Raw genomic sequence first — 57671 nt, forward strand, 5'->3', positions numbered from 1 at the left:
ACCCGGCTGAACGTGTCGTGGCTCGGGATGCCGTGCTCCAGGCGCAGCAGGAGCCGCAACAGCTCTTCCTTCGACCGGCCAAACTCTTCCATCTCCGCGCAACTGCTCGCTCCGCACAGCACCGCCGCCAACGCGATGAACAACACCTCCAACAGCTCGTGCTTCGCATTGGTTGCGCGCGGGTCCGGCAATCGCCCAAACGCCTTCCTGAACTTCTGCATCCGACCCCCTCCATGATCCGGGAGTCGTCTTCAGAATCCTTCTTGCATTCCAATGCAATAGCCGCCGCAAATCCATATGCGATTCCCCTGCCCGCAAGCGGGAGAGGGAGCGCAGCTTCGTCGCGGCAGCATTTCAAATCTGATCGGATCACCGGCGAGAGCATGATCTAGAGATGTAGAGACCGGCTGTCGAAAGATCAGGCCCAAACGAGGAGATGAAATCGTGATCTGATTCGGATCACGATTTCGGTTTACGTCACCCGCCGTGCTTCTGCGGCTTATGGCCGCTCTGACCGGGATCGTTGTGCTTGTTGTGGTGGCTTTCCTGGTTCAGCCCGCCGCGGCTCACTGGAAATTCCGACTGGCGCGCATCGTGTTTCGGACGTTTCACGCCTGCGTCTTCTGCAACGCGCGCGCCCTGTTCAAGATTGCGCGCGTCGGGGACGTCCGGCTTTCGTTCGAGCATGCGCAACTGCTGCTCGTGGGTCTTCTTGCCCTGCAACACGGTCTTGCGTGATTTCGGCGTCTGATCGTGCGGCGGGCGGCCTTGCCGGCGATCTGGCGCCTCGATGCCGCCCTGCGGGTTGGTATCGTTCTCGACGTCGCCTTCAAACGTGTTCTCGCCCTCGACATCCTCGAGATCGTCCGGCGTTGCCTGCGCCATCGTGACGCCTTTCGAGCCGCCGATCAGCGGATTGCGATGAAGATCGATATCGCTTGGCCGTTTCGTCTTGGCGTGTTTCGTCATGATCGGTTCCCCGTGCAATCGAGCATGCACGGGACAACGCACACTCAACGCGGGAGTTCGATCGGAACCAAAGTCGAGTTGGAGGCCGCAGGAACCTCACTCGGCCCGCGGCGACCTTGTCATCGGGTCAGGCGGCCCGTACGGTCCGCAGGAACCGGCCGACTTCCGTCTGGAGCCGGCTGCTGTCGCGGGACAGCGATTGCGCGGACGAGAGCACCTGTGTGGACGCGGTGCCTGTCGCGGTAGCGCCGCGCTGCACGTCGGTGATCCGCGAAGAGACCTCCTCGGTCCCTTGCGCGGCCTGTTGCACATTGCGCGCGATCTCCTGCGTCGCCGCGCCCTGCTCTTCGACGGCGGCGGCGACCGTCGAAGCGATCTCCGCCAGCGATTCGATCGTGTTGCTGATCTGGCCGATGGCGCCGACCGATTGATTGGTCGCGGTCTGGATCGCCGCGATCTGCTGGCCGATTTCGCCGGTCGCCTTCGCCGTCTGCTCGGCCAGCGCCTTCACCTCGGAGGCGACGACCGCAAAGCCGCGGCCTGCGTCGCCGGCGCGCGCAGCCTCGATGGTGGCATTGAGCGCCAACAGGTTGGTCTGGCCGGCAATGGTGTTGATGAGTTCGACCACATCGCCGATGCGGCTTGCGGCTTTGGACAGTTCGCTCACGCGCTCGGTGGTGGCACGCGCCTGGCCGACCGCATCAGCCGCGATTCTCGCCGAATCCTGGACCTGGCGGCTGATCTCGTTCACCGACGACGACAATTCTTCCGTTGCGGTCGCCACCGATTGCACGTTGGCCGACGCTTCTTCGGAAGCCGACGCCACCGCAACCGTTATTTCCTGGGTGCGTTCGGCCGTCGAGGTGAGCGCCTTAGCGGATTGCTCCAGCTCCGTCGACGCCGTCGAGACGGTGCTGACGATCTCGCCGACAGCTCCCTCGAACGCGTCCGCAAGCTTGATCATCTCGGCCCGGCGCTGCCCGGCGAGGATGTCATCCTCACGACGCTTGGATTCGGCCTCGACCACCGCCTTCTCTTCCGCCTTGACCTTGAACGTCTCGACGGCGCGCGCGACCGCGCCGATTTCGTCCTTGCGCCCGAGGCCGGGCAACTGGACGTCAAAATTACCGTTCGCGAGTTCCTGCATGGCCCGGCTCAGGCTGCGCATCGGTCCCGCGATCGAAAGCGCCGACAGCACGGAAGTCACGATCAGAAGCAGCGCCGCAATGCCGCCGATCGCCAGCGACATCCTGTCTGCCGAGGCCGCCTGCTGCGTCGCCTTTTCGACCTCACCGGCCATGGCCTGCTTGGCACGGTCAACGATCGCATTGGCATTCGACTCGAGTTCAGCGGAAAGCGACAGCATGACGTCATTGGCGATCTGTCGTGAAACCGTCGTCAACTGCGCGGCGCGCGCCTGGGCCTCGTTCGAGATCGTGAGCCCGGAGGCTTCAACGGAAGCAATCTCGAGAAGCTCGGTTTTCATCTTCGCGAGTTTCGCGGCGGCGGTTTCATAGGCGGTCGCCGTGCTCTTCAGCTTCTCGAGCTGCGAGCGCGTATCGGCGGTCGACAGCCGGGAGATCTCATCGATGAAGCCGAGAAACCCCTTGAAACGAGCCGCGAGATACTCCGCGGCCTTTTGCAATTCTTCATCGGTTGTCGCAATGCGGATGCTGCTCGCACCGATCTGGAGGCCTCGCGCCGCCGCCTTGGCGTCGATTGCCGCGCGCGCGATGTTGGACTGCAGGAGTACGCTCTCGTTGGTCCGGGCGACCGTGGCATTCGCCGTCAGTTGATTGACGATCATCAGCGCGACGAAGATCACGCCGAGTGCGGATGCGATGCCGAGCTTGGCTCCGATCCGCAAGTTTTGAATACCCTTGATCATGCCCACCCCGTTGCAGTCTGGCCTCTGGCCCAACCTCTTCAGCCGAGGGGAACTTATTGCTGGGGCTGTTTAAGTAACGTTAAGCCGCCGCAACGAAAGCGCTGAAGCAACCCGAGAGCGAATGAATGATCGCTTGCAGAAACGAACGCTGCATATGCCGACGCGCGAGCGCTCAGCGCGCACAACTCATTGATGTACTCTTTCGTCACAAAGCCTTTCTATCAGGATGATTCGCCCGCATTGGATACCGTCAGCGAAGCATCTCCTTCAACTTCAATACCGCGCTATCCGGAGTCGTGAGCACCGGTCGCCCAGATGCTTGCTCAACCGCGGACGCTGCCGGCGCCATGCTGTATTGCGCGAGCGCGATGATGTCGCAGTCGCGCAAGTCTTTCGACGCTTCGACCACTCGTCGATCATGCTCGGCGCGATCGCCGCGATCGAGCGCCGCCAGTGCGCCCTCCGCCAGTTTCGGCACGAGCGCGACGGAAGCGGGAAACTCGCGAGGCATGGACACCAAAGTCGGCGGAAACGTCGAGAGCAGGCCGACCTTGCGGCCGCTTCGCGCGGCCTGCTCGATCATCGCCTCATTGGGCTTCAGGACCGGCATCGGCGCATTCGCCCGCGCGACGGCTTCGATGCACGGACCGAAGGCCGAGCAGGTGAACAGGATCGCATCGGCGCCGGTGCTCGCGACGTAACGGCCGAGCGCGAGGAAACGCTCGGTCATGGCGTCGGTGAGTTGGCCGTCGCGCGCGAGATCGGCCGACAGGCTGTCGTCGAGCAGGTTCATCAGCCGCACGTCCGGCCACAACCTTGCGAACGATGATTCGATCGGCTCGATCGAATGCTTCAGGGCGTGAATGAGGGCTATGCGCATCATCGAGGCTCACTTGAATGGGATCGCGTACATCATGCCACCCTTGGTCCAGAGCGCGTTCTGGCCACGATCGAGCTTGAGCGGACTCGCCTTGCCGACATTGCGTTCAAAAATCTCGCCGTAATTGCCGGCCGCCTTGATCGCCTGGACCATCCATTTGTTGTCGAGCCCGAGCCGCGAGCCGAGATCGCCCGATGAACCGAGGAGGCGCTGGATCGCCGGCACGCTGGAGGATTTCGCCATCTCCTCCGCATTCGCCGCGGTGACGCCGAGTTCTTCCGCTTCAATCAGGCCGTAATGCAGCCAGGTGATGATGTCGCTCCAGGCTTCGTCGCCGTTGCGGGTAAAGGGCCCGAGCGGCTCCTTGCTGATGGTCTGCGGCAGCACGACGTAATCGGCGGCATTGGGGGCTGCAGTCGCAACGGCGCCGGCGAGCGCCGAAGCGTCCTGGGTCATGGCATCGCAACGACCACCGAAAAAGGTCTGATACATGGTGTCGACGCGATCGAATACGAGCGGCTTCCACTCGATGCCGTTGGCGCGGCCATAGTCGCCGAGCGTTACCTCATGTGTCGTGCCCTGTGCCACGCAGACGGTGGCGCCATTGAGCCCCTTCAGGTCTTTGACCCCGGCATCGACGCGGACGACAAAGCCCTGGCCGTCGTAGAAATTGACCGGGCCTTGCCGCAAACCGAGCGTGACGCCGCGCAGATAAGTCTGCGTCGAGTTGCGATAGAGCACATCGATCTCGCCGGACTGCAGCGCAGTGAAGCGGTTCTGTGCGGTGAGCGCCACATAGCGCACTTTTGCGGGATCGCCCAGCACGCCGGCCGCGAGCGCCCGGCAATAGTCGACGTCGAGTCCCTTGTAGTTGCCTTGCGAGTCCGGCGCGGAGAAGCCCGCAAAACCTGTGCTGACGCCACAAACGAGTTGGCCGCGCTGCTTTACGGTGTCGAGCGTTCCTCCTATTGCCGCCGAGATGGACGTGGCGAGCAAAGCGGTGGCGACAAAGATTTTCTTCATTCTCCCCTCCTCCTGATTATTGCTTGAGCCCTAGTGACCGATGCTCCTCAATGCGCTGTCGACGGCCTTGCCGAGCCGATCGACGATCTCGTCGATTTCCTCCGATGTCGCGATATAGGGCGGCGCCAGCAGAACGTGGTCGCCATCGCGGCCGTCAACCGTGCCCCCGGCTGGGTAGCAGCCGAGGCCGCCCTCGAAGGCTGCTGCCTTGATTTTCTGGTTGAGTTTCAGCGCGGGATCGAAAGGTTGGCGCGCGCTGCGATCGGCAACCAGCTCGATCGCCCAGAACAGGCCGCGTCCCCTGATGTCGCCGACATGGCGGTGATTGCCGAAGCGCTCGATCAGGCGGCGCTCAAGCTGGTGGCCGCGCTCTCTCAAGCGATCGAGCAGTTGCTCGTCATCGATGATCCGCTGCACCTCGAGCGCGGCCGCGCAGGCGAGCGGATGTCCGAGATAGGTGTGGCCATGCTGAAATGCGCCCGAACCGTCACGGATCGCATCCGTGATGCGGCCGCTGGCAAGCATCGCGCCGATCGGCTGGTAGCCGCCGCCAAGACCCTTTGCGATGGCCTGGATGTCGGGCGCAATGCCCTCCTGCTCCCACGCATGCAGCGTGCCGGTGCGGCCCATGCCGCACATCACCTCATCGAGGATCAGGAGCGCGCCATGCCGGCTGCAGATCTCGCGCACGGCCTTGAAATAACCCTCCGGCGCCGGCACGCAGCCGGCGGTGGCGCCAACCACCGGCTCGGCGATGAAGGCCGCGACGGTATCGGGACCAAGGCGCTGGAATTCGGCTTCGAGCTCGGCGGCAAGCCGCGCGACGAACGAAGCTTCCGTCTCGTGATCGCGCCGCTCGTGATAGGCGAACGCCGCCGTTACATGGCTGAAGGCGTTCGACAACAGCGGCGCGTAGGGTTCGCGCCGCCAGGCATTGCCGCCGGCCGAGAGCGCGCCCAGCGTATTGCCGTGATAGCTCTGGCGACGGGCGATGAAATGCTGCCGCCGCGGCTGGCCGATCTCGACGAAATACTGCCGCGCCAGTTTGATGCTGGCCTCGACCGCTTCCGAACCGCCGCTGACGAAATAGACCTGGGCGAGCCCACCCGGCTCATGGCCGACGAGCTTTTCGGCCAGCGCCTCCGCGGGCTCCGAGGTGAAGAACGCCGTGTGGGCATAAGCGAGCTTGGATGCCTGCTTCGCGATCGCCTCGAGCACGCGCGGATGCTGATGGCCAAGACAGGAGACCGCAGCGCCGCCGGACGCGTCGAGGATTTTCCGGCCATCTTCGGCGATCAGCCACACGCCCTGTCCACCGACGGCTTTTGGCGGGGTTTGACGCAAGCTCCGGTGCATGACGCGACTGCGGTCGGTGCCCATGACGGTCAACCTTTCTCGACAACGTATTGCGACAGTTCGGCGAGGCGCGCCTCGGTCTCTTCCAGCCGCTGCCTTGCGGCTGCGCCGCCCAAGGTAAAGGTGACAGCGGCGAGCGACTGCGCGATCGCGATGGCGCCGGTGAGGCTCGGGAAGAAGCCGGGAGAGCTCGCGGCCTCGAACAGCAGCAGATGATCTGCACCTTCCGCCATCGGCGCGCTGACGGTGTCGGCGATCGCGATCATGGTCGCGCGGGCACGATGGGCCGCGCGGGCCGACAACACACTCGCCGTGGAATAGGGCGCGAAGCCGATGACAACGACCGCGTCACCGGAGCGGAAGGCGCCGAGATCGAGATCTTCGGGTCCGGAGCCACCAACAAGCTGCACGGCCTAGGGACGGAACAAGCGAAGCTGGTAGTTCAGCAATTCCGCCACGCTGCGGCAGCTTCGGAAACCGGCGATCCAGATGCGCTCGGCATCACGCAACGCCCTGGCGGCATTTGCCACTGCGCCATGCGAGATCCGCCCCAGCCCCGCCGCCTCGGCTTCGAGCTTGTCGGCGACCAGCGCGACATCGGCGTGAGGCCCGGTACGCCTTCCCTTCGTGCGCGCGGAAAAGGGTGAGGATTGCTCCGGCCGCCGCGCCTCTGTCAGCGCAGCGCGTAATTCGTCCCAGCCGGAATAGCCGAGCGCCTTCGCAAGCCGCGTAAAGGCCGCCGGATCGGCGCCCGCCACGGCCGCAAGTTCCCGCATCGAGCGCGTCGTGGCGTCATAATCGTTTGCAGCCACGAAGCGGCCGACTTGCTGCAGCCGCGTCGGCAACGACGGCAGGGCGCTGCAGAGCTCGTTCAGAGGCGAGGATTTCGGCTGCGGCTGGGCCATGAAACATCTGTTGCACAGTTCAGGTTTTGGTGCAACATTTGACGCGCGCGCCGTCAGCGCATGGCCGAAGATCGCTTCATCTCCGAGGTTGAGGATTTTTGCGCTGTGACGATGTCCACGACCGATCGCCCTCATCGCCGGCCCTTGCACCGTTTCTGGGGCCGCCAGCAGTTCATCGGTTTGATCTGGCAGATCGTGGTGATTGCCATCGCGGTTGCAATCGTTGGTTTCCTCTGGTCGAACGCCGTACACAATCTGTCGGTCCGCCGCATTTCGACTGGATTTGCCTTCCTCGGTCGCGAGGCGGGCATGCCGATCGCGGATTCCTGGATCGCCTATAGTCCGAAGGATCCTTACGCACGCGCGTTCCTTGTCGGCATCGTCAACACGCTGCGCGTCGCCGTGATCGGGATCGTGCTGGCGACGGTGCTTGGCACCATGGTCGGCATCGCGCGACTGTCTTCGAACTGGCTGTTGTCACGGCTTGCCGCTGTCTACGTTGAGGTGCTGCGCGACCTGCCGCTGCTGCTGCAGCTTCTGTTCTGGTACGTGCTGATGCAGGGCCTTCCCGCCGCACGCGCGGCGTGGAAACCGATCGACGGCGTGTTTCTCTCCAATCGCGGCTTGATACTGCCTTCCATTCCCCTCCATGCGGCCAATCTCTGGGCGATCGGAGCGGCGGTGCTTGGGCTTGGCGCATTCTATCTGCTGCGCCGACGGCTGATCGCGCAGCAGATGCGTGACGGACAGCCAAGACGGCTCTGGCCCTATGGATTGATCCTCATCGTCCTGCTGCCGGCATTGGTGTCATGGGCAGTCGGCGCCGCCTGGACCGTGACAAAGCCCGAGCTGCGTGGTTTCAATTTCGTCGGCGGCCTGACGCTGGCGCCGGAATATTTTGCGCTGCTGATCGCGCTCGTCACCTACACATCTGCTTTCATCGCCGAGATCGTGCGCAGCGGCATACAGGCAGTGCCCAGGGGGCAATGGGACGCCGCGGCAGCGCTTGGGCTGCGGCGCAGCTTCGTGCTGCAGCATATCGTGCTGCCGCAGGCGCTTCGCGTCATCATCCCGCCGATGACGAGCCAATATCTGAACCTGACGAAGAACTCGTCACTGGCGGTCGCTGTCGGCTACCAGGACATCGTCTCGATCGCGAACACCACGCTGAACCAAACGGGTCAGGCGATCGAGGCGATTGCACTGATCATGTGCGTGTTCCTGACCATCAGCCTCGCCATCAGCCTGTTCATGAACTGGTACAACGCGCGCATCGCGCTGGTGGAGCGTTGAGCCATGACAATGGTGACGGACCTGTCCGACGCGCCGCTGCCGATCCCGCCGCGCGTTCGAAAGACAACCGGCGGCCGGCCAATGCAATGGCTGCGCGCCAATTTGTTCTCGTCGATCTCCAATGCGCTGATCACTCTGGTTCTGGCCGTCCTTCTGGTGAAAGCCGGCGTCAGCTTCGTGCAATGGGGATTCTCGAATGCGATCTGGTGGCTTCCGGGCAACGACACCGCGGCCTGCCGCGCGCTCCGCGGGCTCGGCGCCTGCTGGGCCGTGATTCCGGAGAAGTATCGCTTCATCCTGTTCGGCACCTACCCGTTCGATCAACAGTGGCGGCCGGCGGCGGTCACGCTGATCTTCATCGCGCTATTCGTCATATCAAGCGGCCGGACGTTTTGGCGCCCCGCGCTGGTCCTCGTCTGGATCGCCGCATTGGTCGTGATCGGCCTCTTGATGTGGGGCGGCGTGTTCGGGATGCCTTATGTCCCGCAGGACCGCTGGGGCGGACTTCCGGTCACGCTGATCCTCGCGACCTTCGGGCTGGCTTTCGGCTTCCCGCTCGGCATTGTCGTCGCACTCGGTCGCCGCTCGAAGCTGCCCGCGATCCGCTCGCTTTGCGTGCTCTATGTCGAACTGATCCGCGGCGTGCCTTTGATCAGCCTCCTGTTCATGGCCAGCGTGATGTTTCCGCTGTTCATGCCCGATGGCGTCAACATCGACAAATTGCTGCGCGCCCAGATCGCCTTCATCCTTTACGCCGGCGCCTACCTCGCCGAGGTCGTGCGCGGCGGGCTGCAGGCCGTGCCGCGCGGCCAATATGAAGCCGCCGATGCACTCGGCCTGTCCTATTGGAAGAAGCACGGCCTGGTGATCCTGCCGCAGGCGATCCGTCACGTGATCCCGCCGCTGGTCAACACCTTCATCGCCTTTTTCAAGGATACCAGCCTGGTGCTGATCATCGGCATCTTCGATCTGCTGACGACCGCGAAGACGGCGATTATCGATCCCGCCTGGCAATCATTCAGCGTCGAGGTCTATGTCTTCGTCGGCCTGATCTATTTTGCCTTCTGCTTTGCCATGTCGCGCTACAGCAGGCGGCTCGAGGCGCAGGGCACGCCACGATGACGGCGTAAGGCGGTCCGGCGGCACATTTCTTGCTTGTCCCCAGCAGACTTCCCAGGGGATATTCCATGAAATTGACGTCCAAAGCCGCCGCGTTGCTTTTCCTGCTGGCCTGCTTTGCCGGCCTGCCCGCCCCCGCGCTGGCGCAGGACAAGGTCGCCGTCGGCGTGTTCCCGCTCTCGTCGTCGCTGCCTTATTTCGTCGCGCTGGAACGGGGGTTCTTCAAGGAACAGAACATCGAGCCCGAGATGACGAAACTCCTGGGCGGCCCAGCCAATGTCGCCGCACTGATGACCAACCAGATCGAGGTCTCCGCCGTGCTGGTGACGCTCGAGGGCCTCAACGCCGATGTCAAGAAACCGGGGGTCGCCACCTATATCAGCCTCAACAGCCAGACCAGGGTCTGGAAGATGGAGCAGTTCGTCGTCCGCAACGGCTTTGCGGCGAAAACGATCGCCGATCTCAAGGGCGCCAAATTGATGTCGGCGCCGGGCCCGGCCAACATCAACACCGCCAAAGCGATCCTGGCCAAGAACGGCCTGAAGGAAGGCGACTATACGATCGACCAGCTCGACATGGGCCAGCACGTCAACGCGATGACGGCCGGCACTTTCGACGGCGGCTATACGCTCGAGCCGAATGCATCGATGATGATCAAGGCCGGCGTCGCGCATCCGATCGAGGCCGGGGTGATCTCGAAATATATCCTCGGCAACGAGAGCGCCAACGCCTACGCCGCCGGCTGCACGATGACCGCCGACTTCATCCGGAAGCGACCGGATGTGGCAAAACGCTTCGCCGCCGCCTGGGCCAAGGCGATCGCCTTCATCAACGCCAATCCGGATGACGCGCGCAAGCACCTCGCCAAGAACACCTACACGCCGGACAATGTGGTCGATATGGTGCCGATGCTCGGCTATGTGATGGTCGGCGACATGACCAAGGAGCAGCTTGCCGATCTGCAGGCCTTCGCGGATTTCGGCAACTCGATCGGCGTCGTTCCCGAAAAGATCGACGTCACCAAGTTCCTGCACAAGTTCTGAGGCGCGCATGACGAGCGCGACCGCAAGCACGGCGAGCGGGGTGGTCAACGGCTTCGACGAGTCGCGCCGGACGGCGCCGCATGTCACGATCCGCGGGCTTTCCAAGCGTTATCCCGACGCAGTGATCTACGACGCCTTCGATTTCGATATCCCGCGCGGCAAGCTGATCTCGGTCTTCGGACCGAACGGCTGCGGCAAGAGCACACTGATCAACATGATCGCAGGGCTCGTGCCCGCTGATGCCGGCGAGGTGCTGTTCGACGGACGGCCGCTGAGCCGCGTCAAGTTCGGCTATGTATTCCAGAACTATCGCGAAGCCCTGTTTCCCTGGCTGCCGGCGTTCGACAACATCGTCTACCCGCTGAAGCTGATGGGCGTGCCGAAGGCGGAGCGCAGGCTGCGCGTGGAGCGGCTGGTGGCACATCTCGGCGTCAAGATCGACCTTGCGCTTTATCCCTATTATCTCTCCGGCGGACAGCAGCAGCTGGTCTCGATCATGCGCGCGCTGATCGTCGAGCCCGAGATCCTGTTCCTCGACGAGCCGTTCTCCGCGCTCGACTACGAAATGACGCTGTTCATGCGCGAGCAGTTGCAGCGCGTGTTCATGGAGACCAAGACGACGACGGTCCTGGTGTCGCATGATCTCGAAGAGGCGGTGTATCTCTCCGACTACGTATTGCTGTTGTCGCGCCATCCGGCCCGCGTGGTCGAGTTCGTGCCCTATGACGCGCCGCGGCCGCGCACCGACAAGACCATGACGGAGCCTTCCTTCATCGCCACCAAGGCGCATTGCCTGAAACTGTTTCAGCGCGAGGTGCGCCGCGGATGACGGGACCCAAGCAAATCGCGCGGGCGTTGCTGCCACTGGTCGGCGTCGCGATGTTGCTCGCCGTCTGGACGCTGGTGAATGGGCTGAATCTGGTCGATCCCGTGCTGCTGCCCTCGCCTGCCGCGACGTTCAGGACGCTGTGGGAAGGCATGACCAGCGGCAAGCTCGGCGTCGACTTCGTCAAGACCGTGGTGCGGACGATCTCCTCCACCGCGATTGCGGCCGTCATCGCCATTCCGCTCGGCATCCTGCTCGGCTCCTCGGAAAAGCTCTATCGCTCGGTCGAGTTCCTGATCGACTTCTTCCGTTCGACGCCGGCTTCCGCGATGTTTCCACTGTTCCTGGTGCTGTTCGGCGTCGGCGACCGCACCAAGATTTCGGTGGCCGCGTTCGGCGCCGGCCTCGTGATCCTCTTCAACGTCGCCTATGGCGTCATGAATGCGCGCAAGACGCGGCTACTTGCCGCCAAAGTGATGGGCGCATCGCGGACGCGCGTGCTGTTCGACGTCATGCTGCTGGAATCGCTGCCGCAGACCTTCGTGGGCCTGCGCAACGGCGTATCTCTCGCACTCGTCATCATCGTGGTCGCGGAAATGTTCATCGGCTCGACTGACGGGCTCGGCCAGCGCGTCTTCGAGGCGCAGCAACTGTTCGACATGCCCGGCATGTATGCGGCGATCTTTGCCGCCGGCGCGCTCGGCTATGCGCTCAATCTCCTGTTCCTGCTGATCGAGCGCCGCTTCGTGCACTGGGCCGGCCGCTAGCGCCAGGCCTCTCCCGGCCTCACGACAAGGTCGTGCGAACCCGAAATATCCGTATCGGCCGATTGGCATATCTTCCGCATCGCCGGACACATGCTCTGATCGAAACCTCCGTTCCCCAGGGAGAACCTCATGGCTCGTACCGTTGCCGACCAGATGGTCGAAACCTTCGCCGCAGCCGGCGTGAAGCGCATCTACGGCATCGTCGGCGACAGCTTGAACGGTTTCACCGACGCGCTGCGCCGCCACGGCGGCGTCGAGTGGCTGCATGTGCGGCACGAGGAAGTTGCGGCGTTCGCCGCCGGCGCCGAGGCGCACATCACGGGCGAGCTCGCGGTCTGCGCCGGAAGCTGCGGCCCCGGCAATCTGCATCTGATCAACGGCCTGTTCGACTGCCATCGTTCGCGCGTGCCGGTGGTGGCCATCGCAGCGCATATCCCCTCACCCGAGATCGGCTCAGGCTTTTTCCAGGAGACGCATCCGGAGCATCTGTTCCTCGAATGCTCGAGCTATTGCGAATTGGTGTCGGGCGCCGAGCAGATGCCGCGCGCGCTCGAGATCGCCGTGCGGCGCGCGATCGCCGAGCGCTGCGTCAGCGTCATCGTTATCCCCGGCGACATCGCGCTCAAGCCGGCCACCACCACGTCCGCCTCGCCATCGACGGGGCTGGTGCTGTCGCAGCCGGCGGTGGTTCCGTCCGATGCCGCGCTCGCACAACTCGCCGACCTCCTGAACCAGTCGGAACGCGTCACACTGCTGTGCGGCAGCGGCTGCGCCGGCGCACATGACGAATTGATGCAGCTTGCGGAAGCCCTGAAGTCGCCGATCGTCCACGCCATGCGCGGCAAGGAATATGTCGAGTGGGACAATCCCTACGATGTCGGCATGACCGGCCTGATCGGCTTTTCCTCCGGCTATCACGCCATGGAGAACTGCGACACGTTGCTGATGCTCGGCACGGACTTCCCCTATCGGCAGTTCTATCCAAAGGACGCGCGAATCGCGCAGGTCGATGTCAGGCCCGAGGCGATCGGCCGGCGCGTGGCCGTCGAGCTAGGCGTCATCGGACAGGTCGGCCCGACATTGCGCGCGCTGCTGCCGCGACTGACGGCCAAGGACGATCGGCGGTTTCTCGACGGCGCGCGCAAGCACTATGCCGAAGCGCGCCGCGGGCTCGACGAGCTCGCCTCCGGCCGCAAGGGCGGCACGCTGCATCCGCAGCAGATCGCGCGTGTCGCAAGCCAGCTCGCGAGCGAGGACGCGATCTTCACCTGCGACGTGGGCCTGCCGACGGTCTGGGCGGCGCGCTATCTGGCCATGAACGGGAAGCGTCGCCTGATCGGCTCGTTCTGGCACGGATCGATGGCCAATGCGATGGCGCAGGCGATCGGCGCCCAGGCCGCCGCGCCGGGACGCCAGGTCATCTCGCTCTCCGGCGATGGCGGTTTCACGATGCTGATGGGCGATCTGTTGAGCCTCTCGCAGCTCAAGCTGCCGGTGAAAGTGATCGTGTTCAACAATGGCGCGCTCGGCTTCATCGAGCTCGAGCAGAAGTCTTCCGGCTTCCTCGACACCGGCACGGAGTTGAAGAACCCGAACTTCGCCGCGATGGCGGAAGCCACCGGCATCAAGGGCGTCCGCATCGAGGATCCCGCTGAAGTCGAGGGCAAGCTTGCAGAAGCCTTCGCACATCCCGGGCCGGTCGTAATCGACGCCGTCGTCAACCGCCTGGAACTCGCGATGCCGCCCAAGGTGACCACCGAAATGGCCAAGGGCTTTACGCTGTATATGGTGCAGGCCGTGCTGAACGGCCGCGCCGACGAAGTCGTCACACTGGCGCGGACCAATTTGTTGCGGTGACAGAGATTACGTCGACCTGCGTCCGCGATGCACGACTCCCTCTCCCGCTTGCGGGAAGGGCTGGGGTGAGGGTGTCTCCACATCGGGACTCCCCGAGTGGAGAGAACCCTCACCCCGCGCTTCGCCATAGCCGAAGCTCCGCTTCGGCGTTCTTTAAGCACGGCCGCCAACGGCGGCCTACGCCTCTCCCGCTTGCGGGAGAGGTGACCGGACCCCATCGATCACTGTTACGTGCAGCGCGCGGAGAAGCCTGAGGCCGCGAGCTTCGCCAGCACATCGTCGAGATGTGCGCGGTCGCGGGTTTCGATCACGAGCTCGAGCAGTGTCGCCTTGGCCGGCAGCGCCGAGAAGGTCCGCTGGTGCGAGACTTCGATGATGTTGGCGCCGACTTCGGCGAGCAGCGCCGAGACCGCGGCGAGCTGGCCGGGTCGGTCGACGATGTCGAGCGCGAGCTGCGTCAGCCGTCCCTCGCGGGCGAGCTCGCGCGTCAGGACCGAGGCGATGAGCCGCGTGTCGATATTGCCGCCGGTCAGGACCAGGCCGACCTTCTTGCCCGCGAAACGCTCTGGCGCGGCCAGAACCGCGGCGAGCCCCACTGCACCGGCTCCCTCGACGACCGTCTTCTCGATCGAGATCAGCATCGCCACCGCACGCTCGATCTGGTCTTCCGTGACCAGCAGGATGTCGTCGACCAGTTCGCGCACGATCCTGGTCGTGATCTGGCCGGGCGACTTGACAGCAATGCCCTCGGCAAGGGTATCGCCACGCATCGGCAGGTGCTCGTTCCTGACCGCGTTGTACATAGACGGGTAGAGCTGGGCCTGGACGCCGATGATCTTCAGGCCGGGCGTGAGCGATTTGGCGGCGATCGCGATGCCAGAGATCAGCCCGCCGCCGCCGACCGGCACGACGAGCACGTCGAGGTCCGGTACGGACGCAAGCATCTCCAGCCCGATGGTCCCCTGGCCCGCCATGATCAGCGGATCATCGTAAGGATGGACGAAGGTCATGCCGCGCGCCTCGCATTGCTTGCGGGCGAACTGCGCGGCATCTTCGAGCGTCGCTCCGGAGATGATGACTTCGGCACCGTGACGCCGCGTGTTTTCGATCTTCACCATCGGCGTCCCGATCGGCATCACGATCGTGGTGGGAACGCCGAGCCGCAAGGCGTGGTAGGCGACGCCCTGCGCATGATTGCCGGCCGACATCGCAATCACGCCGCGCTGTCGCTCCTCGGGCGACAACGCCTGCAGGCGGTTCAACGCCCCGCGCTCCTTGAAGGAGGAGGTGAACTGCAAATTCTCGAATTTCAGCCAGACGTCGCAGCCGCAGATCTCGCTCAGCGTCCGGCTCTGGTTGCAGGCGGTGACGATGACCGAATCGCGGATGGTCGCCGCGGCGGCCCTGATATCGGCCAAGGTGATCGGAAGTTTTTTCAAGTTGACCTCGGCTTGTCCTGTAGCTCCTCTTGGCGCGCCCGTGCCATGTTCATGGCTTCTCTCCTTCTGGATACGATCTGGAATGCCAACCTATATCGCCCTGCTGCGCGCCGTGAATGTCGGCGGAACCGGCAAGCTGCCAATGACCGAACTGAAGGCGATGTGCGTCGCCGAAGGATTTGCGAGCGTACAAACCTATATCGCCAGCGGCAATGTGGTGTTCGACAGCAAATGGCCGGCCGCGAAGGTGAAGGTGGCGCTGGAGAAGCGGTTGCAGGCCTATGCGGGCCGGCCGGTCGGCGTCGTGATCAGGACTGCGGAGGAGCTGGCCGCGGTGCTGAAGGCCAACCCGTTTCCCAAGGCGCCGCTGAACTGGACCGTCGCGATCTTCCTCGACGACGCGCCGCCGGCCGATGCGCTTGCGGCGGTCAAGGGGCAGCAGGACGAAGAGGTGCGCCTCGGCAAGCGCGAGATCTATGTCGCTTATGGCGCAGGCATGGGGCGCTCGAAGCTGAGGATACCGGCGGCGGCCAATGGCACCGCGCGGAACATCAACACGATCGCGAAGCTCGTGGAACTCGCGTCGCGCGGTTAGATCGTTTCCCGTCCGGCTCAGGCGTCCTGCAGCGCGGCCGGCGCATCCTCGCGCTGCCTGACCGGCTCGGCCCGCTCGACCACATCGCAATTCTCGCAAAGCAGAACGGTACGAAAATGCTTGTCCAGCGCGACGGTCCGTTGCCGGCCGCATTGGCAGCGCATCTGCTTGTCCATGGGGATGACCCTGGTTGTATTTGATTCGCGGAAAGGTCGGTGCGCCTAGCTAGCCGGTAAGGGTTAACCTAGTGTGACGATGATGGCGCGAATCCGGCGCTGCTTCGGCACGCCGTTTCTCCCGCGGCGCCGATTTCGAGCGTTTCGAGGCTGACCAGCCAGCGCAACAATTCCGCGCCACCGGGACCGGAAACGTCAGCTGAGACCGTTAGCTGCAAGCCGAGACAGCAATTGCCGCTTGGCCTTGTGCCGCGCCCGAAGATCGGTCAGGCGGCGATGAAATTCGTCATCAGTCCCTTGCTGGAGCGAAAGCTCGCGCAAGTCCGCAAGCATGACGGTCACCTGATCGTAGGCGTGGTTGTTGCGAACGGCTATAAGATCCTCGACGTCCGGCCAGGCCGCCTCTCTTCGTCGCCTCAGCGCTTCTATTCTGCCTTTCCTGGCCTTCGCCTCGCTCCGCTGCGCAAGTTGTTGCTCGGCCTGCGTTCGCTCTTCCTCCGCCTTGCGGCGCGCTTCCGCCAGTTCGGTTGCGATCCGGCGCAATTCGCCGGCCTGCCTGCGCGGTTGTGCGGAGTTCTCGGACGGGATGGCCGGGCGGCAACGGCGACGAAAATCCGCGCGAACAAGCGGATCGCCATCGTAGAGGCGCCGTAGATAAGCATCTTTCTCCTTCGCGCCGAGTGCTTTGATCGCCGCGGTGATTTCCTGTTCCTGCGGTTCGGGATGCAGGACGGCAGGCCTTGCGGCCGCTGCTTCGACGAGGTCGCGATCGATGCAGAAGAACTCCGCGAAGGCCGTAAGTTGAGGCGTCAGCGGCCCGAGCCCGTCGAGCGGCTCGACTGTCTTGTCCGGAATGTTCTCGCTCTCCACCGACATAAGCCAGATGAGATAGAACGGCCGAAGATCACCCTCGAGCAGATCATTGCGCACCGGAGCGATGGCATTAAGCCACCCCTCGCCGCCCTCGCCCTCCGTCTCCAGGTCATCCCGCGCCACATCAAGAATCACGTTCTCGTCTTGAATTCGAACACGTGCGTCGTCTCCACCGCCAATGAATCGTTTCAGGTGGGGAACGTCCAACGCAAGCTTGGGAATGCGGATCGATATCCGTCGCGAGCCCCAATTGGCCAGATACAGGAACAGATCGAAGTATCGCGCCATCAACCGATCGGGGTTGCCCTTGAAGTCACCCCAATTATAGGTGTTCACAAAGCTGGCGGCAGTGATGTCGGCACGGCTCGACAGCGCGCGCAGCTCCTGCTGCTCGGTCGGACTGAGCAGCCGATCGATCGCCCTGAATTCGTAGTACTGGTATTCACTCATGCGATCACTGCTGGTCGTTCGATCCTGACGCTCGCATCAAGACTGGATGCGGCATATGTTACACTCGAACGAGCCGGGTGATTAAGAACGGGCCTCGAACCTTCAACAGGAAACGTCTGCCCCATCGCGCACGGGTCGGCGGTATTCAGAGACTCGGCACATCCTCCAGCGCGACCGGTTGCAGGCCGCCGAAGCGGCGTTCGCGGCGGTGGAAGGAGGCAAGCGCCTCGGCGAGATCGTCCACGTCGAATTCCGGCCACATCCGCTCGGTGAAGTGCAGCTCGGCGTAGGCGCCTTCCCATAGCAGGAAATCGGACAGGCGCTTTTCGCCGCTGGTGCGGATAATGAGATCGACGTCGCGCAGATTCGGCTCGCCTGTGATGAGTTCGGAGAAGGCTTCGCGCGTGAGCTTGCCGAAGCCGGCGACCCGCGTCGCGGCGTTGAGGATGGCATCGCGCGCGGAATAATCGATCGCCATGCGCAGATGCAGGGCGTCGCCATCCGCCGTCGCTTCTTCCGCGCGGCTGATCGCAGTGGCGATACCTCCAGGCAGGCGGTCGCGGCGGCCGATCACGGTGAGGCGGACGCCATTGCGCACCAGCGCCTGGATCTCGTTGGCGAGATAGAAGCGCAGCAGGCCCATCAGCGCGGTGACCTCGGCCTTCGGCCGGCGCCAGTTATCGCTGGAGAAAGCGTACAGTGTCAGCGTGCCGATTCCCTGCGAGGGCGCCGCCTCGACGATGCGGCGGATCGCTTCGACGCCGGCCTCGTGGCCGCGCAGCCGCGACAGCCCCCTCCGCGTCGCCCACCGTCCATTGCCGTCCATGATGATGCCGACGTGCAGTTTGGAGGAGAGATCACTTTGCATTACAAAGTCTCCGGTCAAAAATGGGAATCGTGATCAGGCTGGCAGGATGCCGAGTTGGGAAGGCGCGGCGCCCTCCTTGCCCGCGGCCTTGGCGGCATCACGCACCAGCCGTTCCAGCACGACCAGATAGTCGAGGAAACGGCGGCGGCCCGCCTTGGTGAGGCGACAGGTGGTGTGCGGACGGTTGCCCTCATAGCCCTTGGTGACTTCGACGAGTCCGGCTTCCTGCAGCACCTGCAGATGACGGCTGAGATTGCCGTCGGTCAGTCCGCATAGCTGCTTGAGATCGGCGAACGCCAGTCCCTTGGGATGCGTCATCAGCGAGGTCATCAGCCCAAGCCGCGCCTTCTCGTGGATCACGCGGTCAAGGCCGTCATAGGAAAACGGCGCGTTGCTGGCTTCAATCTTCGACATCGTTTTCTCCAGAGGCGAAATACAACAGGGCAGCCATCAAAACCTGGCCGACGACGAAGGGCAGGCCCATGGTCCAGGGCGACAATGCGTGGCTCTGGCTCGCGACCACCAGCACTGCAAAGCCGGAGAGAAAATACCAGGCCCCTGCGAAAGCGATGCTGCGGGGCAAGGAACGAACCGAAGCGAACACGCCGAGGCTCACCAGCACCTGCCACAGGCCGGGCAGCATCCACAGCGTTTCGGGCGCGAACTTCCACAACAGGATTGCGAGCAGCACGCCGGCGACGCCCGCCGGCAGGAACTGCTCGACCGCCTGCTGGATCATGGCGTCGGCGAGCCCGGAATGATGCCGGCGCGAGCGCGCCCGCATCTCGGTCCAGATCAGCGCGGCGGAAAGCAGCGCGGCGATGGTCCAGCCGCCGAAGAAGGTCAGAGGGTTCGCCGTCGGATTGTCGAGCCCCAGGAACTGCAGGATCGCAGTCAGTAACGCGACACCACCGGTGGCAGCCACGGTCGCCGGGCCGTAACCGCGGAACGCGGTGCCCGCCGCAATCTGGCTGCGGATGGCAAGTATATCGGCCAGGGCCTTGTCGAGATCGCGCATCGGTTGTCCGAACTTTGCATTGCAAAGTATAGCGAGTCGCGAGGCGGGCGCAAGTCGGCCTGCGGCCGACCGCCAATCACTTCACCGTCTTCACGGAAACAGTTTGTGTAGCCCCGGTGCCGCTAGACCTTCACCAGGCTCGCAAATCCGCCATAGATCATGCGCTTGGCGTCGAAGGGGGCCGACTTCCCGTTCATCATGGATTTGAGACGCTCGTCCCCCATCACCTTGGCGTTGATCTTGTCGCGCTGGGCGCGCGATTTGTAGGTGATCCAGGCGAACACGACGGTTTCGCCGGGTTTCAGCTTGACGCTCTGCGGGAACGAGGTGAGCTTGCCGGGCTTGACGTCCTCGGCGACCCATTCGCGATAGTCCAGCGCTCCATGTTCGCGCCAAACCTTGCCGGCTTTCCGCGACATCTGGGCATAGGCGGCAAGATTCTTCTTCGGGACGGCGACGATGAAGCCATCGACATAGGGCATGGGCGGTTCCTGTTGTTGTTCCCGTCATTGCGAGGCGCGAAGCGACAAAGCAATACATGTACCCGCTTGCGCTGGCGTGGATTGCTTCTCGGAGCCTGTCGTCGGGCAACGCTAGCGCCGCCCCGGTGACTCGCAATGACGGTCTGTGGTGCGTCAGTTATGGCAACAGGATGCCTGAACCGGCGTCGGCTGGTATTGGTCACGGTGCCGCACCCAGTCCATCGGATAGGGCAGGCCCTCTTCGTGACGGCCGAGCGGCGTGAGATCGAGGTAATGGTATGCCGCGTTCATCATGTCGAGACCGCGGGCAAAGCACGAATAGGTGTGGAAGGTGTCGCCGGCCTCGTCGCGATAGAACACGCTGATGCCCGGCGCCTCCTCGACGCCGAAACCGGACGTGCCGAAATTGTAGATCCGGGCGCCCGACTTCAGCTCCTCCGGCGTGAACGACACTGCGAAGTCGTGGTTGAAGTCGCAATTCGCAGAGGACAGCCAGTCGAACGTCCAGCCCATCCGTTTCCTGAACGCTTCCAGCTTCTCGAATGGCGCACGCGAGATCGCCACCAGCGTGGTGTCGCGCGCCGCCAGATGCGGGATCAAGCGCTCATATCCGTCGGCCCAGAACGAGCAGCTCTTGCAGCCCTCATCCCAATCGGGCCCGAACATGAAGTGCTGCACCACGAGTTGCGGCTTGCCCTTGAACAGGTCGGCGAACGGCACCTTGCCGTTCGGGCCGTCGAACAGGTAGGCCTTGTCGATCTTGACCCAGGGCAATGCCCGCCGCTCCGCGCTGAGCGCCTCGCGGGCACGGGTGAGCTCCTTTTCGTGCGCCATATGGACCTTGCGGGCTTCGATCCACTCCTCGCGTGACACGATCTTGTGCGGCTGCATGGCACTCTCCTTTGACGTTCAGGCGACGAAATTTTCCAGCTTGGTGAACAGCTCCGTCCATCCGCGCTCATGATTGTCGCGCGCGGTCTCGTCGAAGAACTGTTCGTGGTTGAAGGTCAACAGCGTGCCGGCGCCATCGGGCCGGAGCGATACCGTCACCAGCGACTCGCGCTCGGGCGTCGAATGCCAGGCCCAGGTGAACACCAATCGCTCGTTCGGCACGACCTCGCGATAGACGCCGCCGACCTGGTGGTATTCGCCGTCGTTGCCGGTGAAACTGATCCGGTAGCGCCCGCCGGCGCTGACATCGAGCTCAGCCCGCGCCGAGCCCGGCTTCACATTCGCCGGCCCGAACCATTGCACTAGGTTTTCCGGTTCGGTCCACGCGGCGTAGATCTTTTCCGGCCGCGCGCGGAAGCGGCGCGTGAGGGTGAGGCCGGGGCGGGCGGCGGGGCCGGGCTTGGCGCTGCTGATGGCCATGGGTCTTCCTCCACGAAGGCGGCAAGGCGATCGAAATTGTCGGACCAGAAGCGTGCGTAGCGATTGAGCCAATCCATCGCCTGCTCCATCGGTCGCGCGGTCAGCCGGCACGCCACCGTGCGGCCGGTCTTCTCCCGCGTGATCAAGCTGGCATCCGACAATACGTCGAGATGCTTCATGATCGCGGGCAACGACATCTGAAATGGCTGCGCCAGTTCGCTCACCGACAGGCTTTCCTTCTCGCCAAGCCGCGCGAGCAGCGCGCGGCGGGTGGGATCGGAAAGCGCCGCGAAGGTGCGGTCCAGCGTCTCGTCGGGATACTTAACCATATGGTTTAGTATAGACCCGATCCATCACGAGTCAATGGCTCATATCGCGGGAACATTCATGAAAATTAGAAGGCAGAGGCGACCTGCGCCCTTCCCTTCTCACTTTGTGGGAGAAGGTGGCGCGCATGAAATGCGCGACGGATGAGGGGTTCTCTCCGCGGGTGATGGTGATTGTGGAGACAACCCCTCACCCTAGCGGGGTCCGTTGCTGGCGGCGTCGCAGCCCTCTCCCACAAGGGGAGAGGGCACACCAACTCGCACCGCGAAGGCGCACGGCGCGAAGCGCGCCGTCCGCAAGCTCAGTTGTAATAATAGTAGTCCCTGTGCGCGCGACCGCGGCGCGGCGCCTGACCGAAAGCTACGCGTGGATTGATGTTGCAATAGAGATTGCGGCCGGACGCGCTCGCCATGCATTGCGCATAGGTTTGATACGAGCAGTCGCCTGGAATTCCGAAACCCCGGCCCTGGGCGCACCAGGGATAATCATAGGCCGCGGCGGGAGCGGAGCCGGCGGTGACACCCGCTCCGACGGCCGTCACGGCCAGCATTGCCAACATGAGTTTGCGCATCGTCGTTCTCCTTCCTGGGCCAAGCTGGCCGAAATCATGATCCGATTAGGTCGGATCATGATCTCCTCTCTTTGCTTGAGCATGATCTCTTCGGAAAACCGGTTTCCCTTTTCCGGATCATGCCCACATCTGCGTAGTCGCGTGGCCGGCCTCACGGGTTCAGAACGCGATTGCCGCAGGAAGGTTCTGGATGATGCGCGCTTGCGTCCTATTCCACCTTCAGCCCGGCGCCCTCGACCACTTTCTTCCACTTTTCGGTCTCGGCGACGATCTCCGCACCGAATGCTTCCGGCGTCTGGATGCGCGGCTCGCCGCCGAGTTCAACCAAACGTGTCTTCATCGCCGGCTCGGCCATCACCAAGTTGATCTCGCTGTTGAGCTTGGTGATGATCTCCTTCGGTGTGTTCTTTGGCGCGCCCATGCCGAACAAGGCGCTCGCCTCGTAGCCCTTCACGGTCTCGCTGATGGCCTGCACATCGGGCAGCTGCGGCGAACGGTCCGCCGTGGTGACGCCGAGCGCCCGCAGCGAGCCGGAGCGGATATGCTGGATGATCGAGGGCATGTTGTCGAAGATCACATGCACTTGACCGGCAAGCAGATCGGTGATGGCCGGTGCCGCACCGCGATAGGGCACGTGCTGCATCTTGGCCCCGCTCATCGCCATGAACATCTCGCCGGAGAGATGCACCGAGGTGCCATTGCCGGATGAGGCCATGTTCACCTTGCCGGGATTCGCCTTCACATATTCGATGAACTCGGCGACGTTCTTGGCCGGAACGTCCTTGTTGACGGTCATCACGTTCGGCACCCGCTGGAACGAGGCGACCGGCGCGATGTCGCGAACGAAATTGAACTTCAGATTCGCATACAGCGTGGCGTTGATGTAGTTCGCGGGATTGACCAGCAGCACGGCGTAGCCGTCAGGCTCGGCGTTGATCGCGGCCTCCGTGGCGATATTGTTGCCGGCGCCGGGCTTGTTCTCGATCACGAATTGCTGTCCGAGCCTTTCCGACAGCCGCTGCCCGATCAGGCGCGCGAGGATATCGGTGGCGCCGCCCGGCGGATAGCCGACGATCCAGCGGACCGGCCGTGTCGGATAGTCCACCCCCGCTGCCGAAGCGCGGCCGATCGCAAATGTCGAAATCCCGGAACCGATCAGACCAAGCGCGGTACGGCGTGAAATCATGAAGTTTCCTCCGATATGGCCGGATTCACACTCCGGTCCGTTTCTATTGAACTGATGACGGCGTGCGTTGTAACAAACTACGCATCGGACAGCCAGCGCGCATCCTGCGCGCCGGACCGCGACGAAAGGATGAGGCCATGGCCGTCAAGGTGAACGCGCTCGACCATCTCGTGATCAACGTGTCCGACGTGGCGCGCTCCACCGAATGGTACGGCAGGATCCTCGGCATGGAGGTCAAGGTGTTCGATCCGGGCGAGGGCAAGGCGCCGCGGACCTCGCTGGTGTTTGGAAACCAGAAGATCAATGTGCGGCCGCGCGATGCCTCCAAGATCGAGTGGTTCACGGCCGACCACGAGACGCCCGGCAGCGAGGATCTCTGCTTCCTCACCTCCAGCACGCCCGATGAAGTGGTCGCGCATCTCAACGCCAACGGCGTCAAGGTCGAGGAAGGGCCGTCGGCCAAGCACGGCGCGCGCGGCATGCTGCGCTCGGTCTATTGCCGCGATCCCGACGGCAGCCTGATCGAGATTTCGTCGTATGAGGATGGCGCCTCCTAATCCGTCATTGCGAGCGGAGTTAAGCAATCCATGCCTCAGCAAGCGGCGAAATGGATTGCTTCGCTCGGCTCGCAATGACGTAGAAGGCCTCTGCCCCTAATATTTGCCCACCGCGAGATCCGGTGGCACAAATGCTTCCCAGAGCAAAAAAAGCAATGAGCAGCCAGCAAAGCTGCACGGGAGGAAGCATGACAGATTCACAGGCAGCACCGGGTATCGTGGGACCATTCGCAGGCCTCGACGTGCCATGGCTGCTTCGGATGCGCGCCGAGGTCCGGCGCAATCACCCGTTCCTGATCTGGGGGCCGTTCGAGGCGCCGGCGCGAAAATGGACCTATGGCGAATTCCACGAACGCGTCGGCGCGCTGGCCGCGGGGTTTGCAAAGCGCGGCATCAGGCCCGGCGAATATGTGCTGATCCATCTCGACAATTGCATCGAGGCGATGCTGGCCTGGTTCGCCTGCGTCGAGCTTGGCGCGATCGCGGTCACCACCAACACGCGCTCGGCCGCCGCCGAGATGGAATATTTCGCCGGCCATTGCGGCGCGGTCGCCGCGATCACGCAGCCGGCCTATGCCGAACTGGTCGCGGCCAATTGCCGCGACCTGCGCTGGATCGCCGTGATCTCGCATAACGCCGGGGCCGCGCCGGCACAGGCCGTGCCGCGCGGCGACAGTTTCGAAGCGCTGTTCGCCGACAGCGCCGACCGGCCGCGCCGCGCCACCGATCCGCTCGCTCCCTGCAGCGTGCAGTACACGTCCGGCACCACGTCGCGCCCGAAGGCGGTGTTGTGGACCCATGCCAATGCGCTGTGGGGCGCCAAGGTCAATGCCGCGCACGAGGACCTGCATGCCGACGACGTGCATCAGATCTACCTGCCGCTGTTCCACACCAATGCGCTGGCCTATTCGATGCTGGCGACGCTCTGGGTCGGCGCCTCCTGCGTGATCCAGCCGCGCTTTTCCGCAAGCCGGTTCTGGAGCGTCGCGCTGGAGCACGGCTGCACCTGGACCTCGACCATTCCGTTCTGCATGAAGGCGCTGCTGGAGCACGAGATCCCAGACAACCACAAGTTCCGGCTTTGGGGCACGGCGGTGTGTGAGCCGCCGCCGTTTGCTGTATTCGGCGTCAAGACCATCGGCTGGTGGGGCATGACGGAGACCATCACTCACGGCATCATCGGCGAGGTCGACCAGCCGAACACGCCGATGTCGATCGGGCGCGCGGCGAGCGAATACTCGATCCGCGTCACCAATGATGACGGCTCGGCGACGGAAGTCGGCGGCACCGGCAATCTCTCGATCAAGGGCATTCCCGGATTGTCGCTGTTCAAGGAATATCTGCACAACGAAAAGGCCACCCGCGAAAGCTTCGACGAGCACGGCTATTTCCTGACCGGCGACCGCGTCACGCTGCTCGAACACGGCTTCGTCAAGTTCGGCGACCGGGCCAAGGACATGCTCAAGGTCGGCGGCGAGAACGTCGCGGCCTCCGAGATCGAACAGGTGATCGCGGTGGTCCCCGGCGTGCGCGAGGCGGCGGTGGTTGCAAAGAAGCACCCCATGCTCGAGGAGGTACCGGTTGTCTTCGTGATCCCGCAGGGCGGCGTCGACCGCGCGCCCGCCGACTTGCACGACAATGTCATGGCCGCCTGCCGCAGCGCGCTGGCAGACTTCAAGGTGCCGCGCGAAATCCGCTTCGTCGACGACATGCCGCGCTCGACGCTGGAGAAGGTCGCGAAGGCCGAATTGCGCAAGATACTGGAGTGACCCGTGGCTAGCGTGTCATTCCGAGGGCAACGCCTCTCCACGTCATTGCGAGCGAAGCAAAGCAATCCATAGTGCCGCTTGCGGAGCTATGGATTGCTTCGTCGCTACGCTCCTCGCAATGACGGCGGAGCGAACCGAAATCAATAATGCCCGAAGGCGACCGGACGGAACGCCTGCAGCAATTGCTGATCGAGCTTGACGCCCATCTCTTCCATCATCGCGAACGCCTTGGCGTGGGTGAACTGCAGCCGGTAGGCGCGCTTCTCCACCAGTGCGGCGTAGATGTCGACGATGGTGGTGAGCCGCACGATGTCGCTGATCTGGTTGCCGTGAAGGCCATTCGGATAGCCGGAGCCGTCCAGCATCTCATGATGGTGCAGCACCACATCGAGCATTTCAGGCGGAAAGCCGCCCTGGGCCACGAGCGCCTCGTAGCCGCGCCGCGGATGCTCGCGCATCTCGGCCATCTCTTCCGCCGTCAGCTCGGTCGGCTTGTCCAGGAGGGAAGTCGGGATGAACGCCTTGCCGACATCGTGCAGCAGCGCGGCGCGGGCAAGGCGGCGCTGGTCGTCCTCGCGCATGCCGAGGTGCTGCGCGAATGCCACCGAAAAGCCGGTGACGAACAGGCAATGGCGATAGGTGTCGGTATGATGGCAGCCGACCATGGTGAGCCATTCGCGCAAGGATGAGTGCTTGATCGCCTTCAGGATCTTGTGCTCGGCGGTGACGATATCGCTGAATCGCAGGGGCACGCCGGCCGGCAGCTTTTCGAAGATCTTGACCATCACCGCGTGCGCCGCCTCGACGCCGCGGTTCAGCACCTTGCCGCGATCCGTTTCATCGTAGCCGTCGCCGTCCGGAAACGCGGCGCGGATGCGCTGCAGCAGCCCGGCCGCGTCGAACGGACGCGAGATCGTATCGGTGGCCCCGAGCGCCCAGGCCTGCATGGTCGCGTGGTGCAATGCATCCTGCAGCACAAACAGCCGTGGCATTTCGCGGTAGGCTTCCGTCCGGAGCTTGTTGCGGACGAGCTGCACGCTCTCGGGCGAGCGCAGGTTGATGTCGACCACAATGCCCGAAAGATCATCCGCGGGCTTCTCTGGAAGCTCGGCAGTCGAGATGGTGTCGACCTCGCCGACCGATCTCAATATCCTGGCCAGTTCGCTGCTTTGGTCGCCTCGGTCCGACGCCAGCAAAAGGCGGCGTCTGGACGAAGTCTTGTTGGCTAACGCTGTCATGAAATTCCTGGGCGTTCGCAATGACGATCGACAAGCCAAGCTAGCCGAGAAGGGGTTCCCTGCGGCTTAATAGGCATGATCAACAGCGCTCTAGCGGAAAACGTAAGAGTTTAACGATTGCGCTGGACTCGTCATTGCGAGCGGAGCGAAGCAATCCGGTGGCTCCTCGCAATGACGGCTTATGGCAACAAAAAATCCGCCGGAGAAAGTCTCCGGCGGATCGCTGCTATCGCGTGAACGCCTTACGCCTTCATCCCGGCCTTCACCGCTTCCGCGGTGATCGGCAGCGCGCGAAGCCGGGCGCCGCAGGCGTTGAAGATGGCGTTGCCGAGCGCGGGCGCGATCACCGTGACCGCGGGCTCGCCGACGCCGGTCGGCTTGTCGCCATTGGCGATGACGTTGACCGCCACCTCCGGCATCTGGCTCATCCGCAAGGGCGTGTAGGTATCGAAATTGGTCTGCTCGATACCGCCGTCCTTCAGCGTCGCCTTCTCGTACATGGCGAGCGAAAGGCCCCACAGTGCCGCGCCCTCGACCTGGGCACGGATGTTGTCGGGATGCACCTGCATGCCGACATCGGTGGCCACTGTCAGTTTCTTCACCTTGACCTCGCCCGATGGCGCCACCGCGACATGCGCGACGCAGGCGGTCCAGCTTGCGCTGGCGCGCTCCTGCGACGAGACACAGGCCACGCCCATGCCCTCGCCTTTCGGCAATTTGCCGGTGCCATAGCCGGCGAGGCCCATCGCTGCGAGCAGGGTGTTGCGCAGGCGTTGCGCGCCACCGTCGTTCTTGCCTTTGCCGTCGAGCAGCTCGATGCGGAACAGCGCCGGATCCTTGCCGGACGCATGAGCGATCTCGTCGATCATGCTTTCGACCGCCCAGAAGGTCCAGCCCGGCGCCACCGACCGCAACTGGCCGGATGGCGTGGCGTTGTGTGCCATCTCGTTCTTGATCGCCCGCACCTGGTGGTTGGGCACGGTGTAGAAGAAGTCCGCGCCGTTCACCGTGAAGGAATCGAGCGGGCCCTTCTTGTCGACCGACGGCGTCAGGAAATCGGGGATTCCCCAACGGGCGGTCGGCCAGGCCGAGACCACGTCGTGGTTGAGCGCGATCAGCTTGCCGTCGGCATCGAGGCCCGCCTTGACCTTCTGGTAGGTCAGCGGCCGCGAGTAGTCCATCGTCATGTCGTTTTCGCGCGAATAGATGATCTTGACCGGCTTGCCGACGGCCTTGGCCGCCTGCACTGCGGGGATCATCATGTCGGCGTCGAGCCGCCGGCCGAAGCCGCCGCCCAGCCACATCTGGTGCATCACGACATATTTGGGATCGATCCCGGCCGCCCCCGCCGCGATCTGGCCGGTGCGCGTCGCGAACTGGTTGCCGGAATAGATGTGCAGGATGTCGCCCTTGAATTCGGCCGCGGCGTTCATCGGCTCGAGCGGCGCATGGATGTTGATGTTGGTGGTGTATTCCGCCTCCATCACCTTCGTCGCCGTGCCGAACGCCGCCGCCGTATCGCCGTCCTTGACGAAGAACTGGCCGGAGTCGTCGAGCGCCTGCAGCCTCTTTGCTTCGCTCAGCAGCGACTCGCTCGAAAGCTTCGCGTTCGGGCCGTTGTCGTAGGCGATGTTGAGCGCGTCCGCGGCCTTCTTGGCGGAGGCATAGTTGTTGGCGACCGCCACCACCCAGCCGGACGTGCTGCCGGTCTTGTCGTCCAGCACCACCGTCTTGATGAAGCCCGGCACCTTCTTCGCCGCACTATCGTCGACCGATTTCACGGTGGCGCCGAAGCGCACCGGCGGCGTCACCACGCGGCCATAGACCATGCCCGGCAGCATGACGTCGATGCCGTATTTCGCCGTGCCGTTGGTCTTCGAGGGGATGTCGAGCTGCGGCACCGAGACGCCGATCAGGGTGTACTGATCCGGGGTCTTCAGCTTGATCGCCTTCAGTTCGTCCGGCGTGAAGGTCTTGGTCGCCTTGCCGCTCTTGACGATGTCGGCAAAGCTCATCGACTTCTTCGACTTCGGATGCGAGATCACGGAATCGCGCACCACGAGTTCAGCCGCAGGCACGCCCATCGCGGCCGCCGCGGCGTCGGTCAACGCGATCCGCCCCGCTGCGCCGGCACGGCTCATCGCGTCAAAGTTCATCATCGTCGACCAGCTGCCGCCGGTGATCTGCGCCCCGAGCACAGGGTCATTGAACTTCGGATCGTTCGAGGCAAGCTGGACCCGCATGTCCTTCCAGTTCGCGCCGAGCTCTTCGGCGACCATCTGCGCCATCGTGGAGGCGATGTGCTGGCCCATGTCCGCCTTGCCGCAGGTGACGGTCACGATGCCGTCGGGCGCGATCGAATACCAGGTGCTGGGCTCGAAGTTGGACGGCGCGGCAAATGCCTGGTCGAGGCCGGGAACGGCAGCATAGCCGAGCACGAGGCCGGTTGCCGCGGAGCCGACCAGGAACGAACGGCGGCTGAGATCCGCGGGTCCGCGCGAGGTGATCTTCACATGGCTGTTCATGTGGGCCTCCGCTCGGTTCCGGCGTTGGATGCAGTGCGCATTTCGGATGCGGCACGCATGATCGCCTTCTGGATGCGCGAATAGGTCATGCAGCGGCAGAGATTGCCGTCCATATGCGCGACCACTTCGTCGCGGGTCGGGTTGGAGTTCCTCGAGAGGAGTGCTGCCGCCTGCATGATCTGGCCGGACTGGCAGTAGCCGCATTGCGGCACCTGCTCGACGATCCACGCCTTCTGCAGCGGATGATCTCCCTTGGCGGAGAGGCCTTCGATGGTGGTGATCTTCTTGCCGACGGCCTCGGTGACCGAGGTCTGGCAGGAGCGCACGGCTTCGCCGTTGAGGTGGATGGTGCATGCGCCGCAGAGACCTGCGCCGCAGCCGAACTTCGTCCCGGTCATCTGCAATTGCTCGCGGATGACCCATAAAAGCGGCGTATCGCCGGCCGCCTCGACGGACATATTCCGTCCATTGATCGTGAGGTTAGGCATCGCGTTTCCCCTTCCGGTGTTGGATGCCGCTTACGGCGGCAACTCACTTGTTGGGTATCGGGCCGGCACCCACCGGGTCGATGCCGGCAGCGCGCAAGCATGATCCGGAACCGGATTGGAGGCAATCCAGTTTGGAAACGCTCGAAGCGAACGGAATTTCGCTTGTGCGTTGCGGAATGATTGTGTCGCGGCGTTGTCAGAGCGATCGCAATGGCGCCGGCATCACCTTCCATTTCCGCATTTCCCACCCGCGAACGGATCGGGCTAGGATGATTGCGCAGCATCGCTGCCTAGAGCCTATCGGTTCTGATTGGATCAGAACCGAAGCTCTAGATTCTTGCTTTAACGCGTTTTCTTCACGCGAACCGGTGTCCACTTCGCTTGAAAACGCTCTGAAATCCGATCGGGGAAACGCATGCCGAAAATCAAGCGAGATGGGGTCGATATTTATTACGAGGTCCACGGCGACGGGCCGCCCCTGCTCCTGACCCACGGCTATTCATCGACCTCGGCGATGTGGCAGGGCCAGGTTGCGGCGCTGTCGAAGCGGCACAGGCTGGTGCTGTGGGACATGCGCGGCCACGGCCAGTCCGACTATCCCAGCGATCCCGCGGCCTACAGCGAAGCCCTGACGGTGGCCGACATGGCCGCGCTGCTCGATGCGGTGGGCGCGGAGAAGGCGATCGTCGGCGGGCTCTCGCTCGGCGGCTATATGTCGCTTGCGTTCTATCGCGCCCACCCGGAGCGGGTGCGCGCGCTCTTGATCATCGACACCGGACCCGGCTTCAAGAAGGACGACGCCCGCGACGCCTGGAACAAGCGCGCGTACGACACCGCAGAGAAGTTCGAGCGCGAAGGCCTCGATCTCTTGAAGTCGCTCAGCCGCGAGCGCTCGACGGTGACGCACCGCGATGCCTCGGGTCTCGCGCTAGCCGCGCGCGGCATGCTGACGCAGCGCGACGCGCGCGTGATCGAGTTGCTGCCCGATATCAAGGTGCCGTCGCTGATCGTGGTCGGCGCCGACGACGCGCCGTTCCTCGCCGCCTCCGACTATATGGCGGCCAAGATTCCCGGCGCGCGGAAGGTCGTGATCCCGGCCGCGGGCCACGCCGTTAATATCGACCAGCCGCAGGCCTTCATCGAGGCGGTGCTGCCGTTCCTCGATGACTTCGAGGCGAAGGCAGCAAAGGCTGCATCATGAAGACGCTCGCCGCGACACTGCTTGTGCTCGCTGCTGCCGCGGAACCGGCCTGCGCGCAGCACCTGCCGCCATTTGGCGGTCCTGCTCCTGCGCCATCCTACTTCGTGACGACACTGTCGAACATTGCGCCTCTGGTGTTCGGGATGGATGTGGAAGAAACGTCGCGCGCGCTCGGCACGCCCCTCACCTATGTCAGCGGACGTCCCGGCAACGAGATCTATCTCACCTTCCGCGATCTCGGCGGCAGCGGCCTGTTCCCGCACAACGACCGGCTGTTTCTGCAGTTCCGCAAAGGACGGCTCGCCGGCTGGAAAGCCGATTGGGGCCAGAACTGGATGTGGCGGTAATCAGCCACCACTCTTTTCGCTAACCCGAATTGCAACCCTCAAACGAGAAGGATGACCCATGGGAAAAGATATCACGCTGACGGCTTCGGACGGTTTCAAACTCGGCGGCTACCGTGCGGACCCCGCCAGCGCGCCGAAGGGCGCGATCGTGGTGATCCAGGAGATTTTTGGCGTCAATCACCACATCCGCTCGGTCTGCGACCGCCTCGCGCAGGAAGGCTATGTCGCGATCGCGCCCTCGATCTTCGACCGCAGCGAGCCGAATTTCCAGAGCGGCTACTCGCCTGAGGAAATCGCGGTCGCGCGCAAATTCGTCGCCAATCCGGATTGGGCCGCGATACTGCGCGACACCCAGGCTGCCATTGACGCCGTGAAGGATGTCGGCCCGGTCGGCATCGTCGGCTTCTGCCTCGGCGGCAGCGTCGCCTATGCCGCGGCGACCAAGCTGACCGGCCTGAAGGCGGCCGTCGGCTATTACGGCGGCGCCATCGTCCGCTTTGCCGACGACAGGCCGACAGTGCCGACGCAGCTGCACTTCGGCGAGAAGGACACTGGTATCCCCTTGACCGATGTCGAGACCATCAAGGCCAAGCGGCCTGAGGTCGAGGTTCACATCTATCCCGGCGCGCAGCACGGCTTTCATTGCGACGAACGGGCAAGCTACGACAAGGCCAGCGCCGACACCGCCTGGCCGCGCAGCCTGGCGTTTTTCGCGAAGCATTTGAAGTGACGCGAGGGTGTCATTCCGGGGCGCGCGATCGCGCGAACCCGGAAATGACGAAGTTCCGTTGTACTTCGTCAGAACCACCGCTCGCCGACGAACACCGTGTCGCCAGGACTCATCGGCGTGCCGAGCGGCACAGTGTAGCGCCCCGCGCCGCCAGCATCGGTATGCGTCAGAGTCACCATGTCGCGCTTGGCGCGCGGCGAGAAGCCGCCCGCAATCGCCACGGCGCTTTCGACGGTCATGTTGGGCACGTACGGATATTGTCCGGGCGCAGCGACTTCACCAAGGATGAAGAACGGCCGATAGGCCTCGATCTCGACGGCGACCGAAGGCTCGCGGATGTAGCCGGTGCGCAGCTTTGCCGCGATCTCGCCTGCGAGCCCTGATGTCGTCCTGCCGCGCGCGGGCACCTGCCCGATCAGCGGCATGGTGATCGAGCCCGCAGCATCGATCGCATAGGTGTTGGTGAGACCTTCCTGGCCGTAGACCACGACACGCAGCCGGTCGCCGGCATCGAGATGATAGGCCGAGTCGTAGCGGACTGGTTGGACCGGTGCTCCATAGACCCCGGCCCCGGGCGCCGCTGCGTACGCCGCACGGGGTGAGGACGCAAAAGCGGAGCGAAGCGCGCCGACCGCACCGCCAGTACTGTCAGCGACCGCAGCGGGCGTGGCGGGCGCGCCATAGGCCATGGAGTCGAGATCCGCCGGCGCAACCGCAACCGGTCCGCTCGTGCGCATGCAACCCGAGAGCACGAGTGCAGTCATGACGGCAGTGATCGGCAATCGAAACGCGCGTGCAACCGGCACCGTGGCCATCCCCAAAAGCGACAGCCTAGTCTTGCACCGGTTATGGTTAACAAATGGTTGGTTGTTCGAGAGAACTCCCTCTCCCCGCACGCTATCGGGAAGACGGAGGCGCGCCTCACCTCTCCCGTCGGGAGAGGTCGCGCGAAGCGCGGGTGAGGGGTTACGGTCTCTCACCGGCACCTCGCCCCCTCACCCGGATCGCATCGCATGCGATCCGACCTCTCCCCGCTGGGGAGAGGTGGAGCAAGTGTCAGGCGGTGACGCCGACCCCGATCGGGCACGACACGCCAGTGCCGCCAAGGCCGCAATAGCCCGCCGGATTCTTGGCGAGATATTGCTGATGATAGTCTTCCGCGAAATAGAACTCGGCCGCCGGCGCGATCTCGGTCGTGATCGTACCGACGCCCTTGGCCGAAAGCGCTTTCTGATAGGCGGCCTTCGAGGACTCCGCGGCCTTCCGCTGCGCGTCGTTGAAGGTGTAGATCGCGGAGCGGTATTGGGTGCCGACATCGTTGCCCTGACGCATGCCCTGCGTCGGGTTATGATTTTCCCAGAACGTCTTCAGGAGCTGCTCGTAGGAGATCTTCTTGGGATCGAACACGACCAGCACCGCTTCGGTGTGGCCGGTGCGGCCCGAGCAGACCTCCTCATAGGTCGGATTCGGCGTGTAGCCGCCGGCATAGCCAACGGCGGTCGTGTAGATGCCATCGCCGAGTTCCCAGAATTTGCGCTCGGCGCCCCAGAAACAGCCGAGCCCGAACACCGCCTGCTCCAGGCCTTCAGGATAAGGCGGCGGCAGCTTGCTGCCATTGACGAAGTGGGTGGTCGCGGTCGGGATCGGCGTGGCGCGTCCCGGCAGCGCTTCGGCTGCACTCGGCAACGCGGTGGTCTTGCGCATGAACAACATGGATTACCTCCAGGCGGGGCGTCGGCCTGAAACCGAGAGCGGCTTCGGCCGGCTTGGCCCTCAATATAGGTATTTACGCTGGATCTGGCAGCCCTGTTACGCGCCCACAACCCCAAGGAGCAAAGTTCCAATCAGTCCCGCGCGTACCCGATCAGCGGTTTGCGCGGCCGGAACAGGATCATCAGCAGGATGCCGGCGACGCCAAGCACGACGAAAACCGGCTGATCGAGGATAACCTTGATGACGCTGTCCCAGAGGAAAGGCGCAGTGCGCTCGATCCAGGCACGGAATGCGGCCTGGCTGGACTGGTGGATGTCGTTCCAGAACTGGCCGAAGCGGGTGAAGCGCAGGGTCTGATCGGCGACGAAGCGGGCGCCGTCATAAACCATGAAAACGAATCCGCCGGCGAGCAGCAGCAGGCCGATTAGCCGAAAAAACCCGCGGATCATGCCTCACCCTAGTCCCTGACCGCCCCACGCGCGCCAAGGCCCATTAACGGCAGGGAGGACGGAAATTCAACCTGTTCAGCAGCTTGGCGGCCATTTTCTGCCGGATTCCGGCCTCCCGAGCGGGGTGGAAAACGTTGACGCTGGGAGCCGGCCCCTCTATAAGACGGCGCAATGGCGGCGGGCGCAATCCTGCCGCCGCTGTTCTTTGGACGGGCGGCTGCCAGGACTTTTGCTGCTGGGCACGGCTCCCTCAAGAACGCATCTCGACAACACAGCAGAGTAGATCACGCGATTTCAACGGCCGGCGCGCTCGAGCCCGACCAACAGAGCGACCAACGCCGAAGGACAATTGAGACCATGGCCAACACCACTTCCGCCAAGAAGGCGACCCGCAAGATTGCCCGCCGCACCATCATCAACAAGTCGCGCCGCACCCAGATGCGTGGCGCCGTTCGCTCGGTCGAAGAAGCGATCAAGCGCGGCGATCGCGAGGCCGCGCTGAAGGCGATGGTGCACGCCGAGCCCGAACTGATGAAGGCCGCCCAGCGCAACATCGTTCACCGCAATACTGCAAGCCGAAAAGTCTCGCGCCTGACGCATCAGATCGCCAAGCTGGCGAAGTGAACTGACGGAAGAACATTTTCATCAAAGGCCCGGCTTTTCGCCGGGCCTTTTTCTTTTGTGCAACTCGAACGATTGCGTTTTCGAATTGACTCGCTGCTGCACGACAGCGCGCATGTCGCATTCGGTGCGTCCGTGGTTTACCGGGCTGCGGTTCTCTGTGCGCTGGATATGCAACAACCCAATTAAATGCGCACCGCATGCGCAACATAAATGGAATAGCACTAAGCACTTCCCCGGCGAAAAAGCCGCGAAGGGTTACCCTCCAAAAGCAATCGCGAAAAACTTCGTCTCGCTAATCACTTACCCACATAGCGAAGCCAACTTGTTTGAAAATTGGCGCCGCCGAGATGCTACGTAAATATTTTATGAACTTTTTTTTCCGTTACACCGCGGTTTGTGACACGCCCGAATCTACGCGGTGATTCAAAAACTTGCTTTTGGGTTTCGCGATTGCAAGGTCGCAACACCCGCGAAGACTCACTCCGCCGGCGACAAACAACGGATTGTCAGAAATCGCGCTTGGTGTATTTGTTTATGCGTTCGCGGTGCCCACGGCTCTTAAGATCAGTGCGATTTTAGACCCACGGGCGGACGTGCAAATCGGCGGCGGTGTGCGCGTTAGCGACGCTTTCCAAGCGAAGCTGAGTTGGCAGCTCATAGCAATATGAGAACGGCTGTTCTGTGTCTGGATTTCTCGATCAAAGCATCCGTGCTGCGAGAGAGGCAAACTGGGGAGACACGCAACGGCCGTGCCCTTAAGCAGCGGGGAACGCGGAGCCCCTGAACGGGTTGACGACTGAACTACGCGGCGGCGCAGCACTGAGCATTTCGATGTTCGGTCGCGGCACACTGAATTTGGACCACTTGTGAGCGGATTGCTCGCCGCGCGTAATCGCGGCGAGAGGGGGAGGCAGTATGATTTACGGAACCATCGCAGCATTCGAATTGCGCATTTCAGACGAGTCCGTATTCGACCCCTTGGATTGCACTTCCGCAGACAGCCCCACGCGAACTCCGGACACACCGTCGAGTACGCGCTGACCTCGCGAGCGCACGTCTGTTCCAGCACATGATCTGCCCTGCGGCGGTTTCGCCGAACGGGTGAGGTGTGTCCGGAGCAGAACGTCTCGCTGAAGGTCGCGTCGTGGCAAGAAACATGCACGGCGCTTTCACAAACAACGGCACTACTCTTGAGAAAAGTCTTCAGGCAATGACAAACACGGAACAGGATCGCTGGTCACGGGTAAAGGGACGGTTGCGGACGAGCGTTGGCGAGGATGTCTATACGAGCTGGTTTGCGCGCATGGACCTCGAGGACGTGCAGAACGAAAGCGTCCGCCTGTCGGTTCCGACCCGGTTCCTGAAGAGCTGGATCCAGGCGCACTACGCCGATCGCGTGCTTTCGTGCTGGCAGGCCGAGATGCCGGAAGTACACCGCATCGATCTCACCGTGCGCTCCGCAGTGCGGCCTTTGCCCACAGCGAAGGAAGTTCCCGCGCAGGCAGAAACGCGCCGCGTCGAGCGTCCGGAAGGACGGCCCCCTGTCGAACTGCGTTCGACCGCAACCGCGCCGGTATCCGCGAGCCACGATGCGCTCGGCGGCTCACCGCTCGATCCGCGGCTGACATTTGCAAGCTTCGTCGTCGGTCGCTCCAACACGCTCGCGCATGCCGCGGCGCGCCAGGTTGCGGAAGGCCGTCGCGGCGATCCCGTGATGTTCAACCCGCTCTACATCCATGCCGGCGTGGGACTCGGCAAAACCCATCTTCTGCAGGCGGTAACCTGGGCCGGCAACTCCGGCGGCGAGCGCAAGGTGCTCTATCTCACCGCGGAAAAATTCATGTACGGCTTCGTCGCGGCGCTGAAGACGCAGACGGCGCTGGCGTTCAAGGAAGCGTTGCGCGGTATCGACGTGCTTGTGATCGACGACCTGCAATTCCTGCAGGGCAAATCGACCCAGGCCGAGTTCTGTCACACGCTGAATGCGCTGATCGATGCCGGTCGCCAGGTCGTGATCGCGGCCGATCGTCCGCCGTCCGACCTGGAAAGCCTCGACGACCGCGTGCGCTCGCGGCTCGCCGGCGGGCTCGTGGTGGAGATGGCATCGCTCGGCGAAGAGCTGCGCCTCGGCATCCTCAAATCGCGCGTCGCCGCTGCCCGCGTCCATCACGCCAGCTTCGACGTGCCGGACGAGGTGCTGGACTATCTGTCGCGCACCATCACCCATAACGGCCGCGACCTCGAGGGCGCGATCAATCGCCTGCTCGCGCACAGCAAGCTGAACAACCAGCCGGTGACGCTGGAAATGGCCGAGCGCGAGGTGCGAGATCTGATCCGTCCGCAGGAGCCGAAGCGCATCAAGATCGAGGACATCCAGCGCGTGGTCGCCCGGCAGTATAATGTCAGCCGGTCGGATCTCTTGTCCTCGCGCCGGACGGCGAACGTGGTGCGCCCGCGCCAGGTCGCGATGTACCTGGCCAAGACGCTGACGCTCCGCTCGCTGCCCGAGATCGGTCGCCGCTTCGGCGGGCGCGACCACACCACGGTGCTGCATGCCGTGCGCAAGATCGAGGCGCTGGTCGCCAGGGACACCTCGCTTTCCGAAGAGGTCGAATCCCTGAAACGCCAATTGCAGGAATGAATTCTTCTCTCCCGCCCGGACCATGATCCGATCCCACGAAATCGGATCATGGTCCCATCCTTTTGTTTGAGCATGATCTTTTCGGAAAACCGGTTTCCACTTTTCCGGATCATGCTCTAGCCGGGGCGGGAACGGCCTTTAATGCCTGAAAACGTGGGGAACGACGCCCCGCTCCCTTGCGCTTGCGCGCTATCCGCGCCACCTTGCGGTCCCCCCGACGGTTTGGTCAAATCCCAGGATTGACCCGGCTTTCGGGCATCAAACGCCGCGGCGCGCCCATGGCCGCCCCGGCTTTTCCATCTCAGAGCACGGTAGGTTACCGGTTTTCGGACAGACCAGGCTCAACTCAGGGATCTGGCGGGTATTGCAATGAAGGTCACCGTCGAGCGCGCGCAACTCCTGAAATCGCTCGGCCACGTGCATCGCGTGGTCGAACGCCGCAACACCATCCCGATCCTCGGCAATGTGCTGGTCCGCGCCGAAAATGCCAAACTCTCGCTGAAGGCGACCGACCTCGATCTCGAGGTAACGGAGACGCTGGCCGCGGAAACCGCCACCGCCGGCTCGACCACGGTGCCCGCGCACATGTTCTACGACATCGTCCGCAAGCTGCCCGACGGCGCCCAGATCGTGCTGGAAGCGGATGGCGACCGCTCGGTGCTGGCGATCCGCGCCGGCCGCTCGCGCTTCACCCTGCAGACGCTGCCGGAGAGCGATTTCCCCGATCTGGCCGCCGGTGACATGACGCATTCCTTCGCGCTTCCCGCCGCCGACCTGAAGCGCCTGATCGACCGCACCCAGTTTGCGATCTCGACCGAGGAGACACGCTATTACCTCAACGGCATCTATCTGCATTCGGCCGGCAGCGCCAAACAGGCGACGCTCCGCGGCGTCGCGACCGACGGCCACCGCCTGGCGCAGGTCGACCTGGTGCAGCCGAAGGGCGCCGCCGGCATGCCCGGCGTGATCGTGCCGCGCAAGACCGTCGGCGAAGTGCAGCGGCTGATCGAGGATACCGAGGCGGAAATCACCCTCGAGCTCTCGCAGGGCAAGATCCGCTTCACCCTCGGCAATGTGGTGCTGACCTCGAAATTGATCGACGGCACCTTCCCCGATTACGGCCGCGTGATCCCGCAGAACAACGACAAGGAACTGGTGGTCGACAAGAAGGATTTTGAAGCCGCCGTCGATCGCGTCTCGACCATCTCCAGCGAGCGCGGCCGCGCGGTCAAGCTGTCGCTGTCATCGGGCAAGCTCGTGCTGTCGGTGACGAATCCGGATTCCGGCAGCGCCACCGAGGAACTGGAGGTCGAATACACCTCCGACGCGCTCGATATCGGCTTCAACTCGCGGTATCTGCTCGACATCGCCGCCCAGATCGAGGGCGAGGTCGCAGTCCTGAAACTCGCCGATCCCGGCTCGCCGACGCTGGTGCAGGACAAGGACAACAAAAGCGCGCTCTACGTCCTGATGCCAATGCGGGTGTGATGCCGCACGAGCCAAGCGCGAACTCACCCTCTCCCCTTGTGCGAGAGGGGAAGGACGAGCCCTATGACCCCTTCGCGCATCCATCGGCTGTCGCTGACGCATTTCCGCAATTATCGGGCGGCGAGCGTCTCGACGCGCGGTGATGTGGTGGTGCTGGTCGGGCCGAACGGCGCCGGCAAGACCAATTGCCTCGAAGCGATCTCGTTTCTGGCGCCGGGACGCGGCCTGCGCCGCGCGACGCTGGAGGATGTCGCCGACAACCAGGGCGACGGTTCCTGGGCCGTCTCCGCCGAGGTCGAGGGCGCGCTCGGGCTTTCGACGCTCGGCACCGGGATCGAGGCGCCCGCGCAAGGGAGCGAGAGCGTCAGCCGGCGCTGCCGCATCGACCGCGAGCCGGTCGGTTCGGCTGCGGCTTTCGGCGACCATCTGCGCATGGTGTGGCTGACGCCTGCGATGGACGGCTTGTTCATGGGCGCGGCTTCCGAACGGCGGCGGTTCTTCGACCGGCTCGTGCTTGCCATCGACTCCGAACATTCCAGCCGTGTCTCGGCGCTGGAGCGTTCCTTGCGCTCGCGCAACCGGCTCCTGGAAGTGCGCAACTATGACGACCATTGGTGTGGCGCGATCGAACGCGAGACCGCGGAGCTTGCGGTCGCGGTCGCGGCGACGCGCGGCCAGACCGCCGCAAGACTGTCGGCGATGCTGCGTGAGCGCGCGCAGGGCTCGGCGTTTCCGTCGGCCGAGATCGCGCTCGACGGCTGGATGGAGAACGCGCTGCTCAGCGAGCCCGCAACGGCCGTCGAAGACCGCTATCGCGAGATCCTGCGCCTCGGCCGCGCGCGGGATGCCGCGGCCGGGCGCACGCTCGACGGCCCGCATCTGACCGACCTGCAGGTCGTCTACGCACCGAAGAACATGCCGGCGCGCGACGCCTCCACCGGCGAGCAGAAGGCGCTCCTGATCGGGCTGGTGCTGGCGCATGCGACGCTGGTCGCCGAGATGACCGGCATCGTGCCGCTGCTGCTGCTCGACGAAGTCGTGGCGCATCTCGATCCTGGCAGGCGCAAGGCGCTGTTCGACGAACTGGCAAAGCTCGGCGCGCAGGTCTGGATGACCGGCGCCGATCCCGCCGCGTTTGTCGATATCGGAGCGAATGGCGAGGTCTTCGACGTCGAGGCAGGCCGCATCAGCCGCCGCGGCTGAAGGGGTATCTATCGAGAATGACCGGCTTTGCGCTCATCGAGCACGCGCTCGATCACCGCGTCGACCAGATAGGTCGAGCCTTTCTCGGTGAGGTGAATGCCGTCGCTTGCGGTGATGTCGCCGGCGCTGTCGCCGATCCGGGTCAGGCAGCCGTCGCCATTGCACAGCACGTCCCAGGCGGAAACGAATTCCGCACCGGCAGGCGCAAGCTTGTCGCGCATCACCGCGTCGAACCATCCGCTCGTCACGCCGCCGCTCCATCGCGCCGGTATCAGGCCGTGATAGAGCAGGAAATAGCGCAGCACTTCGTTCGGCAACCCGCGCCGCCAGGTCGGCACCGCGCCGAGCACGACGACGCGGGCCCCGGTCTCGCGCTTCAGCGCGGCGGCGGTCTCGGCGATCTTGTCCGGATATCGATCCCAGGTGCCGTGCATCAGCACGATGTCGGGCCTGGCATCGCGTATCCGTGAGAACACCTTGCCATTCATGGCGCGGCAGTTGGGCGTGCCGGGTACATCGACATTCAGGACAGGAACGCACGACGCCGAGGTGAACTGCGCGATGCCGAAATTCTTCGTCTCCTGCGCCTTCCGCAAGCCGGGCAACAGCGCGCCCGCCGTTGAGTCGCCCCAGATCACGACCAGCGGACGGCGGTCGCGATCGACGCAATCATCGGCGAACGATGTTTCGCGGCTGAGATCGAGCAGGCATTGGTGGAACCGCCATTGCGCTGACTGTGTCGACACACCGGCCATGGCGCGGATTTCCGGCGGCAGGCGGAAATCGTAGCCACGCCCCCAAACCACGGCGCCGCCCAGCGCGGCGACGAGCACCATGCTGGCGCCGAGCGCAACCAGCTTGCGCGGCTGCGGCCAGCCGAAACGCAACGGCTTCTCAATGTAGCGGTAGGTCACCCAGGCCAGCAGCAAGCTGAGCAACAGGATCAGGCCGCGCTCGAGCAGCGTCAGCGGGCTGAACTTGATCTGCGCGAAGAACACCAGCAGCGGCCAGTGCCAGAGATAGAGCGGATAGCTGATCAGCCCGACCCATACCATCGGCCGGCTGGCGAGCACGCCGCGGCAGAGCCAGGCTGTGGGCGCAGATAGCAGCAGCGCAGATCCGGCAACCGGCAGCGCCGCGCGCCAACCCGGAAACGGGCTGTGGCTGTCGAACAGGCCAACCGCGAGTGCGATCAGCGTGAATCCCGCGAACGCACGCCAATCGCTCGCTGCGTTCGGCTTACCGGTTTGGTTCCAGCCCAGCGCCAGCAAGGCGCCTGCGAGCAATTCGAAGGCCCGCGTGAACGGCAGATAAAAGGTCGCGACCGGATTCGCGCCGATCAGCAGGAGATTGAGGGCGAAGGACGCGACGCCGAGGATCGCGGCGATCCAGAACAGTTTCAGCCGCAGCCGCACGGCCAGCATCAGCAGCAGCGGCCAGAACAGATAGAACTGTTCCTCGATGCCGAGCGACCACAGATGCAGCAGCGGCTTTTTCGCCGATTCGACGTCGAAATAGCCTGACTGCAGCAACAGCGCGATGTTGGCGAGGAACGCGGCGCTGGCGAAGACGTCGCTGCCCAGTTGCGCATAGGCAGACGGCAGCATGACTAGCCAGCCCGCGACCAGCACGACAGCGAGCACGACGATCAATGCCGGAAAAATCCGCCTGATGCGCCTGGCATAGAAGCCGGCCAGACTGAAGCGCTCTTCGTCGAGTTCACGCGCGACGATACCGGTGATCAGGAAGCCGGAAATCACAAAGAAGACATCAACACCGACGAACCCGCCCGGTGCGGCCTCAGGAAAGGCGTGGAAGATCAGCACCAGCATCACGGCGATGGCGCGGAGGCCATCGATATCGGGCCGATAGAGCTGGGAAGGCAGGGACAAGGGCGGATAATCCGGATATCGCGGAACAAGCAGTCGGCGCGAACTCAGGCGGCTTCGATGCCCTCTGTAGCAGGTCCGCCAAGCGCCGCCAGAGGGCGCCCGCCGCACGACCCAAATCGGGACTCTCATGCGCTCGAAAACAGCCTCGAATCGCGCTTTTTCGAGCTCCCGGAAACGAGCTTGAAACGCCTTGAAACAGGGCAGAAAAATACTATTTATTCAACAGCTTGCGGAGACAGACTTTGCGCTAGTCGCGATGCATCTTTCGTGGCACAAATAGTGTAATCAGCGCCTGACATTGCGCCGCTGATTCGGGACATTCCTCGAAGGCTTCACATGACAGAACCAGCCCGGCAGGCCCCTGCCGAAAGCCAGCATCCCATTCCCGTGGAATATGGTGCGGAATCGATCCGGGTCCTGAAGGGCCTCGATGCCGTGCGCAAGCGGCCGGGCATGTATATCGGCGACACCGATGACGGTTCCGGCCTGCATCACATGGTCTATGAGGTCGTCGACAACGCCATCGACGAAGCGCTCGCAGGCTATGCGACGCGTGTCGAAGTCGTGCTCAATCCCGACAATTCGGTCACCGTGCGCGACGACGGCCGCGGTATCCCGGTCGGCATCCACAAGGGCGAAGGCATCTCCGCGGCCGAGGTCATCATGACCCAGCTGCACGCCGGCGGGAAATTCGACCAGAACTCCTACAAGGTTTCCGGCGGCCTGCATGGCGTCGGCGTTTCCGTCGTCAACGCGCTGTCGAGCTCGTTGAAGCTCCGCGTCTGGCGCGACGACAAGGAGCACTATGTGGAATTCGCCCACGGCGATTCCGTCGCTCCGCTGAGCGTGGTCGGCGACGCCAACGGCAAGCGCGGCACCGAGGTCACCTTCCTCGCTTCTACCGAGACCTTCAAGAACATCGAATATGATTTCGCGACGCTCGAGCATCGCTTGCGCGAGCTTGCCTTCCTCAACTCCGGCGTCAACATCGTGCTCTCGGACATGCGCCATGCGGTCGAGAAGCGCGAGGCGATGCACTACGTCGGCGGCGTCGAGGAATTCGTCAAATATCTCGACCGCAACAAGAAGGCGATCGTCGCCAACCCGATCATGGTCCGTTCGGAGATGAACGGCATCGGGGTCGAAGCCGCACTGTGGTGGAACGACAGCTACCACGAGAACGTGCTGTGCTTCACCAACAACATCCCGCAGCGCGACGGCGGCACCCATCTGGCCGGCTTCCGCGGCGCGCTGACGCGCCAGGTCAACGGCTATGCCGAGACCAATGCGAAAAAGGAAAAGATCACGCTGACCGGCGACGACTGCCGCGAGGGCCTCACGGCCGTGCTCTCGGTGAAAGTGCCGGATCCGAAGTTCTCGTCGCAGACCAAGGACAAGCTGGTGTCCTCGGAAGTGCGTCCCGTTGTCGAGAACGTCATCAACGAGGCGCTGGCCGCCTGGTTCGAGGAGCATCCGAGCGAGGCGAAAGTCATCGTCGGCAAGGTGATCCAGGCCGCGGCAGCCCGCGAGGCCGCGCGCAAGGCACGCGAGTTGACCCGCAAGAATCCGCTCGCGATATCCTCGCTGCCGGGAAAGCTGGCCGATTGCCAGGAGAAGGATCCCGCCAAGTCGGAACTGTTCATCGTCGAGGGCGACTCGGCAGGCGGCAGCGCCAAGCAGGGCCGCAACCGCGAGTTCCAGGCGGTGCTGCCGCTGCGCGGCAAGATCCTCAATGTCGAGCGCGTCCGCCCCGACAAGATGCTGTCCAGCGAGCAGATCGGCACGCTGATCACCGCGCTCGGCACCGGCATCAGCGACGACTTCTCGATCGACAAGCTGCGCTATCACAAGATCATCGTGATGACGGACGCCGACGTCGACGGCGCCCATATCCGCACGCTGCTCCTGACCTTCTTCTATCGCCAGATGCGCGACATCATTGACGGCGGCTATCTCTATATCGCGCAGCCGCCGCTCTATAAGGTGACGCGCGGCAAGTCCGAGCAGTATCTGAAGGACGAGCGTGCGCTGGAAGACTACCTGATCGAGGCGGGGCTCGACGATTGCGTGTTCACGCCTGGAACCGGCGAGGAACGCTCGGGCCGCGACCTGCGCTCCCTGATCGACGACGCCCGCGTCATTCGCGCCGTGCTGCGCAACCTGCACAGCCGCTATAATCGCGCCGTGATCGAACAGGCCGCGATTGCGGGCGTCCTGAGTCCGAAGATCACTCGTGATATCAACGCGGCCAATGAGGCGGCCGACTACATCGCCAAACGGCTGGACGCGGTGGCTGAAGAAGTCGAGCGCGGCTGGATCGGCCACTTCGTCGAAGGCCAGGGCTTCCAGTTCGAGCGCACCGTACGCGGGGTCAAGGACGTCGCGATCATCGACGACGCATTCCTCGGCTCGGCGGATGCGCGCAAGCTCGACGAATACGCGCCGAAGCTGCAGGACCTCTATGCGCGGGCGGGCAAGCTGCGCCGCAAGGACGCCGAGCAGACGATCCACGGCCCCGTCGGGCTGTTCGACGCTGTAACGGATGCGGCCCGCAAGGGCCTGTCCCTGCAGCGCTACAAAGGCCTCGGCGAGATGAACCCGGAGCAGCTCTGGGAGACGACGCTGGATACCGAAGCGCGCTCGCTTCTGCAGGTGAAGGTCAAGGAGGTCGACGAGGCCGACGACATCTTCACCAAGCTGATGGGCGACGTGGTCGAACCACGCCGCGACTTCATCCAGGAAAACTCGCTCAGCGCCACCATCGACATCTGACGCGTGTCGGGTAACGCATAATCTGGACTCTGGAAGGCATAAGCTGGACCCGAGCCGCCGTAGAAGCGGATAGCCGAACCGGTTGCCGATCCAGTAGTCGCCGAGAATGGCGCCGGCCGCGGTCGCCGCTACAATGAGCCAGATGTTCGAATCCGGATTTTTAGCTGCGTACATCGCAGCGAGGATCAGCATCGTCTCGCGCGGAAGCGGAATACCAATACTTTCGATCCCGATCACGACCGCGAGGTATCCGTAACTTGTGATCAGGTGATCCAGCCCTTCATATATATTCTGATCGCTGTTCAGTGTCCCAGGCGCGCATCGAGCCTTATCGATACGTGCCTGTGGCCAGGGGCTGCGCGACGCACTCACATGCGCTCCCTGGGTCTTGGGCTATGATTGGTAGCTCTGGAGCCCTTGCAATGCCAACTTGCGTCAACCTCGCTCCTGGCGATCCCGCTCCCTGGTTCTTCCAGCGCTCGTTCGCCAAGCCGCGCTACGCATTCGATACGGTGGGCGGGCGCCACATCGTGCTGTGCTTCTTCGCTTCTGCCAGCGATGGGCACAGCCACGCAGCGATAACCGCTGTCCGCAGCCGACCCGAGTTCTTCAATGACATCAATGCGTGCTTTTTCGGCGTTAGCTTCGATCCAAAGGACGAGGCCGAGAAGCGCGTCGCCGACCATTATCCCGGCTACCGGTACTTTTGGGACTTCGACCGGACGGTCGGACGGCTTTTTGGCGCGCTGCCACGCGAAACGGACGATCCGCACAGCCGGGCCCGGCGAATGTGGGTCATTGTTGACCCGAGCCTACGGGTCTTGCGGATCATCCCGTTTGCGGAGGATCAGAGCGACATTGCAGCTTTGCTGGCGTACCTCGACGCATTGCCACCCACTTCGCGGTTCACGGGCTTCGACCTCCAGGCCCCGATTCTTATTCTGCCGAACGTATTCGAGCCGGCGTTTTGCCGCGAACTGATCGATCTTTACGAAGCTCATGGCGGCGAGGAATCGGGTTTCATGCGCGAGCTCAACGGACGGATCGTTGCCGTGCACGACCACGGTCACAAACGGCGCAAGGACTACATCATCGAAGATCCCGAGGTGATCAAGGAGACGCAGACACGGTTCATGCGCCGGGTCGCGCCGATGATCCACAGGGCGCACCAGTTCAAGGTCACCCACATGGAGCGCTATATCGTCTCCTGCTATGCGGCCGAGGACGAGGCGCACTTTCGCGCACATCGCGACAACACGACCAAGGGCACGGCCCATCGTCGCTTCGCGGCCTCAGTGAACCTCAACGACGACTTCGATCGTGGCGAGATCAGTTTCCCTGAGTTCAGCCCGAAGAGCTTCAAGGCGCCAGTCGGCGGCGCCGTCGTATTCTCTTGTTCGCTCCTGCACGCCGTCTCCAAGGTCACACGGGGGCGACGCTTCGCATTCCTGCCGTTCCTCTATGACAGTGAAGCTGCGAAGTTGCGCGAGGCGAACAACGCCTATCTCGGCGAAGGAGTTGGCGCCTACCACGCCGGGAAGCCGAAGGCCTGACGATCCCCGCCGCGACACCTGCGTGCTTTTCCGTCTTGATCCTCAAGTGAAGCCCGCGCGGCCTCTTGCCTCTCCGGCCTCGGCTGCCGTCAAAAGATCAATCAGCCGTTCTGCCGCCGGCGCGGCCGAAGTGCGTGTCGTGACGGCGGCAGTGTACAAGGTTGCCAGAGCGCACTCTGGGGGTAGCAAACCGGACAGGACGACTCCGTTGGTCGCAATGATCTCGGTCGACTGGGTGCAACCGATCGGCCGCCGCGCGTCCGACTCTGCGAGGTGACGCATGGCGGTTGCACCATTCGGAAAGATGCGCAGTCGCTGCCCCACCTCCCCGGCAATGCCGAGTTGCTCCAGGACTTTCGCGACGTGAATTCCCGCGGTCGATGCCTTGGTGTCCGGGACGAAGATCGCATCCGCTGCCCGCAGCGCCTCGCGCAGGCTTGCTGCATCCTTCGCGGCGACCGGCGGATCTCCTGCGCGGACCGCAAGCGCGGTCTCGACCAGGCCGATATCCCTGACGGAGGCCGGCGAGACCAGCTTCTCCGCTGCAAGTGTTGCGACGAGGGCCGATGTGAGGATGATGACATCGGCAGCGACGCCTTTGCGCAGCCTGTCCGCCATGGCCCCGACCGCGCCGAATTCGCCCTCGATCTGCAAGCCCGTCGCTGCCGTGAAGGCTGGTGCAAGGTTCGTGACGAGTCCCTGCGCCGCCCCGCCGCTCAAAACGTGCAACTTGTTCATGGTGTCAATTCCATCGCGGCGATCAACCGCTCGCGCGTCATGGGAAGATCGCGTATCCGCACGCCGAGGCAATCAAAAACAGCATTGGCTATCGCCGCGGTCACGGGACCGTGTGCAGCTTCGCCGGCACCAACAGGATCCAATTCCGGGCGCCGGATGAGCTCGACTTCGACCTCCGGCACCTCGCTGAAGCGCAGGATCGGGTAGTCCGACCATGTGGTGCTGGTGATGCGTTGCCGGTCGAAGCGGACCCGCTCCTTCAGCACCCAGCTGGTAGCCTGGATAGCGCCGCCCTCGATCTGGTTGATGACTCCGTCAGGATTGATCGCCTCCCCGACATCGACTGCGAGTGTCAGCTTTCTGACGCGAATGTCCCTGTCGCCCTCGACTTCGGCCACGGCAGCGCAGTACGCACCCATATTCTTGTAGCGGGCAAAGCCGATGCCATGGCCGATGCCGGGTCGCTGCGCCGGCTTCCATTTCGCGCGTTCGGCAGCGGCGCGGATGACGTCTCTGGCGCGGTCGTCATTCAAAAGGCGCAGCCGGAACGCGACCGGATCCTCGCCGCGCTCGGCGGCGATCTCGTCGAGAAAGGACTCGATGGCAAACACGTTGCCCTGGGCGCCCAGCGTGCGCAGCGCCGAGGTGCGTACCGGCATCGTCAGCAGACGGTGACTCTCGATCTGCCATGACGGGAAGTCATACAGCGGAACGGCATTGCGGTCGGCGCCACCACCATTGGCCTGTGGCGGATTGGTCGAAATCATCCACGGGAACGGATTCGCCAGCTCGAACCCGGCAAGCAGCGCTGGCTGTGCCGCGCGCCCCGGTCGAGCCGCATGGCCGTTGCTCCAGAGCTGATGATGCCAGTGCAGGACCTCGCCCCCAGCGTCGAGATCGGCTGCAATCTCGATCGCCATCGCCGCACCGAACGGTGTCTGCGACATCTCGTCCGCGCGCGACCATTGCACCCGTACCGGCCGGCCACCGGCGACCTTTGCCAACAATACGGCATCGAGGGCGACGTCATCAGCTGCGTTGTGGCCATAGCAGCCGGCGCCTTCGAGATGCTCGACCGTGATGTTCTCGGCCGGTAGCTTGAGCAGCAGCGCGAGGTCCGCGCGCAGAAGATAGACCCCCTGGCTGTGGGTCCACACATGGACCTTGTCGCCGCTCCATTGCGCCATCGCGCAAGACGGCGCGATCGAAGCGTGAGCAATATAGGGACGGGTATATTGCCGCCGGATTGTGCGCTTGCCCTCTCCTCGCGTTGAAGCCGCCCTCGTGTCGATCACAACCGATTCCAGCGGCTGGCTCTTCAGGAACGCGGCCAGGTCGTTCTCGTCAGGCAATATCTCGTCCTCAGACCATGTCGCGCCTTTGCGCAGCGCATTGAGCGCAGCCTCCGCGCCATTCTCCGTTTCGCTGACGACCCCAGCGAAACTGCCGTCGCGCACGATCGCAACCAGGCCTGGGACGGCGCGCGCACCATCTTCATTCAGCTCAATCAGCCTTGCGCGCGAATGCTCCGGCCGCAGCACGCGGCCGTGCAGCGCGGCCGGCAGGCTCGAGTCCTGGATGAAGCGTGGCCGCGCAAAGACCTTGTCGGGAATATCGATCCGGCCGACGGAATCTCCCGCCAGCCGACGCTCGGTTGCCAGCTTCGGCACGATCCCTGGTGTCGCGTCTCGCTCAAGCGCGACAGCGCCGGCGAGTTCCCAATAGCTCGTCCTGACATTGCCGGGACCGGAGATGGTGCCGTCCTCAACCGAGAGGGAGGTCTTCTCGACACCGAGACGATCGGCGGCAACTTCAAGAAAGATTTGTCGGACTTCCGCGCAGACGTATCGCAGCGCACGGCCCGATTGCTGGATCGAAAGACTGCCGGAGGTGACGCCTTCGTTCGGGCTTGCCGCGGTCGAAGCGCGGACCATCCGGATGCGCGCGATATCGACGTCCAGTTCATCGGCGGCGATTTGAGCGAGCGCGGTAACAATGCCTTGTCCGATTTCCACCTTCCCCGGCCGGACCGTCACCTGTCCTTCGGCCGAGAATTCCAGCCATGACGACAATGTTGGGTTGGCCGCAAGGCTGACCGGCAGCGTTGCCGCAGACGGGGACGGCGCTGGCCGGCTCATGGCGCCGCCATTTCCGCTGCCGCGCGCAGCACCGCCCGTACCATCCGGTTATGCGACCCACAGCGACAGAGGTTGCGGTCCAATGCCTCCTTCACCTCGTCGCTGGAAGGTGTCGGATTCCGCTTTAACAACGCCGCGGCGCTCATGAGAATGCCCGAAACGCAGTAGCCGCATTGCAACGCCTGTTCCGCGATGAAAGCGCGCTGCAGCGGATGCGGTGCGTTGGCGCTCCCTAATCCCTCTGGCGTCGTGATGTCCTTGTCTGCCACCGACCACAGCGGCATATCGCAGGAGCTCATGGCGCGATCGCCGACAATGACATTGCAGGCGCCACACTCTCCGGCGCCACAGCCGAAATGCGGCCCGATCATGCCGAGCTGGCCGCGCAGGATGTCCAGCAGCGAACGATCAGTATCGGCGTCGACATCCATTTCGACGCCATTAAGACGAAATCGAACATGCGGCATGGCGGATCGGCTCAGGTGAGCTGCTATTGCGTCTTCTGGAACTTCTTGACCACGTCGGCCCATTTCACAATATCGGCGCGCAAGAATTTGTCGAACTCTTCCGGCGACATCGACATCGGTACTGCCCCCTGCGCCTCCCAGAGCTTCACGATCTCTGGCCGCTTGACTGCGACGTTTACCGCGACATTGATCTTGTCGATGATGGCCTTTGGCGTGCCGGCCGGCGCCATCAATCCGAGCCAGATCGTGGCCTCATAGCCGGAAATGCCGGCCTCTATCACGGTCGGCACCTCAGGCAAGACGGTCGAGCGCGCCCGGCCGGTCGTTGCCAGCGCCCGCACCTGGTTTTCCCTGACATTGGGCGCCATCGCGGGCACGGCGTCGATCATCATCTGCACCTGGCCCCCGATCACACCGCTTCGCGCCTCGCCGCTGTTGCGGTAGGGCACATGCACGACGTCGATCCCTGCCATCGCTTTGAACAGTTCGCCCGCCATGTGATACGGCGTGCCCTGGCCGGAGGAGGCGTAGTTCAATTTTCCCGGCTGGGCTTTGGCAAGCGCGATGAATTCCTGCAGCGTCTTCGCCGGTACGGAAGGGTGCACGACGATCACGAGGTCGGAGTAGTTGACCGGAGCGATCGGCGCAAGATCGCGCATCAGCTCATATTTGCGCTGCGGCACCAGCGATTCGTTGGCGGTTTGCGTGTTCGACATCATCAACAGCGTGTAACCATCGGGCGATGCCATGGCGGCCTCCTGCGTGCCGATCACGCCCCCGGCGCCGGTGCGGTTCTCGACCACAAAAGGCTGGCCAAACTTTTCCTGCAGGAGGCTGCCGATCTGACGGGCAGTAACATCGGCGGGCCCGCCGGCGCCGAACGGAACGATGATCCGGACCGGCCGCGAAGGGTAGTCCTGCGCAACTGACGAGGAGCCCGCCAACAGCAGGGCGGCCAGCGCCAGCACGAATCTTCGGCTCATCATTTTTCCCTCCCCAGAATATTGTTCTTTGCCGGGAAGTTTAGCTGCGGTGCGAAGCCACTGTCGACGACAGACTCCGGATGGCTCGCAGGAATAATACAGAGATCGCGGTGTACCTTGGCATCACCATTAGGCGGGAATGAGGGGGCGAAACATCAGGGAAATTCACGCCGCAACGAGCCTGTCAGGGCAAAGTTCGTCAGTGCGTGTGGCGGAACCGGCTGGTGAGTTCGGCGAAGGCTCCTGCGAATGGATGGAACGTGAAGCGTACCGTGTGGTGTCCCGGCGCAAGCACGACGGCGCGAAAGATAACGTTCGCCCTCAAGATCTCGCCCGGCTTGCCATCCACCGTTACTCGCCACCAAGGGTGCCAGACGTCGTTGAGGAGCAGCAGCCCGCCTGAGGGCGCGTCGACCTCGACGTCGACTTCCGTATTCTCATAGCGAGTGAGGCGCGCCGTGCCTGGCGCCGCGCCGGCTGCGCTCGCCCGCGGCAGCGCGGGCGCACGGTTGAGCAGGACGGTGCGGCGCGGATCGATCTCCGCCGGCCAGCCATTGGCGAGAAGCTGATTGAAATCCGCGATGCGCCAGTCGGTGACCATCATTACCCGTGGCAGCGCGCGGGGATTCTCGTAGACATAGGCGTCCGGTGTGTGCGCGACCAGCGTGAGGTCGCCGGGGGCAAGCGATGGGTCAACCTTCTCGACCGGCACGCCGACGGCAAGGAAGCGCAGGCCGAACAGATCAGCAAAGGCCGAGCGATAGGACGGAAACAGCGGCGAGAACTGGCGCTGGTTGTAGTCCACGACGGTATCGCCCACGCGGGTGGCGTCGTAGAACCATTTGAGGCGCAGCGGATTGTGTCCGAACAGATGGTCGCAACCGTGGATCATGCACAGGTTCGGCCAATGATAGGCGATGCCGATCATTTCGACGCGGTCGCGCCGGTCAGGCGCTGAAGCAGCCGCAAGCTTCGATTTCAGCAGCGCCAACGTCGCGTTCTGGGTGTCGAGGCGCGCCGCATCGAACGTCGAGGTCGCCATCCCGGTCGAAATGTGCGGTGCATTGTTCCAGGCGAGGTCGGCAACCGAGAACGCGGTGAGCAGCAGCATGCCGGCAAGCGGCGAGACGCCGTTGAGCCGACGCGCGAAAATCAGCGCGGCGACCGCGCCGCCGGTGAAAGCGAGCGCGGTGACGACGGGTACGATCACCACCGCGATGGACATGACTGTGTGGGCGAGCCACAACACCATCGCAACGAGCACAACCGGCACAGCCAGTTCGACCGCCCGCTGCATCCTGGTGGGTTGCGGCACCGTGCCTTCGAGCCAGCGATGCACGAGATACCCGGCGATGATGGCAAGCAACGCCCCGATGACGAACGTCGCATCTGCGGGGCGCCGGTACAGCATCACGCCCGGCAACCATTCGTACATCGCATGGAAGACCGGCGTGTACCAGCCGAGCGCGTAGAGCAGGACGCCGCCAGTAGCGATCGCGAAGAAGCGGATGTCGCGCGACCAGGCGAGGCGGCGCACAATGCCGAAGGAGACGATGACGACGAGCAGCAGGGCGCCTGCATAGATCAGGCCCATGTTCTGCGCGAGCGAGAGATCCATGCCGCCAAGCGTCGTCTTCCAATACGACGTGGCCGGCCCCCAGTAATCGATGACCGGATCCATCGCACCGTAGAGATCAGCGAAGGCAAGGGTCAGGAGATGCGCGGGATGCAGCGATCCCTGACCGGCGAGCATCCAGCCGATCTCGGGCCGGTTCGAGCGCTCAGCAAGCAGGGCCGTCAGCGTGACAGGAACGGCGGCGATGAGGAGGCCGGCCACGCCGCAGGCCGCAAGCGGCTTGAGGCTCGCGCGCATGCGCTTGCGGCAATCGTCACCCTCGAACCAGTGGTACACGACGAAGCCGGTGAGGACATAGAGCGAGATCAGCGCGACCTGATCCCGCCCCGAGGCGAGCAGGCCGCCGAACACACCCGCCACCAGGCCGGCGCGCCACGACGAGCGCTCGAGCGCGCGCGACAGCATCCAGAGCGTCAACGGCAGATAGGCCAGGCTGATGATCTGGCCGGTATGCTGCAGCCGTGAATTTGCCGAGCCGCCGAAGGCGAAGGCGAGCGCGGCGACAAGCGCACCGGCCGCGTGCCAGCCGCGATCCCGGAAATACAGAATGATGCCCACGCCACCAAGCAGCAGATAGGCGAAGGTCAGGCCGTCCACCGCGCGAAAGCCTGGCTTCGGATCGAAATAGGCGAGCAGAAAATGCAGCGGCGAGAAGATCAGCGACTGCGGATCGGAGATCAGCGGCCACCCCGCGAAGACGTTGGGCGTCCAGAATGGCGATTGGCCGTCCGCCAGCGACGTGGCAAGGAATTGCAGCGGCGGCAGGAATTGCGACTTGGCGTCCCAGGGAATCGTGACGTGCCCGGACAACCATGGCCAGGCCGGTAATAAAAAGGCGAGCGCGAACAGCGCGATGGTGAGCCCGAGCGGAAATTTGACCGTGCGTGGCTCGGTAGCGGTGAGCCACGGCGTGGCCTGCGAGGACAAGGATGGTGCGGCCCTCGGGTCGTCGGTCCAAGACAGCGATCGTGCTTCGCTCTTTGGTCCCCCGCGCGATCCGTCCCCAAGGTCGGTTCCCATCTACGGCCCTTTATTTGACGGAGACGTGGGCCTCGTCTGGATCGCATCCGGGCTGCCGCAAGCGACGACGTTCCGTTTGCCATCCGCGTGCCGGCTTCGCCTTTCGCGCGAAGAGCTCGCTGCAGGCACCACGTCAACCGCGATTGCGCTCGAACTTATTGCTGCACCCTGCCACGGAGAGAGTGCTCTGATGTTGAGAATGCCCTGACAGGGCCATCAGTTTCGCGCCGTCACTGTAAAGACCGGATATACGGAATTTCTGTGGCGGCAACATCGCCAGGACGACGGTGATTTGCTCGCGCAACGTCAACGCCACACCACTCGCACTGCCGAAGCAACCTCATCTCTTAGCCGGCATCTGGCGCGGCCAATGGCGGCAGGCTTTCGCACTTGCGCGTGAGATCGATGAGCTGGCGCAGACCGGGTGGCGGTTGTCGGCGGCTCGGATAGTAGATGGTGAATGGCGGGCCTTCGGAGGCCCATTTCGGCAGCAGGATTTCCAGCGCGCCGGATGCGACTTCCGCTTCGACCCGTCGTTGCAGGCAATAGACAAAGCCCACGCCGCGCAACGCCATGTCGACCGCATGTTCGGTCTCGTTGGCGCAGACGGGCCCGCGGACATCGATCCGGATCATGGAATCGCCGTTGCCCAACTCCCACGGGAAGTTGCGGTTACTGCCGATGCGCATCTCGACGCACGGAAGCTGTAGCAGATCGCCTGGAGCATCGGGACGCCCGGCACGCGCGATCAGTTCGGGCGATCCGACCACGACCCACTTCAACGGCCTGGTCAGCGCGATTCCTACCATGTCCAGCGGCACGCGATCGCCATAGCGGATGCCGGCGTCAAAGCCCTCCGCGATGATATCGACCATGTGGTCCTCGACGGTCACGTCGACATGCATACCCGGAAACTCCTTGCAGTACTGCGGCAGCACAGGACCAAGCACAAGGCGTGCGGCATCGCGGAGAACGTTGAGACGAAGCCGCCCCACGGGGACACGTCGATGGTTCTCCAGCCCGGTCAAGGCATCGCGGATGGTGCGAAATCCGTTCTCCAGTTCAGCCGCGAGCGAGGCGCCGGCCTCCGTCGGCCTGATGGAGCGGCTGGAGCGATGCAAGAGCCTCACGCCCAGATCGGACTCCAGCTTGCGCAGGCGATGGCTCAGGGCGGACGTACTCACGCCGAGCTCAATGCCCGCTTTGGCCAGGCTGCCGCGGCGCACGATCGTCAGGAACACGTTCAGATCCGCCAGCATGTTCCGGTCGAACGTTTTCATGAACGGCCCCTCAAGGCGTCGTTGAGCTGCACTCAACGAACCTACCCTGGTGGCCGCCGTTTTACGACCCATACTCAAGCTCAAGGAAGAGACGCCGCGCATGGCGCCACGCTTCTCGGCGCCTCCCCGCATGACCGAAGGAGACACTCGATGACGAAACGAACTGGCAGTCGCAGGGATTTCCTCACCGTCGCCGCGGCAGCGGTCGGCGCCCTCGCGGCACCGTCATTGGTTACAGCCGCCACCGATAGCAAAGGAGACAATCGCATGGCACAGGCAAATCGGGCAACACAACTTTTCAAGCCGGGGTTCCGCTTCGGGCTGGGCGGCGTCCCGCTTGGCAATGAATTCAACAAGGTTACGGACGAGGATGCCGAGGCCACGCTCGAGGCTGCCTGGAGCGCCGGCGTGCGTTATTTCGACGTGGCCCCCTGGTACGGCTTCGGATTGTCCGAACGCCGCTTCGGCCATTTCCTGCACAACAAGCCGCGCAGCGACTACGTGCTGTCGTCCAAGGTCGGCAAGCTGTTCAAGGCCTCGAAGAACAACCGGCATGCGGACATCTTTCCATTGTCGGACTCTCCGAATGACGTCACCTACGACTACAGCGCCGACGGCGTTCGCCGTTCGATCGAGGACAGCCTGCAGCGCCTCGGCGTCGACAGCCTCGACGTGGCATTCGTCCACGACCTCTCGCCGGATTTTCCGTACTTCCCGACATCATGGCAGGAGCAGTTCGCGATCGCCGAACGCGGCGCGTTCCCGGCACTGTCGCGCATGCGCGAGGAAGGCCTCATCAAGGCCTGGGGCATCGGCGTGAATTGTCCCGAGCCTATCCTGCGCGTCATCGACGTTGCCGATCCCGACGTCTGCCTGTGCGCCTCGCAGTATTCGCTGGTCGATCATGCCAACGCGGTCGACCAGGTTTTCCCGGCGGTGCGGAACAAGAACGTGTCGCTCGTGATCGGCTCGGCGCTGAACGCAGGCTTCATCTCCGGCAGTCCGCGCTACAATTACGGGCCGAACAATCACAAGATCTCTCCGGCCCATATCGAGAAACGCGACCGGCTGCGTGCAGCGGCCGCCCGCCACGGCGTCGATCTGCGGACCGCGGCGTTGCAGTTTTCATCGGCCCCTGACGTTGTCGTCGCGCTGGTCGTAGGCGCGAGCAGCCACCGGCAGATCCTCGAGGACTACAATTCGATGCAGGCCAAGATCCCCGCGGAATTCTGGCAGGAGCTGAAGGAAGGCGGCCTCATCGAACAGGCAGCCACAGTCCCGGCCTGACGGCCGGGGCAACGGGGCGATGGCTGACAGGCGGGCGATACGCCTCCGCAACCCGGCCGGAGATTGCGGAGGGCGGATCGCGAAGGGCATGATCCGGAGAAGTGGAAGCCGGTTTTCCCTCGCGACAAACGCGAAGCGTTTGCGCGGAGATCATGCTCCAACAAAGAGATGAGACCATGATCCGATCCGTCCAATCGGATCATGATCTCAGGGCATGACTTGGACGGACCTTATGTGCTATGTCGCTGTCACCGCCCATTGATTCCGTTGCGGAATCTTCCGCGCGTGAACAAGCCAACCCGTCGAGGACAACGTGGCGCCCATCCAATATATCGTCGAGGGCGGGCACCGGCTCTCGGGCACGATCGAGCCGGCCGGCAACAAGAACGCGGCGCTGCCGATCATCGCGGCGGCGCTTTTGACCGAGCACCCGGTCACGCTGACGAATGTACCGCGGATCCGCGACACCGAGACACTGGTCGAGCTTTGCCGCTCCGTCGGCGCCTCGGCCGAGTGGACCGAGCGCAACACGCTTGCAATCCACGCCAAGGAAATCCGCGCCGCCGATCTCGATCCGGAACTGTGCGCGCGGATTCGCGCATCGATCCTGCTCGCGGGCCCCCTGCTCGCCCGCTGCGGCGAAGTCGCATTGCCGCCGCCCGGCGGCGACGTGATCGGCCGCCGCCGCCTCGACACGCATTTCCTCGCGTTCGAGCAGCTCGGCGCGACCGTCACCGCGACCCACCGGCTCGAGTTCCGCGCCTCTCGCCTGAAGGGCGCCGACGTGTTCCTCGACGAGCCCAGCGTCACCGCGACCGAAAACGCGCTGGTCGCAGCCGTGGCCGCCCGCGGCACCACCTACCTGCGCAACGCCGCATCCGAGCCCCATGTGCAGGATCTCGCGCATTTCCTGGTCGCGCTCGGCGCCAAGATCGAGGGCATCGGCACCAACACCATCATCGTGCAAGGCCCCGCCACGCTCGGCGGCACGGACTACGCGATCCAGCCCGACCACATCGAGGTCGGCTCGCTGATCGGGCTTGCCGCAGTGACGCGCTCGCCGCTCCGCATCGCGCGCGCCGGCGTCGATCATCTGCGCTCGATCCGGATGGGTTTCGAGCGGCTCGGCATCGTCTGCGGCGTCGAGGGCGACGACCTCGTCGTGCCCTCGAACCAGACCATGAAGATCCACGACGATTTCGGCGGTCATGTGCCGAAACTCGAGGACCAGCCGTGGCCGGCCTTCCCGGCGGACTTAATGTCGATCGCGATCGTCACCGCCACGCAGTGCGATGGCGTCATCCTGATGTTCGAAAAGATGTTCGAATCGCGGATGTTCTTCGTCGATAAGCTGATCGCGATGGGCGGCCGCATCGTGCTGTGCGACCCGCATCGCGCCATCGTCGCCGGTCCGAGCCGGCTGCGCGGCGCGCCGATGACCTCTCCCGACATCCGCGCCGGCATGGCGATGCTGCTCGCGGCGGTCTGCGCCGAGGGCACTTCCACGATCAACAATGCCGACCAGATCGAGCGCGGCTACGAACGGATCGAGCAGCGGCTGAACGCGCTCGGCGCCAAGATCACCCGCGTGCCCGAACGCGTGCGGTAGAGAGAATCTCCGCTATATTAGGAACAATCGGCAAAGCTGTC

The 57671-nt window shown here is 63.7% G+C and carries 53 protein-coding genes; 20 read left to right on the forward strand and 33 right to left on the reverse strand.

The annotated features are described in order from the left end of the window. The 8 genes from K288_RS0118250 to K288_RS54765 form a co-directional block, all read right to left on the reverse strand. A partial coding sequence (locus tag K288_RS0118250) for a transposase family protein (RefSeq protein WP_027580939.1) occupies positions 1–221 on the reverse strand: 221 nt, incomplete at its 3' end. A gap of 256 nt (positions 222–477) precedes the next feature. Beyond that, positions 478–969, reverse strand: coding sequence for a hypothetical protein (locus tag K288_RS54755; protein ID WP_244443173.1), 492 nt, complete (start codon positions 967–969; stop codon positions 478–480). Positions 970–1096: 127 nt separating this feature from the next. Continuing rightward, positions 1097–2857 (reverse strand): HAMP domain-containing methyl-accepting chemotaxis protein, encoded by a 1761-nt coding sequence (locus K288_RS0118265; protein WP_027580861.1) that lies wholly within the window; start codon positions 2855–2857, stop codon positions 1097–1099. 250 nt (positions 2858–3107) lie between these two features. Further along, complete coding sequence (locus tag K288_RS0118270) at positions 3108–3737, reverse strand: aspartate/glutamate racemase family protein (RefSeq protein WP_027580862.1); 630 nt, start codon at positions 3735–3737, stop codon at positions 3108–3110. Positions 3738–3746: 9 nt separating this feature from the next. Then, complete coding sequence (locus K288_RS0118275) at positions 3747–4760, reverse strand: amino acid ABC transporter substrate-binding protein (protein WP_027580863.1); 1014 nt, start codon at positions 4758–4760, stop codon at positions 3747–3749. Between the two features lie 30 nt (positions 4761–4790). Further along, positions 4791–6140 carry an aspartate aminotransferase family protein gene (locus K288_RS0118280; protein WP_027580864.1) on the reverse strand — a complete coding sequence of 450 codons (1350 nt, stop codon included), beginning with the start codon at positions 6138–6140 and terminating at the stop codon, positions 4791–4793. Positions 6141–6145: 5 nt separating this feature from the next. Next, entirely contained in the window at positions 6146–6526 is a 381-nt protein-coding gene (locus K288_RS54760; protein WP_244443174.1) for an SIS domain-containing protein, read from the reverse strand. Positions 6527–6529: 3 nt separating this feature from the next. Beyond that, complete coding sequence (locus K288_RS54765) at positions 6530–7021, reverse strand: hypothetical protein (protein WP_244443175.1); 492 nt, start codon at positions 7019–7021, stop codon at positions 6530–6532. Positions 7022–7132: 111 nt separating this feature from the next. Here K288_RS54765 and K288_RS0118290 point away from each other — a divergent pair, with 111 nt between their 5' ends. The 6 genes from K288_RS0118290 to poxB all read left to right on the forward strand — a co-directional run bounded on the left by K288_RS0118290 (position 7133) and on the right by poxB (position 13926). After that, the gene (locus K288_RS0118290) at positions 7133–8314 is read left to right on the forward strand and encodes an ABC transporter permease subunit (RefSeq protein WP_027580865.1); all 1182 of its coding nucleotides are present in this window, start codon (positions 7133–7135) and stop codon (positions 8312–8314) included. Positions 8315–8317: 3 nt separating this feature from the next. Continuing rightward, positions 8318–9436 carry an amino acid ABC transporter permease gene (locus K288_RS0118295; protein WP_027580866.1) on the forward strand — a complete coding sequence of 373 codons (1119 nt, stop codon included), beginning with the start codon at positions 8318–8320 and terminating at the stop codon, positions 9434–9436. 65 nt (positions 9437–9501) lie between these two features. Then, entirely contained in the window at positions 9502–10476 is a 975-nt protein-coding gene (locus K288_RS0118300) for an ABC transporter substrate-binding protein (RefSeq protein ID WP_027580867.1), read from the forward strand. 7 nt (positions 10477–10483) lie between these two features. Then, the gene (locus tag K288_RS0118305) at positions 10484–11305 is read left to right on the forward strand and encodes an ABC transporter ATP-binding protein (protein ID WP_027580868.1); all 822 of its coding nucleotides are present in this window, start codon (positions 10484–10486) and stop codon (positions 11303–11305) included. Further along, positions 11302–12069 (forward strand): ABC transporter permease, encoded by a 768-nt coding sequence (locus tag K288_RS0118310; protein WP_027580869.1) that lies wholly within the window; start codon positions 11302–11304, stop codon positions 12067–12069. The genes K288_RS0118305 and K288_RS0118310 overlap by 4 nt, the downstream gene beginning before the upstream one ends. 129 nt (positions 12070–12198) lie before the next feature. Further along, positions 12199–13926 carry a ubiquinone-dependent pyruvate dehydrogenase gene (poxB, locus tag K288_RS0118320; protein WP_027580870.1) on the forward strand — a complete coding sequence of 576 codons (1728 nt, stop codon included), beginning with the start codon at positions 12199–12201 and terminating at the stop codon, positions 13924–13926. Between the two features lie 227 nt (positions 13927–14153). On the opposite strand, the gene K288_RS0118325 is transcribed toward poxB, so the two are convergent. Beyond that, positions 14154–15365, reverse strand: coding sequence for a threonine ammonia-lyase (locus K288_RS0118325; protein WP_027580871.1), 1212 nt, complete (start codon positions 15363–15365; stop codon positions 14154–14156). An 82-nt stretch (positions 15366–15447) separates the two neighbouring features. Between K288_RS0118325 and K288_RS0118330 the strand changes: the two genes are divergently transcribed. Next, entirely contained in the window at positions 15448–15960 is a 513-nt protein-coding gene (locus K288_RS0118330) for a DUF1697 domain-containing protein (protein ID WP_027580872.1), read from the forward strand. 17 nt (positions 15961–15977) lie between these two features. On the opposite strand, the gene K288_RS53650 is transcribed toward K288_RS0118330, so the two are convergent. The 11 genes from K288_RS53650 to K288_RS0118385 form a co-directional block, all read right to left on the reverse strand. Next, positions 15978–16136: a hypothetical protein gene (locus K288_RS53650; protein ID WP_160168982.1), complete on the reverse strand. Its 159-nt coding sequence runs from the start codon at positions 16134–16136 to the stop codon at positions 15978–15980. Positions 16137–16331: 195 nt separating this feature from the next. Beyond that, positions 16332–17459 (reverse strand): hypothetical protein, encoded by a 1128-nt coding sequence (locus K288_RS0118340; protein ID WP_027580873.1) that lies wholly within the window; start codon positions 17457–17459, stop codon positions 16332–16334. 145 nt (positions 17460–17604) lie between these two features. Next, on the reverse strand, positions 17605–18327 hold the full coding sequence (locus K288_RS0118345) for a di-trans,poly-cis-decaprenylcistransferase (RefSeq protein WP_027580874.1): 723 nt from the start codon (positions 18325–18327) through the stop codon (positions 17605–17607). A gap of 33 nt (positions 18328–18360) precedes the next feature. Continuing rightward, the gene (locus K288_RS0118350) at positions 18361–18741 is read right to left on the reverse strand and encodes a transcriptional regulator (protein WP_027580875.1); all 381 of its coding nucleotides are present in this window, start codon (positions 18739–18741) and stop codon (positions 18361–18363) included. Continuing rightward, on the reverse strand, positions 18728–19345 hold the full coding sequence (locus K288_RS0118355) for a hypothetical protein (RefSeq protein ID WP_027580876.1): 618 nt from the start codon (positions 19343–19345) through the stop codon (positions 18728–18730). Before K288_RS0118355 ends, K288_RS0118350 begins: the two co-directional genes overlap by 14 nt. A gap of 122 nt (positions 19346–19467) precedes the next feature. After that, positions 19468–19827 carry a DUF1428 domain-containing protein gene (locus K288_RS0118360; protein ID WP_027580877.1) on the reverse strand — a complete coding sequence of 120 codons (360 nt, stop codon included), beginning with the start codon at positions 19825–19827 and terminating at the stop codon, positions 19468–19470. A gap of 153 nt (positions 19828–19980) precedes the next feature. Further along, on the reverse strand, positions 19981–20718 hold the full coding sequence (locus K288_RS0118365; RefSeq protein ID WP_027580878.1) for a DUF899 domain-containing protein: 738 nt from the start codon (positions 20716–20718) through the stop codon (positions 19981–19983). An 18-nt stretch (positions 20719–20736) separates the two neighbouring features. After that, a complete protein-coding gene (locus tag K288_RS0118370) occupies positions 20737–21198 on the reverse strand; it encodes an SRPBCC domain-containing protein (RefSeq protein WP_152535576.1) in 462 nt (153 codons plus the stop codon). Then, a complete protein-coding gene (locus tag K288_RS0118375) occupies positions 21081–21527 on the reverse strand; it encodes a metalloregulator ArsR/SmtB family transcription factor (RefSeq protein WP_027580880.1) in 447 nt (148 codons plus the stop codon). The genes K288_RS0118370 and K288_RS0118375 overlap by 118 nt, the downstream gene beginning before the upstream one ends. Before the next feature lie 299 nt (positions 21528–21826). Next, complete coding sequence (locus K288_RS0118380) at positions 21827–22096, reverse strand: DUF3551 domain-containing protein (RefSeq protein WP_027580881.1); 270 nt, start codon at positions 22094–22096, stop codon at positions 21827–21829. 208 nt (positions 22097–22304) lie between these two features. Next, a complete protein-coding gene (locus K288_RS0118385; RefSeq protein WP_027580882.1) occupies positions 22305–23282 on the reverse strand; it encodes a tripartite tricarboxylate transporter substrate binding protein in 978 nt (325 codons plus the stop codon). Positions 23283–23419: 137 nt separating this feature from the next. On the opposite strand from K288_RS0118385, the gene K288_RS0118390 reads away from it, so the two are divergent. Beyond that, positions 23420–23839 carry a VOC family protein gene (locus tag K288_RS0118390; RefSeq protein ID WP_027580883.1) on the forward strand — a complete coding sequence of 140 codons (420 nt, stop codon included), beginning with the start codon at positions 23420–23422 and terminating at the stop codon, positions 23837–23839. Positions 23840–24027: 188 nt separating this feature from the next. Beyond that, a complete protein-coding gene (locus K288_RS0118395) occupies positions 24028–25608 on the forward strand; it encodes an AMP-binding protein (protein WP_027580884.1) in 1581 nt (526 codons plus the stop codon). Positions 25609–25748: 140 nt separating this feature from the next. On the opposite strand, the gene K288_RS0118400 is transcribed toward K288_RS0118395, so the two are convergent. From K288_RS0118400 to K288_RS0118410, 3 genes are all read right to left on the reverse strand, one after another. Continuing rightward, positions 25749–26846 (reverse strand): HD domain-containing phosphohydrolase, encoded by a 1098-nt coding sequence (locus K288_RS0118400; RefSeq protein ID WP_027580885.1) that lies wholly within the window; start codon positions 26844–26846, stop codon positions 25749–25751. A gap of 242 nt (positions 26847–27088) precedes the next feature. Next, positions 27089–29371, reverse strand: coding sequence for a molybdopterin cofactor-binding domain-containing protein (locus K288_RS0118405; protein ID WP_027580886.1), 2283 nt, complete (start codon positions 29369–29371; stop codon positions 27089–27091). Continuing rightward, on the reverse strand, positions 29368–29859 hold the full coding sequence (locus K288_RS0118410; RefSeq protein WP_027580887.1) for a (2Fe-2S)-binding protein: 492 nt from the start codon (positions 29857–29859) through the stop codon (positions 29368–29370). The genes K288_RS0118405 and K288_RS0118410 overlap by 4 nt, the downstream gene beginning before the upstream one ends. 415 nt (positions 29860–30274) lie before the next feature. Here K288_RS0118410 and K288_RS0118415 point away from each other — a divergent pair, with 415 nt between their 5' ends. Genes K288_RS0118415 through K288_RS0118425 form a run of 3 tightly spaced genes read left to right on the forward strand, consistent with a single transcriptional unit; the run spans position 30275 to position 32137 of the window. After that, positions 30275–31060: an alpha/beta fold hydrolase gene (locus tag K288_RS0118415; RefSeq protein ID WP_027580888.1), complete on the forward strand. Its 786-nt coding sequence runs from the start codon at positions 30275–30277 to the stop codon at positions 31058–31060. Beyond that, complete coding sequence (locus tag K288_RS0118420; protein ID WP_027580889.1) at positions 31057–31407, forward strand: hypothetical protein; 351 nt, start codon at positions 31057–31059, stop codon at positions 31405–31407. The genes K288_RS0118415 and K288_RS0118420 overlap by 4 nt, the downstream gene beginning before the upstream one ends. 58 nt (positions 31408–31465) lie before the next feature. Beyond that, positions 31466–32137: a dienelactone hydrolase family protein gene (locus K288_RS0118425; RefSeq protein WP_027580890.1), complete on the forward strand. Its 672-nt coding sequence runs from the start codon at positions 31466–31468 to the stop codon at positions 32135–32137. A 68-nt stretch (positions 32138–32205) separates the two neighbouring features. Here K288_RS0118425 and K288_RS0118430 read toward each other — a convergent pair whose 3' ends face one another. From K288_RS0118430 to K288_RS0118440, 3 genes are all read right to left on the reverse strand, one after another. After that, positions 32206–32943: a polysaccharide biosynthesis/export family protein gene (locus K288_RS0118430; protein WP_027580891.1), complete on the reverse strand. Its 738-nt coding sequence runs from the start codon at positions 32941–32943 to the stop codon at positions 32206–32208. 250 nt (positions 32944–33193) lie between these two features. After that, positions 33194–33850, reverse strand: a complete 657-nt coding sequence (gene msrA / locus K288_RS0118435) for a peptide-methionine (S)-S-oxide reductase MsrA (protein WP_027580892.1) — start codon at positions 33848–33850, stop codon at positions 33194–33196. Between the two features lie 131 nt (positions 33851–33981). Then, entirely contained in the window at positions 33982–34299 is a 318-nt protein-coding gene (locus tag K288_RS0118440; RefSeq protein ID WP_027580893.1) for a hypothetical protein, read from the reverse strand. A gap of 357 nt (positions 34300–34656) precedes the next feature. On the opposite strand from K288_RS0118440, the gene rpsT reads away from it, so the two are divergent. From rpsT to recF, 4 genes are all read left to right on the forward strand, one after another. Next, positions 34657–34923 (forward strand): 30S ribosomal protein S20, encoded by a 267-nt coding sequence (gene rpsT / locus K288_RS0118445; RefSeq protein ID WP_027580894.1) that lies wholly within the window; start codon positions 34657–34659, stop codon positions 34921–34923. Between the two features lie 1210 nt (positions 34924–36133). After that, on the forward strand, positions 36134–37564 hold the full coding sequence (dnaA, locus tag K288_RS0118450; protein WP_027580895.1) for a chromosomal replication initiator protein DnaA: 1431 nt from the start codon (positions 36134–36136) through the stop codon (positions 37562–37564). Between the two features lie 369 nt (positions 37565–37933). After that, complete coding sequence (dnaN, locus tag K288_RS0118455; protein ID WP_027580896.1) at positions 37934–39052, forward strand: DNA polymerase III subunit beta; 1119 nt, start codon at positions 37934–37936, stop codon at positions 39050–39052. A gap of 63 nt (positions 39053–39115) precedes the next feature. Beyond that, entirely contained in the window at positions 39116–40255 is a 1140-nt protein-coding gene (gene recF / locus K288_RS0118460) for a DNA replication/repair protein RecF (RefSeq protein ID WP_027580897.1), read from the forward strand. Positions 40256–40263: 8 nt separating this feature from the next. Here the strand turns inward: recF and K288_RS0118465 are convergent, their stop codons facing one another. Continuing rightward, positions 40264–42147, reverse strand: coding sequence for an acyltransferase family protein (locus K288_RS0118465; RefSeq protein WP_027580898.1), 1884 nt, complete (start codon positions 42145–42147; stop codon positions 40264–40266). Positions 42148–42483: 336 nt separating this feature from the next. Between K288_RS0118465 and gyrB the strand changes: the two genes are divergently transcribed. Both gyrB and K288_RS0118480 read left to right on the forward strand, forming a co-directional pair. Then, positions 42484–44919, forward strand: a complete 2436-nt coding sequence (gene gyrB, locus K288_RS0118470; RefSeq protein WP_027580899.1) for a DNA topoisomerase (ATP-hydrolyzing) subunit B — start codon at positions 42484–42486, stop codon at positions 44917–44919. A 422-nt stretch (positions 44920–45341) separates the two neighbouring features. After that, complete coding sequence (locus K288_RS0118480; protein ID WP_043160168.1) at positions 45342–46472, forward strand: 2OG-Fe(II) oxygenase; 1131 nt, start codon at positions 45342–45344, stop codon at positions 46470–46472. Between the two features lie 42 nt (positions 46473–46514). Here the strand turns inward: K288_RS0118480 and K288_RS0118485 are convergent, their stop codons facing one another. The 6 genes from K288_RS0118485 to K288_RS0118510 all read right to left on the reverse strand — a co-directional run bounded on the left by K288_RS0118485 (position 46515) and on the right by K288_RS0118510 (position 54734). Beyond that, positions 46515–47210: a substrate-binding domain-containing protein gene (locus tag K288_RS0118485; protein WP_027580901.1), complete on the reverse strand. Its 696-nt coding sequence runs from the start codon at positions 47208–47210 to the stop codon at positions 46515–46517. Continuing rightward, positions 47207–49348: a molybdopterin cofactor-binding domain-containing protein gene (locus K288_RS0118490; RefSeq protein ID WP_027580902.1), complete on the reverse strand. Its 2142-nt coding sequence runs from the start codon at positions 49346–49348 to the stop codon at positions 47207–47209. The genes K288_RS0118485 and K288_RS0118490 overlap by 4 nt, the downstream gene beginning before the upstream one ends. Next, the gene (locus K288_RS0118495; protein WP_027580903.1) at positions 49345–49815 is read right to left on the reverse strand and encodes a (2Fe-2S)-binding protein; all 471 of its coding nucleotides are present in this window, start codon (positions 49813–49815) and stop codon (positions 49345–49347) included. The genes K288_RS0118490 and K288_RS0118495 overlap by 4 nt, the downstream gene beginning before the upstream one ends. 23 nt (positions 49816–49838) lie before the next feature. Next, entirely contained in the window at positions 49839–50801 is a 963-nt protein-coding gene (locus tag K288_RS0118500; protein WP_027580904.1) for a tripartite tricarboxylate transporter substrate binding protein, read from the reverse strand. 196 nt (positions 50802–50997) lie between these two features. Beyond that, entirely contained in the window at positions 50998–53361 is a 2364-nt protein-coding gene (locus tag K288_RS45840; protein WP_051334596.1) for a hypothetical protein, read from the reverse strand. A gap of 440 nt (positions 53362–53801) precedes the next feature. Next, positions 53802–54734, reverse strand: coding sequence for a LysR family transcriptional regulator (locus K288_RS0118510; protein ID WP_027580905.1), 933 nt, complete (start codon positions 54732–54734; stop codon positions 53802–53804). A gap of 150 nt (positions 54735–54884) precedes the next feature. Here K288_RS0118510 and K288_RS0118515 point away from each other — a divergent pair, with 150 nt between their 5' ends. Then, positions 54885–56021: an aldo/keto reductase gene (locus K288_RS0118515; RefSeq protein ID WP_027580906.1), complete on the forward strand. Its 1137-nt coding sequence runs from the start codon at positions 54885–54887 to the stop codon at positions 56019–56021. A gap of 313 nt (positions 56022–56334) precedes the next feature. Further along, positions 56335–57630: a UDP-N-acetylglucosamine 1-carboxyvinyltransferase gene (murA, locus tag K288_RS0118520; RefSeq protein WP_027580907.1), complete on the forward strand. Its 1296-nt coding sequence runs from the start codon at positions 56335–56337 to the stop codon at positions 57628–57630. The last annotated feature ends 41 nt before the right edge of the window (positions 57631–57671 follow it).

Origin of the sequence: Bradyrhizobium sp. Ai1a-2 (assembly GCF_000426245.1) — a bacterium.
Taxonomy (GTDB): domain Bacteria; phylum Pseudomonadota; class Alphaproteobacteria; order Rhizobiales; family Xanthobacteraceae; genus Bradyrhizobium.

Bases quoted from the DNA above. Each gene is read 5' to 3' on its own strand.
- K288_RS54755 (WP_244443173.1), bottom strand. From the start codon at position 969: ATGACGAAACACGCCAAGACGAAACGGCCAAGCGATATCGATCTTCAT.
- K288_RS0118265 (WP_027580861.1), bottom strand. From the start codon at position 2,857: ATGATCAAGGGTATTCAAAACTTGCGGATCGGAGCCAAGCTCGGCATC.
- K288_RS0118270 (WP_027580862.1), bottom strand. From the start codon at position 3,737: ATGCGCATAGCCCTCATTCACGCCCTGAAGCATTCGATCGAGCCGATC.
- K288_RS0118275 (WP_027580863.1), bottom strand. From the start codon at position 4,760: ATGAAGAAAATCTTTGTCGCCACCGCTTTGCTCGCCACGTCCATCTCG.
- K288_RS0118280 (WP_027580864.1), bottom strand. From the start codon at position 6,140: ATGGGCACCGACCGCAGTCGCGTCATGCACCGGAGCTTGCGTCAAACC.
- K288_RS54765 (WP_244443175.1), bottom strand. From the start codon at position 7,021: ATGGCCCAGCCGCAGCCGAAATCCTCGCCTCTGAACGAGCTCTGCAGC.
- K288_RS0118290 (WP_027580865.1), top strand. From the start codon at position 7,133: ATGTCCACGACCGATCGCCCTCATCGCCGGCCCTTGCACCGTTTCTGG.
- K288_RS0118295 (WP_027580866.1), top strand. From the start codon at position 8,318: ATGACAATGGTGACGGACCTGTCCGACGCGCCGCTGCCGATCCCGCCG.
- K288_RS0118300 (WP_027580867.1), top strand. From the start codon at position 9,502: ATGAAATTGACGTCCAAAGCCGCCGCGTTGCTTTTCCTGCTGGCCTGC.
- K288_RS0118305 (WP_027580868.1), top strand. From the start codon at position 10,484: ATGACGAGCGCGACCGCAAGCACGGCGAGCGGGGTGGTCAACGGCTTC.
- K288_RS0118310 (WP_027580869.1), top strand. From the start codon at position 11,302: ATGACGGGACCCAAGCAAATCGCGCGGGCGTTGCTGCCACTGGTCGGC.
- poxB (WP_027580870.1), top strand. From the start codon at position 12,199: ATGGCTCGTACCGTTGCCGACCAGATGGTCGAAACCTTCGCCGCAGCC.
- K288_RS0118330 (WP_027580872.1), top strand. From the start codon at position 15,448: ATGCCAACCTATATCGCCCTGCTGCGCGCCGTGAATGTCGGCGGAACC.
- K288_RS53650 (WP_160168982.1), bottom strand. From the start codon at position 16,136: ATGGACAAGCAGATGCGCTGCCAATGCGGCCGGCAACGGACCGTCGCG.
- K288_RS0118340 (WP_027580873.1), bottom strand. From the start codon at position 17,459: ATGAGTGAATACCAGTACTACGAATTCAGGGCGATCGATCGGCTGCTC.
- K288_RS0118345 (WP_027580874.1), bottom strand. From the start codon at position 18,327: ATGCAAAGTGATCTCTCCTCCAAACTGCACGTCGGCATCATCATGGAC.
- K288_RS0118350 (WP_027580875.1), bottom strand. From the start codon at position 18,741: ATGTCGAAGATTGAAGCCAGCAACGCGCCGTTTTCCTATGACGGCCTT.
- K288_RS0118355 (WP_027580876.1), bottom strand. From the start codon at position 19,345: ATGCGCGATCTCGACAAGGCCCTGGCCGATATACTTGCCATCCGCAGC.
- K288_RS0118360 (WP_027580877.1), bottom strand. From the start codon at position 19,827: ATGCCCTATGTCGATGGCTTCATCGTCGCCGTCCCGAAGAAGAATCTT.
- K288_RS0118365 (WP_027580878.1), bottom strand. From the start codon at position 20,718: ATGCAGCCGCACAAGATCGTGTCACGCGAGGAGTGGATCGAAGCCCGC.
- K288_RS0118370 (WP_152535576.1), bottom strand. From the start codon at position 21,198: ATGGCCATCAGCAGCGCCAAGCCCGGCCCCGCCGCCCGCCCCGGCCTC.
- K288_RS0118375 (WP_027580880.1), bottom strand. From the start codon at position 21,527: ATGGTTAAGTATCCCGACGAGACGCTGGACCGCACCTTCGCGGCGCTT.
- K288_RS0118380 (WP_027580881.1), bottom strand. From the start codon at position 22,096: ATGCGCAAACTCATGTTGGCAATGCTGGCCGTGACGGCCGTCGGAGCG.
- K288_RS0118385 (WP_027580882.1), bottom strand. From the start codon at position 23,282: ATGATTTCACGCCGTACCGCGCTTGGTCTGATCGGTTCCGGGATTTCG.
- K288_RS0118390 (WP_027580883.1), top strand. From the start codon at position 23,420: ATGGCCGTCAAGGTGAACGCGCTCGACCATCTCGTGATCAACGTGTCC.
- K288_RS0118395 (WP_027580884.1), top strand. From the start codon at position 24,028: ATGACAGATTCACAGGCAGCACCGGGTATCGTGGGACCATTCGCAGGC.
- K288_RS0118400 (WP_027580885.1), bottom strand. From the start codon at position 26,846: ATGACAGCGTTAGCCAACAAGACTTCGTCCAGACGCCGCCTTTTGCTG.
- K288_RS0118405 (WP_027580886.1), bottom strand. From the start codon at position 29,371: ATGAACAGCCATGTGAAGATCACCTCGCGCGGACCCGCGGATCTCAGC.
- K288_RS0118410 (WP_027580887.1), bottom strand. From the start codon at position 29,859: ATGCCTAACCTCACGATCAATGGACGGAATATGTCCGTCGAGGCGGCC.
- K288_RS0118415 (WP_027580888.1), top strand. From the start codon at position 30,275: ATGCCGAAAATCAAGCGAGATGGGGTCGATATTTATTACGAGGTCCAC.
- K288_RS0118420 (WP_027580889.1), top strand. From the start codon at position 31,057: ATGAAGACGCTCGCCGCGACACTGCTTGTGCTCGCTGCTGCCGCGGAA.
- K288_RS0118425 (WP_027580890.1), top strand. From the start codon at position 31,466: ATGGGAAAAGATATCACGCTGACGGCTTCGGACGGTTTCAAACTCGGC.
- msrA (WP_027580892.1), bottom strand. From the start codon at position 33,850: ATGTTGTTCATGCGCAAGACCACCGCGTTGCCGAGTGCAGCCGAAGCG.
- K288_RS0118440 (WP_027580893.1), bottom strand. From the start codon at position 34,299: ATGATCCGCGGGTTTTTTCGGCTAATCGGCCTGCTGCTGCTCGCCGGC.
- rpsT (WP_027580894.1), top strand. From the start codon at position 34,657: ATGGCCAACACCACTTCCGCCAAGAAGGCGACCCGCAAGATTGCCCGC.
- dnaA (WP_027580895.1), top strand. From the start codon at position 36,134: ATGACAAACACGGAACAGGATCGCTGGTCACGGGTAAAGGGACGGTTG.
- dnaN (WP_027580896.1), top strand. From the start codon at position 37,934: ATGAAGGTCACCGTCGAGCGCGCGCAACTCCTGAAATCGCTCGGCCAC.
- recF (WP_027580897.1), top strand. From the start codon at position 39,116: ATGACCCCTTCGCGCATCCATCGGCTGTCGCTGACGCATTTCCGCAAT.
- gyrB (WP_027580899.1), top strand. From the start codon at position 42,484: ATGACAGAACCAGCCCGGCAGGCCCCTGCCGAAAGCCAGCATCCCATT.
- K288_RS0118480 (WP_043160168.1), top strand. From the start codon at position 45,342: ATGCCAACTTGCGTCAACCTCGCTCCTGGCGATCCCGCTCCCTGGTTC.
- K288_RS0118485 (WP_027580901.1), bottom strand. From the start codon at position 47,210: ATGAACAAGTTGCACGTTTTGAGCGGCGGGGCGGCGCAGGGACTCGTC.
- K288_RS0118490 (WP_027580902.1), bottom strand. From the start codon at position 49,348: ATGAGCCGGCCAGCGCCGTCCCCGTCTGCGGCAACGCTGCCGGTCAGC.
- K288_RS0118495 (WP_027580903.1), bottom strand. From the start codon at position 49,815: ATGCCGCATGTTCGATTTCGTCTTAATGGCGTCGAAATGGATGTCGAC.
- K288_RS0118500 (WP_027580904.1), bottom strand. From the start codon at position 50,801: ATGATGAGCCGAAGATTCGTGCTGGCGCTGGCCGCCCTGCTGTTGGCG.
- K288_RS0118510 (WP_027580905.1), bottom strand. From the start codon at position 54,734: ATGAAAACGTTCGACCGGAACATGCTGGCGGATCTGAACGTGTTCCTG.
- K288_RS0118515 (WP_027580906.1), top strand. From the start codon at position 54,885: ATGACGAAACGAACTGGCAGTCGCAGGGATTTCCTCACCGTCGCCGCG.